42 protein-coding genes (1 of these 42 cut by a window edge) are annotated in these 57,671 nt (G+C 34.3%); 11 read left to right on the top strand and 31 right to left on the bottom strand.

Annotated elements, in window-relative coordinates; translation table 11 throughout:
- The 6 genes from JC605_RS23840 to JC605_RS05765 all read right to left on the bottom strand — a co-directional run.
- A protein-coding gene (locus JC605_RS23840) for a bifunctional transcriptional activator/DNA repair enzyme AdaA (protein WP_198855282.1) crosses the window boundary here: on the bottom strand, nt 1–344 show its start. The gene continues 703 nt to the left of window position 1, outside the view; the window shows 344 of its 1,047 coding nt (coding positions 1–344); its start codon is at nt 342–344; its stop codon lies off the left edge, out of view.
- A 6-nt stretch (nt 345–350) separates the two neighbouring features.
- Complete coding sequence (locus JC605_RS05785; RefSeq protein ID WP_198855281.1) at nt 351–1,127, bottom strand: isocitrate lyase/phosphoenolpyruvate mutase family protein; 777 nt, start codon at nt 1,125–1,127, stop codon at nt 351–353.
- A 135-nt stretch (nt 1,128–1,262) separates the two neighbouring features.
- Nucleotides 1,263–1,670 (bottom strand): hypothetical protein, encoded by a 408-nt coding sequence (locus tag JC605_RS05780; protein ID WP_111287353.1) that lies wholly within the window; start codon nt 1,668–1,670, stop codon nt 1,263–1,265.
- Nucleotides 1,671–1,761: 91 nt separating this feature from the next.
- Entirely contained in the window at nt 1,762–2,781 is a 1,020-nt protein-coding gene (locus JC605_RS05775) for a phenylalanine--tRNA ligase subunit alpha (RefSeq protein ID WP_198855280.1), read from the bottom strand.
- An 84-nt stretch (nt 2,782–2,865) separates the two neighbouring features.
- Complete coding sequence (locus JC605_RS05770; RefSeq protein WP_233074032.1) at nt 2,866–3,315, bottom strand: hypothetical protein; 450 nt, start codon at nt 3,313–3,315, stop codon at nt 2,866–2,868.
- A gap of 139 nt (nt 3,316–3,454) precedes the next feature.
- Nucleotides 3,455–3,811, bottom strand: a complete 357-nt coding sequence (locus JC605_RS05765; protein WP_111377556.1) for a hypothetical protein — start codon at nt 3,809–3,811, stop codon at nt 3,455–3,457.
- A gap of 244 nt (nt 3,812–4,055) precedes the next feature.
- Here JC605_RS05765 and JC605_RS05760 point away from each other — a divergent pair, with 244 nt between their 5' ends.
- Nucleotides 4,056–4,604, top strand: coding sequence for a CvpA family protein (locus tag JC605_RS05760; RefSeq protein ID WP_198855278.1), 549 nt, complete (start codon nt 4,056–4,058; stop codon nt 4,602–4,604).
- A 276-nt stretch (nt 4,605–4,880) separates the two neighbouring features.
- On the opposite strand, the gene JC605_RS05755 is transcribed toward JC605_RS05760, so the two are convergent.
- From JC605_RS05755 to JC605_RS05700, 12 genes are all read right to left on the bottom strand, one after another.
- Nucleotides 4,881–7,307, bottom strand: a complete 2,427-nt coding sequence (locus JC605_RS05755; RefSeq protein ID WP_198855277.1) for a glycoside hydrolase N-terminal domain-containing protein — start codon at nt 7,305–7,307, stop codon at nt 4,881–4,883.
- Nucleotides 7,308–7,490: 183 nt separating this feature from the next.
- The gene (locus JC605_RS05750; protein WP_198855276.1) at nt 7,491–9,437 is read right to left on the bottom strand and encodes a sialate O-acetylesterase; all 1,947 of its coding nucleotides are present in this window, start codon (nt 9,435–9,437) and stop codon (nt 7,491–7,493) included.
- A gap of 114 nt (nt 9,438–9,551) precedes the next feature.
- Entirely contained in the window at nt 9,552–11,057 is a 1,506-nt protein-coding gene (locus tag JC605_RS05745) for a cellulase family glycosylhydrolase (protein WP_198855275.1), read from the bottom strand.
- 96 nt (nt 11,058–11,153) lie between these two features.
- The gene (locus tag JC605_RS05740; RefSeq protein WP_198855274.1) at nt 11,154–13,391 is read right to left on the bottom strand and encodes a glycoside hydrolase family 3 C-terminal domain-containing protein; all 2,238 of its coding nucleotides are present in this window, start codon (nt 13,389–13,391) and stop codon (nt 11,154–11,156) included.
- Between the two features lie 100 nt (nt 13,392–13,491).
- Entirely contained in the window at nt 13,492–15,078 is a 1,587-nt protein-coding gene (locus JC605_RS05735; protein ID WP_198855273.1) for a glycoside hydrolase, read from the bottom strand.
- 23 nt (nt 15,079–15,101) lie between these two features.
- Nucleotides 15,102–17,258 carry a glycoside hydrolase family 3 C-terminal domain-containing protein gene (locus JC605_RS05730; protein ID WP_198855272.1) on the bottom strand — a complete coding sequence of 719 codons (2,157 nt, stop codon included), beginning with the start codon at nt 17,256–17,258 and terminating at the stop codon, nt 15,102–15,104.
- Nucleotides 17,259–17,341: 83 nt separating this feature from the next.
- The gene (locus tag JC605_RS05725; RefSeq protein WP_198855271.1) at nt 17,342–19,348 is read right to left on the bottom strand and encodes a glycoside hydrolase family 97 protein; all 2,007 of its coding nucleotides are present in this window, start codon (nt 19,346–19,348) and stop codon (nt 17,342–17,344) included.
- Between the two features lie 290 nt (nt 19,349–19,638).
- The gene (locus JC605_RS05720; protein WP_198855270.1) at nt 19,639–22,038 is read right to left on the bottom strand and encodes an alpha-xylosidase; all 2,400 of its coding nucleotides are present in this window, start codon (nt 22,036–22,038) and stop codon (nt 19,639–19,641) included.
- Nucleotides 22,039–22,162: 124 nt separating this feature from the next.
- A complete protein-coding gene (locus JC605_RS05715) occupies nt 22,163–24,646 on the bottom strand; it encodes a glycoside hydrolase family 2 TIM barrel-domain containing protein (protein ID WP_198855269.1) in 2,484 nt (827 codons plus the stop codon).
- 78 nt (nt 24,647–24,724) lie between these two features.
- Complete coding sequence (locus JC605_RS05710; RefSeq protein ID WP_233074031.1) at nt 24,725–26,092, bottom strand: hypothetical protein; 1,368 nt, start codon at nt 26,090–26,092, stop codon at nt 24,725–24,727.
- Nucleotides 26,093–26,114: 22 nt separating this feature from the next.
- A complete protein-coding gene (locus JC605_RS05705; protein WP_198855268.1) occupies nt 26,115–27,689 on the bottom strand; it encodes a RagB/SusD family nutrient uptake outer membrane protein in 1,575 nt (524 codons plus the stop codon).
- An 11-nt stretch (nt 27,690–27,700) separates the two neighbouring features.
- A complete protein-coding gene (locus tag JC605_RS05700; RefSeq protein WP_198855267.1) occupies nt 27,701–30,829 on the bottom strand; it encodes a TonB-dependent receptor in 3,129 nt (1,042 codons plus the stop codon).
- Between the two features lie 613 nt (nt 30,830–31,442).
- On the opposite strand from JC605_RS05700, the gene JC605_RS05695 reads away from it, so the two are divergent.
- Nucleotides 31,443–32,159 carry an NUDIX domain-containing protein gene (locus JC605_RS05695; protein WP_198855266.1) on the top strand — a complete coding sequence of 239 codons (717 nt, stop codon included), beginning with the start codon at nt 31,443–31,445 and terminating at the stop codon, nt 32,157–32,159.
- Between the two features lie 35 nt (nt 32,160–32,194).
- Complete coding sequence (locus JC605_RS05690; RefSeq protein WP_198855265.1) at nt 32,195–32,896, top strand: NUDIX domain-containing protein; 702 nt, start codon at nt 32,195–32,197, stop codon at nt 32,894–32,896.
- Between the two features lie 41 nt (nt 32,897–32,937).
- On the opposite strand, the gene JC605_RS05685 is transcribed toward JC605_RS05690, so the two are convergent.
- The gene (locus tag JC605_RS05685) at nt 32,938–33,171 is read right to left on the bottom strand and encodes a hypothetical protein (RefSeq protein WP_198855264.1); all 234 of its coding nucleotides are present in this window, start codon (nt 33,169–33,171) and stop codon (nt 32,938–32,940) included.
- Between the two features lie 474 nt (nt 33,172–33,645).
- On the opposite strand from JC605_RS05685, the gene lepA reads away from it, so the two are divergent.
- Nucleotides 33,646–35,442, top strand: coding sequence for a translation elongation factor 4 (gene lepA, locus JC605_RS05680; protein ID WP_198855263.1), 1,797 nt, complete (start codon nt 33,646–33,648; stop codon nt 35,440–35,442).
- A gap of 243 nt (nt 35,443–35,685) precedes the next feature.
- Nucleotides 35,686–36,303: an outer membrane beta-barrel protein gene (locus tag JC605_RS05675; protein WP_198855262.1), complete on the top strand. Its 618-nt coding sequence runs from the start codon at nt 35,686–35,688 to the stop codon at nt 36,301–36,303.
- A gap of 56 nt (nt 36,304–36,359) precedes the next feature.
- Here the strand turns inward: JC605_RS05675 and JC605_RS05670 are convergent, their stop codons facing one another.
- From JC605_RS05670 to JC605_RS05660, 3 genes are read right to left on the bottom strand one after another with little or no spacing between them, the layout of a single operon-like run.
- Nucleotides 36,360–36,557: a hypothetical protein gene (locus JC605_RS05670; protein ID WP_233074030.1), complete on the bottom strand. Its 198-nt coding sequence runs from the start codon at nt 36,555–36,557 to the stop codon at nt 36,360–36,362.
- A gap of 5 nt (nt 36,558–36,562) precedes the next feature.
- Complete coding sequence (locus tag JC605_RS05665) at nt 36,563–37,954, bottom strand: radical SAM protein (protein ID WP_198855261.1); 1,392 nt, start codon at nt 37,952–37,954, stop codon at nt 36,563–36,565.
- Nucleotides 37,944–38,687, bottom strand: a complete 744-nt coding sequence (locus tag JC605_RS05660; protein ID WP_198855260.1) for a prolipoprotein diacylglyceryl transferase — start codon at nt 38,685–38,687, stop codon at nt 37,944–37,946. Before JC605_RS05660 ends, JC605_RS05665 begins: the two co-directional genes overlap by 11 nt.
- A gap of 202 nt (nt 38,688–38,889) precedes the next feature.
- On the opposite strand from JC605_RS05660, the gene JC605_RS05655 reads away from it, so the two are divergent.
- Nucleotides 38,890–39,849 carry a YafY family protein gene (locus tag JC605_RS05655; protein ID WP_198855259.1) on the top strand — a complete coding sequence of 320 codons (960 nt, stop codon included), beginning with the start codon at nt 38,890–38,892 and terminating at the stop codon, nt 39,847–39,849.
- 44 nt (nt 39,850–39,893) lie between these two features.
- Here the strand turns inward: JC605_RS05655 and JC605_RS05650 are convergent, their stop codons facing one another.
- Together JC605_RS05650 and JC605_RS05645 are read right to left on the bottom strand one after the other, a co-directional pair.
- Nucleotides 39,894–40,394, bottom strand: a complete 501-nt coding sequence (locus tag JC605_RS05650) for a DinB family protein (protein WP_198855258.1) — start codon at nt 40,392–40,394, stop codon at nt 39,894–39,896.
- 47 nt (nt 40,395–40,441) lie between these two features.
- Nucleotides 40,442–40,921, bottom strand: a complete 480-nt coding sequence (locus JC605_RS05645; RefSeq protein WP_198855257.1) for a DinB family protein — start codon at nt 40,919–40,921, stop codon at nt 40,442–40,444.
- Between the two features lie 355 nt (nt 40,922–41,276).
- On the opposite strand from JC605_RS05645, the gene thiL reads away from it, so the two are divergent.
- The gene (gene thiL / locus JC605_RS05640) at nt 41,277–42,323 is read left to right on the top strand and encodes a thiamine-phosphate kinase (protein WP_198855256.1); all 1,047 of its coding nucleotides are present in this window, start codon (nt 41,277–41,279) and stop codon (nt 42,321–42,323) included.
- 96 nt (nt 42,324–42,419) lie between these two features.
- On the opposite strand, the gene JC605_RS05635 is transcribed toward thiL, so the two are convergent.
- The 5 genes from JC605_RS05635 to JC605_RS05615 all read right to left on the bottom strand — a co-directional run bounded on the left by JC605_RS05635 (nt 42,420) and on the right by JC605_RS05615 (nt 48,312).
- Nucleotides 42,420–43,121: a response regulator gene (locus JC605_RS05635; protein WP_198855255.1), complete on the bottom strand. Its 702-nt coding sequence runs from the start codon at nt 43,119–43,121 to the stop codon at nt 42,420–42,422.
- The gene (locus tag JC605_RS05630; protein WP_198855254.1) at nt 43,111–45,171 is read right to left on the bottom strand and encodes a tetratricopeptide repeat-containing sensor histidine kinase; all 2,061 of its coding nucleotides are present in this window, start codon (nt 45,169–45,171) and stop codon (nt 43,111–43,113) included. The genes JC605_RS05635 and JC605_RS05630 overlap by 11 nt, the downstream gene beginning before the upstream one ends.
- A 93-nt stretch (nt 45,172–45,264) precedes the next feature.
- Nucleotides 45,265–45,516, bottom strand: coding sequence for a hypothetical protein (locus JC605_RS05625; RefSeq protein WP_198855253.1), 252 nt, complete (start codon nt 45,514–45,516; stop codon nt 45,265–45,267).
- Between the two features lie 175 nt (nt 45,517–45,691).
- On the bottom strand, nt 45,692–46,501 hold the full coding sequence (locus tag JC605_RS05620) for a LytTR family DNA-binding domain-containing protein (RefSeq protein WP_198855252.1): 810 nt from the start codon (nt 46,499–46,501) through the stop codon (nt 45,692–45,694).
- A 269-nt stretch (nt 46,502–46,770) separates the two neighbouring features.
- Nucleotides 46,771–48,312, bottom strand: coding sequence for a glycine--tRNA ligase (locus JC605_RS05615; RefSeq protein ID WP_111425276.1), 1,542 nt, complete (start codon nt 48,310–48,312; stop codon nt 46,771–46,773).
- 203 nt (nt 48,313–48,515) lie between these two features.
- On the opposite strand from JC605_RS05615, the gene JC605_RS05610 reads away from it, so the two are divergent.
- A complete protein-coding gene (locus JC605_RS05610) occupies nt 48,516–49,091 on the top strand; it encodes a ComF family protein (protein WP_198855251.1) in 576 nt (191 codons plus the stop codon).
- An 11-nt stretch (nt 49,092–49,102) separates the two neighbouring features.
- Here the strand turns inward: JC605_RS05610 and JC605_RS05605 are convergent, their stop codons facing one another.
- Nucleotides 49,103–51,778 carry a reprolysin-like metallopeptidase gene (locus JC605_RS05605; RefSeq protein WP_198855250.1) on the bottom strand — a complete coding sequence of 892 codons (2,676 nt, stop codon included), beginning with the start codon at nt 51,776–51,778 and terminating at the stop codon, nt 49,103–49,105.
- Between the two features lie 192 nt (nt 51,779–51,970).
- Between JC605_RS05605 and JC605_RS05600 the strand changes: the two genes are divergently transcribed.
- From JC605_RS05600 to JC605_RS05590, 3 genes are all read left to right on the top strand, one after another.
- Nucleotides 51,971–52,918 (top strand): bifunctional riboflavin kinase/FAD synthetase, encoded by a 948-nt coding sequence (locus tag JC605_RS05600; protein WP_198855249.1) that lies wholly within the window; start codon nt 51,971–51,973, stop codon nt 52,916–52,918.
- Nucleotides 52,919–53,016: 98 nt separating this feature from the next.
- Nucleotides 53,017–53,454 carry a hypothetical protein gene (locus tag JC605_RS05595; protein ID WP_198855248.1) on the top strand — a complete coding sequence of 146 codons (438 nt, stop codon included), beginning with the start codon at nt 53,017–53,019 and terminating at the stop codon, nt 53,452–53,454.
- Nucleotides 53,455–53,592: 138 nt separating this feature from the next.
- Nucleotides 53,593–54,459: a cupin-like domain-containing protein gene (locus JC605_RS05590; protein ID WP_198855247.1), complete on the top strand. Its 867-nt coding sequence runs from the start codon at nt 53,593–53,595 to the stop codon at nt 54,457–54,459.
- A gap of 48 nt (nt 54,460–54,507) precedes the next feature.
- On the opposite strand, the gene JC605_RS05585 is transcribed toward JC605_RS05590, so the two are convergent.
- The coding region (locus JC605_RS05585) for a T9SS sorting signal type C domain-containing protein (protein ID WP_198855246.1) at nt 54,508–57,671 on the bottom strand (3,164 nt) is incomplete at its 5' end.

The raw sequence follows: 57,671 nt of genomic DNA, 5'->3' as shown, positions 1-57,671 counted from the left end.
AACCATCGTCGCATTTTACTTGGTTCAATTCCGCGTTGGATTAAATCGGCATCTTTGAATTTTAGAGCTGGATTTTCTGAAAGCTCTTTTAAAATCTCTTTTATAAAATCAGGCGTCTCATTATATTTTTCTAATGGAAAGCAAACTTTGCAAGGTCGATATCCTTTTAAAACAGCTTCTTTTGAACTGGTAAAAAATTCTACATTTTCTCTTTTTGGTTTTCTAGCTGTACAAGTCGGTCGGCAAAATATACCGGTTGTTTTAACTGCAGTAAAAAATACTCCTTCAAAAGAAGTGTCTTTATTTACAGCCGCTTGATACATTATATCATCTGTAAGTTCCATAACCAATTATTCAAAAATGGGAGAAAAACTATTTCTTTCCAGTAACTGTAAAGTAACTTTTTCTAATTGTTTATTTAGAAAGGCATTTGCAAAATTCCCCATACTAATACGCTTTACTCCTAATAAAGTTAGCTTTTCAAAATTAGGAAGATTAGGCATACACATTACATTTAGGGGTAGTTTTGTCGTTTCAGCAATTTCCTTTATATCATTTTCATTTGTAATACACGGAAGAAAAATACCATCAACGCCAGCCATTTCATATTGTTTTAATCTGTATTTAGATTCTTCTATTTTGTTCGGCAAATCCAAAAGAAATACATCAGAACGTACATTTATAAACATTTCGATGTTTTTCTTTTTTAAGTTTTCTGCGATTGATTTTAATTTTGCCGCAAAAGATTCCGTTTCTGTTATTTCTCTTTTTGAGTTGATAACAACCGAATCTTCAATATTAATTCCAACTATTCCAATTTCATGCAATCTCAAAATATTTGCAACTATTTCCTCAACAGTATCACCATAACCAGCTTCCAAATCTATACTTAAAGGAATTTTTACAGCCGATTTTATTCTTCGAATCATAAAAAAATAATCCTCAAAAGGCATATTTTCGCCATCTTCATAACCTAAATCAGAAGCAATTGCTGCACTTGAAGTTCCAAGCGCTTTAAATCCTAATTTCTCATATTGCAGGGCACTTTGAACATTCCAAACATTTCCAAGTAAAAGCGGAATTTCATTATAGTGCAGTTTTTTGAATTCTTCAAATCTTGTTGTCATATTTTACTCTTTTAGTTTTGACAAAAGTACTTTTGAACGAAAGCCTTCTGCAACCGAAAAATTGACAACTATTTTTTTTAAATAAAAAATCACGACCATAGAGGATCGTGATTTAATAGTAATTCTTAGAATTTCTTATTTTACCATTATTCCTTCAACAAACAAAATCGGCACTTCTTCCGTTTTGTTTTCGTCAAGCGAATTGGCTTTAAAAATAAACTTCTTATCGTATAAAGTATTTCCGATGAAGAAAGTCACCATAAACTCGTTATTAAGCGCTAAAAGGCTCTTTTCTACTAATTCTATCTTCACAACAGAAACCGAAGGAACCTCAACAAAAGCATGACGCAGAATTGACGTTTTTTTCATCTCTCCATCAATAGTTCCAAATGCTTTTGAAACTACCATTACGCTATCTAAGTTAAAATCACTATCATTCACTAAATAAGCGTACCATACTTTTTCCATAAAATCGTCGCTCCATTCCTGCACTGCGGCTAGAAACACGTTTTCAACTTCTGGAATTATTATATCTTTTTTCATATGAGTCAAAAGTTTTAAAGTCGAAAGTCGAAAGTCAAAAGCCATCACTCTGAGACTTTTGACTTTCGACTTTACAACTTTATGACTTAAATTAAATATTTGCTTTAAACTGCTCTAAGAAACGAACATCATTTTCGTAGAACATACGAATATCGCCAATTTGGTATAAAAGCATTGCAATACGCTCTACTCCCATTCCGAAAGCAAATCCGTTGTATTCATCTGGATTGATATCACAGTTTTTCAAAACGTTTGGATCTACCATTCCGCAACCTCCAATTTCTAACCAACCAGTTCCTTTTGTAATTCTGTAATCAGTTTCCGTTTTTAATCCCCAATAAATATCAATTTCGGCACTTGGCTCTGTAAATGGGAAATATGACGGACGAAGGCGAATTTTAGATTTTCCGAACATTTCTTTTGTGAAATAAAGTAACGTTTGTTTCAAATCGGCAAAAGAAACATCTTTGTCAATGTACAATCCTTCCACTTGATGGAAAATACAGTGTGAACGAGATGAAATCGCTTCGTTACGGAAAACGCGTCCTGGAGAAATTGTACGAATTGGCGGTTTATGATTTTCCATATAACGCACCTGAACAGATGATGTATGCGTACGCAACAACACATCAGGATTGGTCTGAATGAAAAACGTATCCTGCATATCGCGCGCTGGGTGATATTCTGGCAAGTTTAATGCGGTAAAGTTGTGCCAATCATCTTCGATTTCTGGTCCTTCAGAAACGTTAAATCCGATATTAGCAAAAATATCGATGATTTGATTTTTAACGATAGAAATTGGGTGACGAGAACCAATAATTACGGGTTCTGCCGCACGCGTTAAATCTCCAAAAATACCTTTTGATTCTTCTTTACTTTCAAGTTCTTCCTGAATAACTCTTACTTTTTCTTCAGCAACAGCTTTTAAAGTATTTATAACTTGTCCAAAGTCCTTTTTTTGGTCGTTTGGAATATTTTTAAATTCAGTAAAAAGTTCTTTCAGCAAACCTTTACTTCCTAAATATTTAATACGGAATTGTTCTAACGATTCTTTATTCTTCTCATTAAAGGCTTTAGCTTCCTCTATGTGCTGTTTTATCTTATCTATCATTTTCCTTCGATAATTGAGAGTACAAATTTAGTGTTTTTAGTTGAAAGTGCGTGGTCACACTCGCAGTTTTAGGTTTTCTGTAAATTATTTTATCAGATTTAACTTTTCTTCAACCTGTTTGATCTTTACATGCCAATAATCTAAACCTTCCTGATTGGTTACTATTTCCTTTTTGTAGTTAGGAGAAATACTGCTTAATTTATGCCAGTTTTTATTTAAATCCCGTTCTCTTTCTTGCTTATTTGTTGGTTCAATTCTGGTGCGCCAAAAATCCATATTTTCAATATATCTTTTTTTGATCTCTTCAAAATACTCAACTAGCTTTTCTTTTGAATTCGGAATATAACCTGGTCCACTGCAACCGCAGGAGTGAAACGTAATGCCCACAGAAAATAAACTTTTAATATGCTCCCACTTTTTGACATCGTCTTTTTTAGGCGATTCAAAATCTAGTCCCATGTTTGCCATAAATTCACCACATTGCGGACATTTGGCTTCAAAAGCCGATGCTTCTCCTTTTTTTATATCAACCATCAATCTTCTTTTAAAGGTCTTTCGACAATTAAAACAAGCATAATGAGGTTTATAAGATGTCATTGCGTATCTACACATTCTCTTTAGTTTTCAGTATTCAGTCTCAGTCACTGCAAACCGAGACTGTAAACTAAAAATTCTACTCAATAAGTTTTCTTTCTAAAAAATAACTTACTATCGCTTCTTTCATTAAAACCGATTGTTCACCGGCTTTTAACGGTGGCAAATTTTCTTTTACTTTGTAATGAGGCCAGCCTTCATCGTCGAAATATTCGAATTCATAAAATCCATATGGCTCCAGCAATCGACAAATTGCAATGTGCATTAAATTCAGTTTTTCGTCTTTTTTGTATTCGCGGTGCACTTTTCCGTATTCCTGAACTCCGATTAAGTAAATTATGGCATCCAAATCTAGATCTTCGCCTTGCGAAAATTGATTGGAAAGTATATCAACGAGCTTTTCCCAGCGCTCTTTTAATTGTGTATCTCTAGACATTTAATTTTTGTTTTTTGATTGTAGATTTTAGATTGCTGATTTAAAAATCACTTCTGAAGGGGGCAGAATGCAATCTGAACTCTAAATTTGATTTGCAAAGATACAGAGTTCAAACTCAATGTACCTAAAAAAAATAAATACATCGAAAAACAGAACTGCAAAAACCTCTCAACCTTTGTCACTATGAACCTTTGAACCTAAAAAAAGATATATCTTTGCGCCTCATTAAACACCAAACCCAAACATGAGTTTTTTTGATATTATCGTTGGTGCACTTTTGTGTTATAGTTTGTACAAAGGCATTAAAAACGGACTTTTTGTAGAAGTTGCTTCTTTTATTTCTTTGCTGTTAGGAATTTATCTTGCGATTAAATTTTCTTCGTTAATGACAGGATGGATTTCAAAACATGTTTCTTGGAATCCGACCAACATTCAGATTACGGCTTTTATCCTGACTTTTATTTTAGTTGTAATTGGCGTTTATTTCTTAGCGAAAATATTAACTGGAATTGCCGATTTTGCCATGCTAGGCTGGATGAATAAACTTGGAGGCGGATTTTTCAGGATATTAAAAACGATTCTTATTCTAAGTATTTTTATTGCTTTATTTGAGAAAATCAATTTCAATAATACTTTCGCTAAAAAGGAAACTTTAGATAATTATATTTTTTATAATCCAGTAAAGAAAGTTGCTGCTTTTGTTTATCCATCAATTGAGAAATGGTACGAAACGTTTAAAAAAGATCATTCTGAGAAACCAGAAGAAAAAGAACAAACTACAAACAAGGAATAATTCATTTTATCAGGTTGAGCGAAGTCGAAGCCTCTCGTTTACAAATAATAAACCCGATAGGTATTTGAAACCTGTCGGGTTTATTGTTAGAAAGCCTCAGCGAGGCGATATATTTATAGAAATTAAGCCGTCCGAATGTAAAGAGCTTCAGCGAAGCGAAATATTTGAATTGTAAATAATTTATATGTCGCTCCGCTGGAGCTTTATATTGTAACTATCTATTTTATTCTATAAATATTTCGCTTCTCCGAAGCTTACTTGTCGCGTTTAAATAATTTACTTTTTCTCTTTAACCCAAAGCTGCAGAATCTTTTTTTCTCCCTTTTTCAATTCAACTTCTCGCTTATTGTCACCATAAATCAAAGTTGTCTTCCCTCCAATTTTAGAAGAAATTGTTATTTCCTGAACTATTTTATTGTTCCAATTCATTTCAATTTCAAACCCACCTCTAGCGCAAATTCCTTTTACAGAACCTTCTGACCAAGCGTCTGGCAAAGCAGGCAATAATCTAATTTCATTTTCGTCTGATTGCACTAACATTTCGGCAACTGCGGCCGTACCTCCAAAATTTCCATCAATTTGAAATGGCGGATGCGCGTCGAATAAATTCGGATATGTCCCTCCTCCTCTTCTTGGCGTTTCTGTTTTTTTACCGTCTGGATCAACGTAGCGAAGTAATTCTCGAAACATTTTATAAGCACGATTTCCGTCCCAAAGTCTTGCCCAAAGATTGATTCTCCAACCTTTTGACCAACCTGTGGTTTCGTCGCCTTTTATTTCTAATGCCTTTTTTGAGGCTTCAGCTAAATCTGGAGTTTTCAAAGGTGTGATATGATCGCCAGGAAAAAGCCCAAATAAGTGCGATTGATGACGGTGTTTTGGATCATTATCGTCCCAATCAAAATACCATTCCTGCAAGTTTCCTTTTTTGCCAATTTGATAAGGATGCAGTTTTGAAAGTGCTGTTTCTAGTTCTTTTCTAAAACCGGCATTAGTATTTAGCACTTTTGAAGCTTTTATCGTTTTCTCAAAGCATTCGCGAATCATTGCTAAATCGGCAGTTCCTCCGTAGAATGTTGCGCCTACAAAACCATCAGCCAGTTTATATTGATTTTCTGGCGAAGTAGAAGGTGACGTAATCAAGTTTCTATTTTTATCAGTAACCAACCAGCCTAAACAAAATTCGGCCGCGCCTTTCATTAACGGATATCCATCTTTTTTCAAATAGGCTAAATCTTGCGTAAAAGTATAATGTTCCCAAATATGAGTACTCAACCACGCTTGCGCCATTGGCCAGCACGCCCACATTGGATCTTCTTTTCCAAACTGCCCAACTGGATTTGTCATTGCCCAGATATCTGAATTATGAGCCGCCGCCCAACCTTTATCTACTCCGTAAAAAGTTTTGGCCGTGACTTTTCCTGTTACCGAAAGGTTTTTTATAAAACTTAAAAGTGATTGATGCATTTCTGAAAGATTGGTGTTTTCTGCCAACCAATAATTTTCTTCCAGATTGATATTCATCGTATAATTACTGCTCCAAGGCGGATTTACATACGGATTCCAAAGTCCTTGCAAATTGACTGGAACACCTAAAGTTCTTGATGAACTTATTAATAAGTAACGTCCGAAATTGAAATATAGAATTTCTAGGTTTTTATCTTCTTTTCCGTCAGCGTAGCGCAATAAACGTTCGTCGGTTGGCAAATCTGGAGCGGTTGTTTTTCCTAAATCTAAGTTAACGCGATTGAAGAATTTTTGATAATCGGTAATGTGAGATTCTTTTAGTTTATCGAATGCTTTTGCATAAGCATTATTCAGATTTTGCAAAGCAATTGAAACATCATCTAAACCTTCTGACGCTGGATTTTTATCAAAACCATTAAAACTTGTTGCAACAGAAACGAAAATAATCGCCTCTGTTGCGTCTTTTAAAATCAAGGTTTCTCGAGAACTTGTAACAGTTCCGTCTGTTTTTTTGATTTGAACTAAACCTGTAAATCTTGTTCCTCTTTCTTTTAAGCTCAAATATTTTGGAGAAACATTATATCCTGTGTTTTCATGAATTGGCGCAGAACCTTTTAATACCAAAATGTTGTTTCGCACTTCGACATTAGATTGCAAAAGGCTTTTTAGATTAATATCGAAATTTAAAGCTCCTTTTTGATCTGCTGTCAATTTGATAATCATAACTTTATCTGGAGCCGACACAAAATATTCTCGAGTATATTTTATACCCGCCATTTCGTAGCTTACTTTTGAAATAGCGTTCGAAAGATCCAATTCTCTATGATAATTTACTGCTTTGCCTTTCTCAGAATTATTGATTTCTAATGTTCCTAAAGGCGCATACGATTCTGAATTTTTTCCCTGAACTTTTTTATTCAGTTCTTCTGCCAGTTTATAGTTTTCGTTTTTTAATGCTTCACGAATTGCCGGAATATTTTTGTACGCTTCGGGACTCATATTAGCATTTACGGGTTCGCCCGACCAAAGTGTAATGTCGTTCAGATAAATTTTATCCGAATTGGCTCCTCCAAAAACGGTTGCTCCCATTTTTCCGTTTCCTAAAACCAAGCTTTCTTCAAAGAATTCTGCTGGTTGTTTGTACCATAAAACATTTTTGGATTGCGCCAAAATGTTTGTATAGTAAGATGTGAGAAGTAAAATGAGAAATGTTTTTATAATGATTTTTGAATTCATAGGCTTGTTATTTTGAATCATGTTTTTACATCTAGTATTTCTGCAATCTTGTCATTCCGAGGAACGAGGAATCACACTCGTAAATCGACAAAGATAGGTAATTCACTTTGTGGAATTTCTAGTGTGATTCCTCGTTCCTCGGAATGACAAAAACTATTGTATTAATCTTGTATCATCAAACAATTACTTGCTCACTTTATATTCCTCATTTGCCGTAATCATCTCCCAATTATCCGTTCTAAATGGCGATGCAGGGAATTTTTCTTTATTAAAGAGATTAATCTTTGTATCGTCGTCTGCCCAACCGTAATGCACTGCAACTGGATTTTGAACTTGATCGCTTGAAACGATTATTTTGTCATCTTTAATTATCGCTTTCGCGGAATGAAAAACTTTGTCTCCACCTGCAATTTCGAAACCTTTTAATTCATCATTGTTTGGCGTTGATAATCCGCTGCCAATATTATCGAAACTTAAGATAATCTGGTTTCCTTTTACTTCTTGAGATTTATAAGTTGGTCCGCTGTGAACTTGTTTTTTGCCGTAAATGTTATTCATCGCAATTGCTGCCAAACGCAAACCGATGTCTTGTTTGTTGGTTGGATGAATATCTTTTGCATTTCCAATATCGGTGGTAACAGCCATTCCAGTGTTTGGCAATTTTAAAGTTTGAGATTGTGCTTCGCGAAGTTCTGCCCAACGGCTTCCTTTTTGGCTGTTGCCGCCAAATTCGTCAAAAGTGGATAATTGCACAAAATAAAATGGAAAATTGCCTTGTTTAAATTTGGTTCTCCAATCGTTGATCATTAACGGAAATGCTTTTTTGTATTGTTTTGCTCTCCAAACATTCGCCTCTCCTTGATACCATAAAACGCCTTGCATTGCGTAAGGAACCAACGGATTTACCATTGCATTGTACAATAATGACGGATAACTGTTTGGCGAAACTTCGATTCTTACTTTAATAACGTTGAATTTCCAAAGTCCTTCAAGTGGAAAGTTTGAATCTTTAAAATCAATTTTTAAATCTTCTGGATCGCCATAGATTCCGCCGCCGCCGCTGTAATCTGTAATTCTTACGGCGATTACGTTTGTACCTTCTTTTAAAACGTTTGCTGGAATTTTGTAAATTCTTTTGGCATCCCAAAGATTGTTTGTTCCAATTTCTACTCCGTTTACAAAGGTTTTGTCTTCATCATCTACTTTTGCTAAATGTAAAACGGCTTCTTTTTTGGCTTGTTCTGCTGTTAAAACTATTGTTTTTCGCATCCAAACAATTCCGTCTATATTTCCGATTTGTTGGTTTTCCCAAAGTGATGGCACTTTTATTTCTGGCCAGTTGTTATCTTGAAAGTCTAAATTTTTGAATTGCTCTTCGTTTTCCATTGAAACATCAAAACCTTGTACTTTTTTCAGATTATCTAAAACCGATTTTTTATAGGTTTCAAAAATGGCATTGATATCTACCGTTGGTACATTAGCAATCATCGATTTAAACTCGTCGCTTTTTTCGAAAGCTTCACGGCTTGTCCAAGTTTCTACATTGGTTCCGCCCCAAGAAGTATTGATGATTCCAATTGGGATCTTTAATTCTGAATAAAGTTTTCTAGCAAAGTAATATCCAACCGCTGTAAAATTGCCTACATTTTCTTTGTTAGCTTCTTCCCATTTACCTTGTTTTAAATCGTCTTTTGGAGTTCCGCTTAAATCTTGTGCAACGCCAAAATGACGAATCATTGGATAATCGGCACTGCTAATTTCTTTTTCAGCATTCATGGTTTTGAAAACCTGAAATTCCATATTCGATTGTCCGCTGCAAATCCAAACTTCTCCAACCAAAACATTTTTAATAGTAATTTGATTTTTTCCAATTACGATTAATTCAAATGGTCCGCCGGCTTTTTCCGCAGCTAAATTTATCGTCCATTTTCCATTTTTATCAGCCGTAGTTTTCTTAATTTGTTTGTTAAAATAAATTTCTACACTTTCATTTGCATCTGCAAAACCCCAAATCGGAATTTGCTTGTTTCTTTGGAGTACCATTCCGTCAGAGAATATTAAAGGCATTCTCACATTAGCATTAGCTAAAACACTAATTAACAGAAAAATAAATATTACACTCTTTTTCATTTTTTTAATTTAAATATCTTTTAAACCACATAAGTGATATAAGTCATTTTAAGTTTTTACGTATAATTGCGCTTAAGTTTATTTATATCACTTATAGGATTTAAACTAATTTTTTTACTTTAATCCGTCTATTAAAGCGTTTAAAGCTTGTGTATCGAAGACGGTATTATTGCTTCTATCCATGATTCCGAAACCGTTGTTTCCTAGACTTCCTTCATCCCAATAAAAAGGTAATAATCCGTTTGCTTTTGCTGTTTTGACTACCGTTTTTAAATAATACGCTCTTGAATTTAAATGTAAAGTCAAAGCATCTCCAGTTAAAGTTGTTCTTCTAATTGCTCCAAATTCTCCTAAAAGAACTGGAATTCCTTTGTCAACAAACTGTGTTTTCATCAATTTGAAATTCTTTTCTAAATCGGCTTCTTCTCCCCAAGTTGGGTTTCGTTCAGTATCGGTTGCAGAATGAAATCCTGCTCCCCAGTAATAGAACATTTTACCCCAAGTTTCGTCTTTGGTTAAACCAGCAAAATTCCATGGAGAATAGTAGTGCACTTCGACCATCATTCTGCCTGCAACTTTATCTGTTGGCAATGTAGTCATTAATTTGTTTGTTTTTTCGATATCTGTTGTTGGTCCTTGAACTACCAAAACACGAGTTGCATTTTTTCCTCCAGTAGAACGAACAGCATCAATAAAGGTTTGGTGATACGAAGTCAAAACTGCCATTTGAGTTGCATCTTCAACTGCTGGTTCGTTGGCGCTTGCAAAAAGTAAATGTTCGTCAAATCCGCGTAAATGAGTTGCGATTTGTTCCCAGAAAGCTTTTTGTTTTGCATTCGTTTCAACTTTTTTAGCTTCTGTGATATTATTTTCTAGCCATCCGCCGTCCCAATGGATATTTACGACTACATACATATCATTATCTACGCAATATTGTACCACTTCTTTTACTCTATCAAGCCATTCTGTTTTGATTTTGGCCGTTGTAGCATTTTCTAAATTTTGATTCCAAGAACATGGAATACGAATAGCATTAAATCCGTTTGCTTTTACGGCGTCAATCAAAGCTTTTGTCACTTTTGGATTTCCCCAAGCAGTTTCGCTTCCAGTTGCTTCCAAAGTGTTTCCAATATTCCATCCTAATTTAATTTTTGCAGCTAATTCAACAGCAGAACTTCCCATTCCAGAAGCATCTGCCGCAATTGGATTGGTGTTATAACTAGGATATAAACCTGCAACAACTGTAGCTGCAGTTTGCGAAACCGCTATTGTCACCGTTTTTGCCTCACTTGAGCTTAACGTGATTGAAGCTGTTCTGGTAGTCGTTTCTGTATTGGCAGAAGCCGTTATTCTAACAATTACACTTCCTTTATTTCCAGTTGCCTGGCTCACTTTTAGCCAACTTTCAGAACTAGCCAAATTCCAAACTGTGGCTTCTGAATTAATAGTGATATCTGAAGTATTTTCTTTACCGTCAAAATCAATTTTATTGGTACTTGCAGTAAGTGTTTTTATCGTTGTTTCTGGTGTGCTTTCTTTGTCTGAACTGCAGGCTAAAACGCCTAAAAAAGCAAAACATAATACAAAACTCAAGATATAGTCTTTGATTGTTTTTTTCATTTCGTTTGGTTTAAGTTAAGTTAAGTTTTTAAAATCAACGCCAGCTTTTAGTGGGCTGGCGTTAATAGTGTGGTTATTTTATAGCAATAAAAAGTTTTATTTAACTGTTACTTGAATTTCTTTTTTGATATCTCTAGAAGAAGTTCCTACTTTTAAAGTATATTTTCCTGGTTCAACTGTCCATTTTTTAGAAGCAACATCATAATATGCCAATTCTTTTACAGGAACTTTAATCGTTATTTTTTCTGAACTTCCAGCCTTAACAGCAACTTTTTTGAAACCTTTTAATTCTTGTGCTGCACGAGTAATTTTAGAATCAGATTTTGAAGTATATAACTGTACTACTTCTTTTCCTTCTGCTTTTCCTGTGTTTTTAACATCTAAAGAAACTTCTATTACATCATTTTGAGCATACGAATCTTTGTCTGCTTTTACGTTATCTAAAGCAAAAGTGGTGTATGATAATCCGTAACCGAAAGGATATAATGGCGCAACATTTTTAGTATCAAACCAACGGTATCCAATTAAGAGTCCTTCGGCATAATTTACTGTTTTGTCTCCAGGGAAACTGTTTGTCGCATGTGCAGGAGAATCTTTTAGAGCTACTGGCATTGTCCAAGGTAATTTTCCTGACGGATTTACTTTTCCTAAAATCACATCAGCCAAAGCATTTCCGCCTTCAGAACCATTAAACCAACTCCAAACCAAAGCTGAAGTTTTTTGGCTCACTTCATTAATATCAAATGGAGCACCAGCTACCATAACTACAATAGTTTTTGGATTTACCGCCAATACTTGTTTGATTAATTCTGCTTGTCCGAATGGCAAATGTAAATCTCTACGATCTGAAGCTTCTGTTTCATAATCGCGATTTGAACCCGCAAAAATAATCGCCACATCAGAGTTTTTAGCTGCCTCTACTGCTTCTTTAACTTTTGCTGGATCTAGTTCATCAATTGTAACTGGCCCATTAGCCGTGATATTTCCTAAATTTCCTCTGTTCTTTTTATCGTAACGCTCTAAATATCCTTCAGCATAATTAATTTTAACTGATGCAGGAAGCCTATTTTTAAGACCTTCAAGAGGTGTAACTTCTCTTTTCGTTTTCACTCCAGCTCCAAATCCGCCAAGAGCATTTTTCTTTGTCGCATTGTTTCCAATTACTGCGATAGATTTTACTCCGTCTAGTTTTAAAGGCAATGCATTATTTTCGTTTTTCAACAATACAATCGCTTCAGCTGCAATTTTGTACGCATCTTGATAATGTGCTTCGGTTGCGATACTTCCTTTTGCACGCTCTCCTCCACCCATTGCTTTTACTTGGAATAAAACTCTTAAAATACGTTTTACATGCAAATCAATTTCTTTTTCTGAAACTTCTCCAGATTTTACAGCCGCGATTAATTTATCTGCCAAGAAAAATTCATTGAAAGGTTTTGGCGTTCCCATTTCAATATCCAAACCGCTTTTCAAAGATTTTGCTGTAGAATGCACCGCAGCCCAATCTGAAACTACAATACCTTTAAATCCCCATTCATCACGAAGGATTTTATTCAGCATATAATCATTTTCACATAAATATTCTCCTCTGAATTTATTGTATGCTCCCATGATACTGTAAGCTTTTGCTTCTTTTACAGTAGCTTCAAAAGCTGGAAGATAAATTTCGCGAAGTGTACGCTCATCAATTTGCACATCTACAAAATCACGATTGGTTTCCTGATTGTTTGCTGCATAGTGTTTTACACAAGCCATTACATCTTTTTCCTGTAAACCTACAACCAAAGGCACTGCGATTTTTTTATTCAAAAACGGATCTTCTGACATGTATTCGTAAGTTCTTCCTCCTAGCGGTGTTCTTACCATATTAATTGCTGGAGAAAGCAACATATCTTTATCTCTTGCACGTAATTCTTCTCCTAAACTGGTTCCAAAAGTATGAGCCATTTCGGCATTCCAAGTTGCTGCCAAAGCACCGCCAGCTGGATAATACGTTGCAAAATCGTTTGTCCATCCTGCCGGAGCCCAATTGTCTCTAGAAATTTCTTCACGAACTCCCAACGGACCATCGGCCATTTTTAATTCTGGAATTCCTAAACGTTTTACTCCTGTGTTAGCAAACATACTGTTACCGTGGAGCATTCCTATTTTTTCTTCTAATGTCATTTGCGAAATCAGCTTGTCGATTTCAGCATCATGTTCAGTACCTATTTCTTTTCCAACGTATTCTTCAGTCTCCGCCGAATTTGAAGCTACAGTCGGTGTTTCATTTTTACAAGAAGTAAATAATGCAAAAACCAAAGCCGCCGAAAGGTATATCATTTTGTTTTTCATAGATAGTTAGGTGTTTTTTGAATTTAAAGATCCTTGATTCCTCACACGTCATCTTTAAATCAAGTTAATACTGCTTTTATGTTTGTGGTTTTATCTGAAATTATTGTTTAATCAAATTCAGCATTACAACATCATTTTCATTGATTTTGAATTCTTTGCTGAAAGTTCCTTTTGCGTCAATTGTAATTTTTTCTGTTGTAATTGGCACTCCGTTATTTTTCTCTTTTATTGAATTGACTTGCTGACGTGTTAACTGACTTGGTTTATTCATTGCTAGATAATCTGCGTAAGCGTCATTTACTTTGTATCCAACTTTGTAAATTTCCAATACATATTTTCCTTTTTGCATTCCGTCCACTTCAATTTTGACTTTTCCTTTTTCTTTTGATGGAAGATCTTTAATGTAATAGGTTTGATTTAGCTCTTTATCTCCTGGATGCGTATTCGTAAAATCCCACAATAAAACCTGAACGTCTCCTTTTGCATTTTTAGAAGTCCAAGAAGCTTTATCAGAATTTTGAAGTTCTGTTTCTCCTAATTTATTCATTAAATAATAAGAGAAATAAGCCGGTTTTTTAATTCCCTGCGTATTCAATAATCCGAAACCGCCGTGGAAAGGCGTAAATCTTGGCCCTGCTTCTTCAAAAATATCCGTAAAAACCCAATACGACATTGAGTTTGCTGCGTTTCCAACTTGTTTTATTTTCTGTAAAATATACGCTGCCGAATGATAGCTGTCGTGAATTGGATCTGCAGGAGTATAAGAGGTACTCCATTCGGTATAATGCAATTCTAAATTTGGTTTAGCCGAAGTTGCAATTTGTTTTCTTGAATTTAAAATATCACCGCTTACGCTAAATTCATCCTGACTTAAAATAGTTCCTGACGTTCCAAATTCATCCAGATATCCGTGTTTAACACCGTAAGTATGTGTCGAAACAAAATCCATTGGCACATTATTCTTTGCGCAAAAATCAATTGTTTCAGGAACCCACGCTGCTCCCGCCGTTGCTGGGCCGCCAACTCTATAGGCTGCGTTTACACTTTTTATTGCTCTAGCGCTATATTCATATAATTTAAAATAATCTGCTTGCGTTCCTGTCCAAAATCCTGGAGATAAATTTGGTTCATTCCAAACTTCAAAATACCATGTTTTTACTTCTTCTGCTCCGTATCTTTCTGTGAAATGCTGAGTTAAGTTTTTAATTAAATTTTCCCATTTTTTATAATCTTTTGGAGGCGTAACATTTCCTTTCCACCAAAAAATGGTTTCTTTTCCGCTTGCTAAAGCATTTGGCATAAAACCCAATTCCACAAATGGTTTCACTTTTAGACTAATAATATAATCAAACAAAACGTCTACATATTGGTAATTGTATTCTGGATTTCCTTTTTCGTCTTCACGATAAACGGCCATGTCATCGGTCAATAAACCATGAAAGCGGATGTATTTAAAACCGCATTCTTTTTTTACCAATGCCAATTGCTCCTGCCAATCTGCACGAAGACCTTCATTTGCTCTTCCAGCGCCAATGCACTCTTTGAACATGGTGTTTAATTTTCCAGCTTCTTTTTTGAAATCTACTTTTATAATTCTATTTTGAGAATCAGCGTTTGTTGTTTGTGCAAATGATTTAAAGCTTGCCAAACCAACAAAAACAAATAGTATAATTAGACTTTTTTTCATGTTTAAGTTTTATTCTTTTACAATTATTTAGCTGAAATTTTCTTTTTCAGAAGTATATTATCTGAAGAATTTCCTATCTGAATCTCAATTGTATTTTTTTCTAGTTCGAACACTTGTTTTCCAGTATTCCAATATTCTAAATCTTTTGCTTTTACAATCAAATCAACATTTTTGGTTTCTCCAGCTTTAAAGAAAACTCTCTTAAATGCTTTCAATTCTTTTTCTGGTCGTTCTACTTTCGATTCTAATTGTTTTAAGTAAAGCTGAACCACTTCATCGCCATCTTTATTTCCAGTATTTGTAATAGAAACTGTTACTTTTAATTCTTCATTTTTCAAAATAGTTTCAGAACTTGTTTCAATCGAATTGTATTTGAAAGTCGTATAACTTAATCCGTAACCAAAAGCATATAATGGTTTCTTTTTGAAATACATATATGTTCTTCCATTTCGAATGTTATAATCTAATAAATCTGGAAGATCGGTAATATCTTTTACCCAAGTTTGCGTTAAACGTCCTGCAGGATTATAATCTCCAAATAATACATCTGCCAATGCTGTTCCTGTTTCCTGACTATTCTGCGCCATATGCACAATTGCTGGAACATTTTCCTGAGTCCAATTGATTGCATAAGGAAAACTGCTCATTAATACGACCGCCGTTTTCGGATTTGCCTGATAAACTAACTTAATCAAATCTTCTTGTTCTAAAGTTAGAGATTGGCGGTCAACCGCTTCTTTTCCTTCACTTGGAACAGGACAATTTGCCCATCCAGCATTACAAACCGGATGATTTCCAACAACCATAATTACAAAATCTGCTTTTTTTGCGATTGCTGCTGCTTTTCCGTCGATATTATTTTTTGCGACTAAAACTTCAACATTATTTCCCAACTTCTTTTTTATTCCTTCCAAAGGTGTAACAACATAAGGAGGCGTTCCGCTGTACCAATCCAAAAGCACTTCATCTGCTCGAGATCCAATTATAGCAAGTGTTTTTATTTTTTCTTTTTGTAAAGGCAGAAATCCGTTTTCATTTTTCAATAAAACAATAGATTTTTGAGTTGCCTCTAAAGCGATTTTTTTGTGCGCTTCTGTTTTCCAAGGATCAATTGTGTCTTTATCTTTTCCTATTTTCGAATATGGATTTTCTTCTGAAGCATCAAGCATTCCAAGTTTTATCATTACTCGATAATTCCCGCGCAAAACTTCATCAAGATCTTTTTCTTTCAAATATCCATTAGAAAGAGCACCATAAATGCCATCTATAAATTCATCCAAAAATTGGTTAATACCCGCGTTTACAGCTGCGGCAGCTCCTAAATATTTGTCTGCATAATATTTATGATCTGAAAGAAGCAGTTTAAAAGCACCACCATCGGTACAAATAATACCATTTTGTCCCCATTCTTTCTGCGTAATATTTTTAAGCATCGGATGTACCATTGCCGGAATTCCATTTACTTTGTTATACGCCGCCATATAAGCACGCGAGCCTCCTTCAACAACCCCCATTTGAAAAGGAAGTGCGTAATATTCTCTCCAAAGTCTTTCATCAAAATCAGATGATGTATAGGTTCTTCCGTCTTCATTGCTGTTTGCCAAAAAGTGCTTCATCAACGAAACCGTTTGCCAGTATTTGGAGTTATTTCCTTGTAAACCCTTTACAAAAGCAACTGTCATACTTCCGTTAAAAAAGGCATCCTCTCCGTAACTTTCTTCAGTACGTCCCCAGCGCGGATCTCTTGCAATATCTGCATTTGGAGCACGAACTACTAATCCGCCCCGATTGTATTTTTGTAAAGCAAAACGCGTTTCATAACCTTCTACATTTGCCACTTTTTGAAGTAACTCAACATCCCAAGTTTCTCCTAAGCCATACGCTTGAGGGAAAGTGGTTGTTGTTAATGGCTTTTTATTTTTTCCTCCCCATTCGCCTGGTCCGCCTAAAGCTAAACCATGCAATCCTTCTACATGACCTGTACCAATAAGCCCTAATCTTTTTACTGACGGATTTGTGCTTAAAGCCTGAACTTTTTCATCCAGCGTCATCAAAGACAGCAAATTATCAATACGCTTTTCAGTATCTAAATTTGGATTCTGAAAAGGATATTGCTTTTGCTGCGATAACATCAAATTAGCAGATAAAAGAAAAAAGATATAAAGAATACTGTTTTTCATTTTTTAGAACAAGGACTAATTTTTTTATTGTGTTTATAAACCCGACAGATTTTGAAAATCTGTCGGGTTTTAGAAATTAATAATTACAATTTTTTAAATCTCACTGCTCCACCACCAGCTCCACCTAAATTCAATTTTAGAGAATCTGTAGATTTTACTGTTTTCTTAGAAATTGCCACTGCTTCTGGATTGTGTTTTTGATCTGTTCCTTCAGCATCAACATAAATTTGTGCTTCGTAAGTTGCATTTGGATCTAAGAATGACAATGAAACATTTACATTTCTTGGATTTTCATTTGTTAAAGTTCCCAAATACCAATCGGCGCTATTTCTGTCTTTTCTTGCTGTTGTGATATATTCGCCAATTTTTCCTTCTAGAATTTTAGTGTCCTCCCAATCTGTTGGAACATCTTTTAAGAATTGTAAAGCTGGTTTTCCTTCGTAATTTTCTGGAAGATCCGCCAACATTTGAATCGGAGAATAAATCGTCACATACAACGCCAATTGTTGCCCAACTGTTCCTTGAATTCTTTTTCCTGGATAACCTTGTTTTACCTCAACATCAAAAATTCCAGGTGTGAAATCCATTGGTCCAGAAAGCAATCTTGTAAACGGAATAATGCTTAAATGGTTTGGCGGATTTCCTTCGCTCCAAGCATTATATTCTTGTCCGCGCGCTGCTTCTCTTGAAACCATGTTTGGATAAGTTCTACGCTCTCCTGTATCTTTTATCGATTCGTGGTATAAAACGGCTAAATCATATTGAGCTGCTTTTTCTAAAATGTATCTGAAATAATTTACTCCAAACTGTCCAAAGTGCATTTGTTTCATATTCAATTTAGAACCAACGTGACCGATTTTTACGGTGTGTATTCCAAGTTTTTTGTACAAAGCAAAACCTTCATCAACTTCTTTTAAATAGTTAATTAAGTTTGAACCTGTTTCATGGTAACCAATTAATTCGATATTCTTTTTCTTTCCGTATTCAACCACTTTTTCAAGATCGAAATTGTCTGCACTTTTTGTGAAGCTAAACATGTGCATACGATTTTCATACCAACCTGGCGTCCAACCTTTGTTCCATCCTTCTATTAATAAATGATGAAAACCTTCTTTTGCTGTAAAGTCGATATATTCTTCGGCGTGTTTTGTAGTTGCTCCTTGTTTATCACTCTCCCAAAAAGTATATTTCCCGATGTGCATTCCCCACCAAATTCCTAAATATTTGTATGGTTTGAAATAGTTGTTGGTGTTCTTTAATTTATTTGGTTCGTTTAGGTTTAAAACCAAATAAGAAGTAATCAATTCTCCCGGATTTTCTCCAATTTGAAGCGTTCTCCAAGAAGAAGTGAACGAATCTTTTACACGAACTTTTACTCCATCAGCCCACGGCACTAAATCTGATTTTAACTCTGTTCCTTTAGTATTTACCAAAGTCATACTTGCAAAATCAATCAGGTTTGCCTCATGGAAACTTAACGCTAATCCGCTTTTACTTTCGATTGTTAGTGGAGTTAAAACTGTATCTAAAGTGCTTACAGGCGCATCTTTGAAAAGATATTCGTCGCGGTTTTCTCTATTCGCTGGAATCCACCACGCTTTTCCGTCTTCTTTTAAGTTGAAAGTCGTTTTTTCATCCATGATGAAAATACTGTCTTTTACATTTTGTTTTGGATAAACATATCTAAAAGCAACTCCATCGTCGAAAGCACGAAATTGAATTTGTAATTTTCTTTTGTTTCCAGTTTTTTGTTGTAAATCAACAACCAATTGATTGTAATGATTTCTAATGTTTTTCTTTTCTCCCCAAACTTGTTCCCAAGTTTCGTCAAACGTAGAAGTTTTTGCTCCTTTAATTTCAAAGTTTGCGCTTAAGTCTTCATTTCCTTTCAATACAAATCCCATATCCGACGGAGAAATTACTTCAGTCTTTCCGTGAGAAACTGCATATTTTGGAGCGTTTTTTACTAACTCAAATTTGATTGTATTCTTTCCGTTTGGCGATGCCAATTCGTAAGCGTTTTTAGTTTTTTGACTGTAGCCAACTGCTATTGAAAACAGTACGGCTGGGAGAACTAGATAGTTTTTCATGTTTTTTGGTATTATATTTTTTTTGCCACTCCCGATAGCTATCGGGATAAAAAGATTAGAAGGATTTTTTTTATTTTTCTCTCGCAGATTTGGCAGATTGCTTCGCCTGTTCGCTATCGCTCGAGTGAGCTGATTTTAAATATTAAAAAAAATCTGCATGATCTGCTAAATCTGCGAGAGTAATAATCCTTTTAATCTGTGTAATCTGTGGCTATTTTTTTTGCCACGAATTACACTAATTTCCACGAATCAAATTTGTGTTAATTAGTGTAATTCGTGGCTAACTTTTTTTATTTAATCCACTCGGTTTTAAAAGTGGTTTTTCCGTTTAATGGATTTGAAGCTACTTCAAAATTGTTTCCAGTTTTGTTCACTTTTATTTCTTGTACTGCATCACCTTCAGGTAAAAATACTTTGGCTGTTGCCGAAGTCGTTTTGTCGCTTGCGTAAACTTTCAACGTTAATTTGCTCCAATCCATATCTTTTGTAGACTGCGCTAAACCGATGTGTGGAATTGCTGTTCCATCTTTTACTAAAACTACGATTGGCACTTCACCAGCTTTGATTTTATGCCAGCCAGATTGGTACACTTTTTTAGTTTGATAATCAATCCACGTTCCTTCTGGAAGATAAACGTCTCTTTCTTCAACTTCTTCAAAAAGCGGTGCAACCAACATACTTGATCCGAATAAATATTCGTTATCAACTAACCAAGCTCCCGGATCGTTTGGATATTCTACAAAAAGAGCACGCATCATTGGTAAACCTTTTTGAGAACTTTCTTTTGCTTGAGCGTAGATATATGGCATTAATTCGTAACGCATATTATCTGCTTTTCTAAATCCTTCTAAGAATTCTTTGCTATACAACCAAGGTTCGCGAGGTGGTTCTCCGTGGCTTCTTACGTGTGACGTGAACATTCCAAATGGTGTCCATCTTCTGTAAATATTCTCTGGTGATTTAGTTGCAAAACCTCCAACATCATGACTCCAGAAACTAAATCCGCTAAGACCTAAAGAAAGTCCGCCGCGTAATTCTGCCGACATTGCTCCATTTGTAGTTTCAGAATCTCCTCCCCAATGTAAAGGATAACGCTGTGACCCTGCCCATGTACTTCTTGCCCAGATTAAAGTATATCCTTTTTCTTTCTGAGTAATTTCTGCAACCGCTTTGTTGTAACGTAATGGATATAAATTATGCTCATAGAAACCAGTTCTTCCAGAATGGTAAATTCCATCTGGCGGTGCCGCTTCTCCAAAATCTACTTTGAAAACCGCTACACCTTCATCGAATAACTTTTTCAATTTTCCTTGGTACCAAGAAATTGTTTCTGGATTTGAGAAGTCTAAAACAGCATCTTCGTACGGAAGATTTCCTTTTCTGTCTCTTACCGCCAAGTTTTTATCCATAATTTCTGGAAATAAAGTATTCTTTGGCGTGAAATAAGGCAACTGCCAAAGACAAACTTGGAAACCGTCTTTCTTTAAATCAGACATCATTTTTGTGGCATCTGGGAAACGAGATTTTGCAAACTCGTAGTTGTTTCTCCAATCTACATCAAACCAACCTGTATCAAAGTGAATTACGTCTGTTGGGATTTTATATTTACGTAAATCTCTCGCAACGTCACGTCCTTCTTTTTCTGAGAAATAGGTAATACGGCTCATCCAGAAACCGAATGACCAAAGTGGTGGCATCGCTGCTTTTCCAGTCAAATTCGTGTACTGATCTAAAATGTCTTTTGGTTCTCCGATAAAGAAAAACAAATCGGCTTCGTCGTCTCCAATGTACATTTCGTTGGCACTTGAAAAGTATTTTCCGAAGTCAACTGTAATTGGTGTAGAATGGTGCATGAAAACTCCGTAACCACGGCTGCTCATGTAAAACGGAATCGGTTTGTACATCGTTTCATTTTGGATTCCGTTTGCGTCATCCGTCCATAAAACTACTTTTGAACCGCGTTTGTTGAATTGTGTAAATGATTCACCACAACCAAATATTTTTTCGTCTGGTTCTAAACTGAAAGCAGCGCCCATACTTCTTGAATAATCACTGTTTCTGCGAACGTAAGAAAACGGAAGTGTTGGAGTATACGTGTTTTTAAAATCAGTATCGTGAAGTGTGCTTGTCAGCAATTTTCCTTTTTCATCATAGATTTTTACGTGCCACGGTTTTGTCAAGATTTCAACTCTTCCGTGTTTGCTTGTATAACTGTGACCGCCTTCAATTTTAGCATATTTCCATAATTCTGGGTGATTTGGCGCAACGCCGTCAACCAACATTAGAGATTCTTTTTGAGGATGAAATTGCGGTCCAGAAGTCGTTTTGATACGAACCGTTCTATCTGAAACAAACTGAATTTCGAACGGCAAAACAGGAGATTCTGCGTATTCCGTTGTTGGAAATTCGTTTGCTTTTTCTACGTCTGGTTTCATCATCATGTTGTTGAAAGCCTGACGTGTTTTGTAATTGTATCTTAAATATTTGATGGTTCCTTTTCCTGTTGCAGGATCAAAAGAAGCTAGTTCGTCTGCAAAATAAAAAGTATTCAGATAGTTCTGAAAATCTTTACTGATATCTATTGGAGCATTTAATACATCTGCATTTTGGATTTGAGCGTTAGCATTTGGAACTGCTAAAAATCCAAACATAAGAGCAGAAAACAATGCAGTTAGTTTTGAGTTTTTCATTGGTTAATAATCTAGATGTTAGTTTTCCTGCAAGGTTTTTAAAACCTTGTAGGTCTTTACTTTTTTTATTTAAAATATTATAGATACCTACAAGGTTTTAAAAACCTTGCAGGAACTTGACTAATTATTCTGTTGTAATTACAATAGTGGACTGTTTTAATCCGTTTGCTTTTGCTGTTAATTCCAATCTTCCCGATTTATCTCCAGATTGTACAATCACCAAACATTTTCCAGCCAAAGCCGTATGTTTATTTCCTTTATACGATTCATGACTTACAGGATCTCCGCTGCAAACACCTACTATTTTTCCGTTTCCTATTAAAGAGAAATTAATTTCGTTATTCGCATTTGGAACTAAAGTTCCTTTATCATCTAAGATATCAACCGTGATAAATGACAAATCGTTTTTGTCTGCTTTTATAGTTTTTCTATCCGCAGTCAATTTTAATTGAGAAGGATTTCCAGCCGTTTTAATTTCTTTTTCTAAAACTACCTTTCCATCTTTACGAGAAATGGCTTTTAAAGTTCCTGCTTCAAAAGGAATTCTCCACATTACGTGCAGATCGTCTCCTTTTTTGCTTCTTTTTCCAACTGATTTTCCGTTTACGAAAAGTTCAACCTCATCGGCTTTATTGTAGTATGCCCAAACATCAACAGTTTGTCCTGCTTTCCAATTCCAATGTGGGAAAATGTGCAAAACGGTTTTGTCTGTCCATTCACTTTGGTACATATAATAAACGTCTTTCGGGAAACCGGCTAAATCTACAATTCCGAAATACGAACTTACCGATGGCCATTCGTATGGTGTTGGTTCTCCGATATAATCGAAACCTGTCCAAACGTACATTCCTGCCAAGAAATCGTGTTTTTTAATTACTTTCCAAGTCGCTTCATGTGTAGAACCCCACGGAGTTTGAACTTGATCGTAAGCTGAAACCGTATTTCCAGGATTTCCACCTTCAAATTTTTTATCCCAACTAACCGGCCATTTTTTTATAGTATCTGAAACAGCATCATAATATCCTCTTGTCTGCAAACCTGAAGTGGTTTCAGTTGCGATGAAAGGCGTATTTGGAAAATTCTTTAAATGATGTTCGAATGTCTGATGTGCATAATTGTATCCTATCAAATCTAAAACTCCAGATCCAGCAAGCGGATTAATCGAAACATTTTTTTTCTCAAATTGCAAAGTCACATCATCAATATTCATATTTACTGGCGGATTCATTCCTGCAGTGATTGGTCTTGTTTTATCGTATTGGCGTGTAATTGCCGCCAATTCTTTTGCAATTTCAATACCTGTTTCATTCCATTGTTCTGGAATTTCATTACCAATACTCCACATAAAAATACTAGCATGATTTCGGTCGCGTAACAACTGATCGATTAAGTCTTGTTTGTGCCATTTGTCCCAATCATTTGCATAATCGTATTTCGTTTTGTTTTGTTTCCACATATCAAAAGCTTCATCCATGACAATGAAACCCATTTTGTCGCAAAGCTGTAAAAGTTCTGGAGCAGGCGGATTATGTGAAGTTCTGATTCCGTTTACACCCATTTCTTTCAGGATTTCTAACTGACGTTCAATAGCACGCGTATTGATTGCAGAACCTAACGGACCTAAATCGTGGTGCATACAAACTCCTTTTATTTTGACTTGTTTTCCATTCAAAATAAAACCTTTGTTCAAATCGAATTTAAAATCTCTAATTCCAAAAGTGGTTTTGTATTGATCGATGATTTTATCGTCAAGCAAAATTTCGGTAACTGCTGTGTACAATTCTGGTTTTTCATCTGACCATAATGCAGGGTTTTCAACTTCGGCTGACTGCTTTACAATTTGATTTCCATTTGCACTGATTGTTATATCTTGAGTAACCGATGTTACTTTGGTATCTTCTTTAAAAATAGTTGTCGTTACTTTTGCCTTTTTATCTTCTTTATACTGATTTTTAATCGTTGTTTCAATATTTACTGAAGCTTTTTCAGCTGTAACTTTTGGAGTTGTAATATAAGTTCCCCATTGTCCAACGTGCAGTTTATCTGTTGTTTCGATCCAGACATTTCTAAAAATTCCCGAACCAGAATACCAGCGTGAATTTGGTTGTTTTGAATTGTCAACCTTAACAATTATTTCGTTGTTTTTGTCTCCGTAATTTAAGTATGGAGTAATTTCATATTGAAAACCAATATATCCATTTGGACGTTTTCCTAAATAATGCCCGTTTACCCAAACTTCGCTGTTTCTATAAACGCCATCAAAAGTGATTGAAGTTGTTTTTGTGCTGTCTTCTGCAGCAACTTTAAATGTTTTTTTGTACCAGCCTAAACCTCCATTAAGCGATCCTCCACCATATCCGGCAGGACTTTTTTCATCAAACTTTCCTTCGATACTCCAATCGTGAGGAACGTCTAAAGTTCTCCATTTTGTTGAAGTTCCAATTGTATCTTTATCAATAAGACTGTCATTAAGATGAAAGCTCCAATCTTCATTAAAAGAAACTTTTCGGTTACTAAATTTTTCGTCTATAGATGTTTTGCATGCTGTGAGTAATAACAAGATTGCAAGGAGTGACCCTATTTTTTTATATGCAGTCGGCTTAAACATACTGTTTTTAAATTTTAATAACCTGAAAGCAGTTTTTAGGCTGCTTCCAAGTTATTAGTTAACCAAAATTTATTTCATTTAAGGGATTATATAATGGAATACAAACCATTCATCTTTTCCTGCATCATAAGAAGTTCCAAACCAAATACCTTTTGTAAGATAGTCATTATTATAAGCTTTTACGACTTTAATAACATTCGTTGTCGGATTCATCCAGCTTCCTGAATTTTGAATTAAGGTATTAGAACCCAAATTAATTTCGTTTTCAGCTTCATTTATCGTAAACAATCCAGTTGTTACCACACCATTTTGACTTCTTGTGTAGTTTAGTTTTCCTCCAAATTGATCAAAACGAATCCATGAATTACCTGCAGCTGCTGCCCAATCGTCATTCCATCCCCAGTTGTATGAACTTGAAGCTCCTGTTGTCCAACCTTTTCCTTTTCCTAACCAGTCAACTGGATTTCCGTTTCCATCTAAAGCCCAAACTCTTCCTGTACCAGTACCTCCAGTCAGCATTTTTAATAATTCGCCTGGAGCAAAAGTTGGATTAAAACCTTCATCATAAGTTGGTCCAGTTACTGGCGGTACGTAATTGTCTGCATATTCTTTTGAAACAAAATTCCAGATATACCACCATGGCCCTTCGCTGTTGGTTCTCATAATGGCAATTCTCAACTGGTTTTCAGTAAGTTTTAAGATTTTGATATTATTATTCCAGTTGCTTGCGTTTGCAATATAATTATCTGGTCTTAAAATTGTTGCTCCAGTTGTTGTTAAAGTATGCGTATTAATATCTAAGAAATAAGTACCGCTTTCTTTTAGAGTTCCGTCTGCTTCATTCACTTTCATAAACGGTCCTCCCTCTAGACTGAATGTCATGGTTCTTCCCCAATGCATATCTGCATCTGTACTTGAATTTGCATTACCTTCTGGCTCCCAGTTTGGTGTAAAATTATTCCATTCTACTGTTGTGCTAGGATCTGCATAAGACATTGCTCCAAGAGCCATACCGTATTTACCATTATCAGCAATCCATACTTTTTGTTTTCCTACTCCTCCAGACAGAGCTGTCCAAAGTTCATCGTTAACATAATTTAAATTATCCTCTGTTACCGTTACCGTTACTGGATCAAGTTCTACAATACCACCACCTGTAATAGCTGAAATTTTAATGGTATAATTTCCTTTAAAAGCATATTGTACTGTTTGTACTGCTTTATCCGATTTTCCTGTTACGTAATCCCAGTTTAGTACAACTCCAGGTGTTGTGTTTTTTAAGATTACGGTATTTCCTCCTGGATCTTTTGCTAAATCCTGAGTAATTTCAAAATGTATATCCGATTTATCAATCGGGCCGTCTAAAGAGTAACTATCCGGCGAACAAGATGATACTAGCATTGCCAGCATCAATAATGAGGTGATGAATGATTTAATATTTTTCATTTTCATATGTTTTTAGTTAAAATTACCAACCAGCATTTTGTTTTAACACTCCACTAGACAATGTAATTTGTGTATTCGGAATTTGCTGTAATCCTTGTGTTGCTAGGATTTTTGCAGCAGAAATAGTTTTAGTAACTGGACTTCCTCCGCTAAGAAGTTGAGTCGTTTCGGCAATTGTTGTAGAAGCTTTTCCAACTCCTTGACGCAATAAATCCCAATATCTAACTCCTTCTAGAGCAAACTCTAAATATCTTTCTTTCATAATATTATCACTATTCACAGCCAAAGAAGTAAAGTTTGTTTTGTAAGCTCTTCTTCTAACTTCATCAAAATAAGCTTGTGCATTACCGCTTCCTAATTCAGCAGCCATTAATAATACATCAGCATATCTTAACACAACATAATCTTGAAACTGGCTGATATCCCAAAACTGACTTCCCATAGTTAACGGAAGGTCTTTTCCATCTTTATCTACCATTGGAGAATATTTTTTGTTGTAGTAACCAGTGTATTCTCTTTGGTTATTTAATTTATCAAATGGTATTTTTTCTTCTGTGATTCCAATTACAGTTGCTGTACGTCTTGTATCATTAGCCGCGTAAGCATTATACAATTTAGAATTTACAGTCACACCCCAGCCACGTCCGTATGGATAAGAAGAAAACTCTCTCATTCCGAACATTACTAGCCAGTGGTTACCGTCAGTATTTCCGTTATAATCACTTGTGTAAGTATATTTTATAGAAAACACAAATTCTTTATTGTCTTCACCAGCATATTTATCAACTGAAGCTGCAGGCCAAAGTGTAGAAAAATCATCAACCAAAGCATGTCCGCTTCCTGCTATAACATCTTCTAAGTGTTGTAATGCCTGTGCTTTTGTAACTACACCAACCAAATCAGATTTTCCGTAGTATCCTGTGTAATACAAGTAAACACGTCCAAGTAGCGATTTTGCCGCCCATTTAGTAACACGTCCGCTAGTTGTTGCATTGTAAGCTACTGAAGGTAAATTGTTTGCAGCAAAAACTAAATCTTCTGCAATTACTTTATAGACATCATCTGGATTTGCTTGTGGAATGTTGTCTGTTGAAGGCTCTGTCAAAAGAGGAATATTACCCCATAAACGTACCATTTCAAAATACAAATAAGCTCTAATAAATCTTGTTTCAGACTCATAAGTTTTTCTCAAAGTCGTATCGCCTTCCCAGTCAATTTGATCCATTTTCTGTAAAAGAACATTACAACGGTAAAGTGCTTTGTAGTAACCAATCCAGTTACCATTTAACATATCAACATCTGATGGAGAACGTGTAATATCGAATTCATCAATAGCAGCATAATTGTATCCGTCTGAATTTCCAGTTCCTCCAAAACAATCATCAGACATAATTTCACTCACTACAGGAACTCCCATTCCCGAAGCTCCAGTCGCTACTTGCATTCCGTCATAACATCCTACCAATGCAGTATAAGCATCGTCTTTATTTTTGTAAAAATTTGTATCTGTTTGCTGTGTCAAAGGTTCTGTTTCTAGACTGCAAGAACCTAGAGAAAGTAAACTAAAACAGAAAATATATAAATATGTATTTTTCATTTTTTTATTTATTAAAGTTTAACATTTAATCCCATCATGAATGTTCTTGGTCTTGGGTAGTAACCTACGTCAACACCTGATGAAAACTTTTGGTCAGTATTTGATGAACCGAATCCAATTTCAGGATCCATTCCATCATATTTTGTAAAGGTATATAGGTTTAGAACAGAGAAATAAAGTCTAAACTGACTTGCGAAAAAAGGTTTCGATTGTTTCATTTTTGCTAAATCAAATCCTAATGTAACGGTATTAATTCTTAAGAAGTCACCATCTTGAACATATAAATCTGAAAATTGCGTAAAGTTTCTATTGTCTTCTGTTACTCTTGGCATTGTATTAGAAGAACCTTCACCATGCCAACGTCCTAAAATTGCTGATGTGTAATTTCCGTAAGCTCCAGCTTGATTTCTGTATGATTGTACAATTTGGTTTCCAGCTACTCCATTCGCGTTAAGCGAGAAGTCGAAAGCTTTATAACTTGCTGACAAAGAGAATCCGTAAGTAAAATCTGGATTCGGGTTTCCGATACTTGTTTTATCAGAAGCATCAATTTTGTCATCTCCGTTTGTATTTACATAAATAATATCTCCAGGTGCTGCGTTTGGCTGTAATACTACACCGTTTGCTGATTTATAATTATCAATCTGAGCTTGATTTTGGAAAACCCCGCCTGTTTTGTATCCCCAGAAATATCCTAACGGATGTCCGTTTTCTGCTCTATAGAATTCTCCAGCATTGTCATAAAGTTCGTTGCTCAAACCGTGAATGATTCCATCAGAAGTAGGAATTTGTCCAACTGTGTTTTTATTGTAAGCACCGTTTGCACTAATGCTGTAATTAAAATCTCCAATTTTGTTTTGGTAATTTAAGCTCAACTCTACCCCTTTGTTTACTACATCTCCTCCATTGATAAACGGCGGATTTGCACCAGCAGTAGCTAAGATTGGAGCTAGAATTAACCAATCTTTGTTTGTCTTTTTGTACACATCGAAGTTTACACTTAATGCATTGTCTAAAAATCTTGCGTCAAAACCAAGGTCAATCTGCTCTGAAGTTTCCCATTTTAAACTAGGATTCGCTAAATTTTCAAGATAAGCACCTGGAGTAAGAACTCCTTCTTCATTACCAAAAGTATAATTAGTAGTGTTTGATTTTACTAATGCTAAGTATTGGAAAGGACGAATACTTTGGTTACCAACTTGTCCCCAGCTTCCTCTAAATTTAAGGAAATTGAATACTTTAGAATCTTTCAAAAATTCTTCGTTTGATGCAATCCAACCTGCAGAAACAGATGGGAAATAACCCCATTGATTTCCTGGTGCAAATTTTGAAGAACCATCAGCTCTAAGCGTTGCACTTAACAAGTAAGTTTCTCTGTAGTTATAATTTAATCTTCCGAAGTATGACATTAATTTGTTCTCGTACTTACTTCCTTTCATACTCATTTTAGCACCATCTTTATTGGTAGTGTTATCTAACCAAGCATGTTCTAAATCGTTAAAAACTGAATCTGCGTTAGCTGCTTCAATAGAAGTTACATTATAAGTGATGTAAGAAGAACCTGCTAATGCTTCAAAATGATGATTTTCTCCTGCATTAAATTTATAAGTCAATAAGTTATCCCAGTTAATGCTTCTGCTCTTGTTCATGTTTTGATTCACTCTGTCAAAAGCATTGTTTGCATAAATAGATAAACTGTAAATTGGAGAATAAGAGTGTCCTTCATTTACATTATAGTCAAGACCTAAAGTAGTTTTGAAAGTTAAATTCTTAATTGGCTCAATCTGCAAGTAAACATTTCCTAACAATTTTTGGCTGTCACTTTCATTCTGATTGTTATAAACCATCATCGCATATGGGTTTGATACTCCTGTCAACCAAGGCTCTGTACTTTTTGTTGTATCAAAATAATTTCCGTTTGCATCATACATTGGTAATAATGGAGTCGCTTGAAAAGCACTTCTCAAAGAGTTATTATATTGATTTCCAACTCCAATTCCATTTTTATCCACATGAGCAAAACTTATATTTTCACCCAATGTCACTACATCTTTGTATAATTTATGTTCTGAGTTGAATCTGAAATTGTATCGTTGATAATTTGATAAATCTTTTCCTCCAACAACACCTTCTTGGCCTAAATAAGATAAAGAGGTAGAATAAACAGAAGTTTCTGAACCTCCAGAAGCACCAAAAGCAAAGTTTTTAGTCGCTGCATTTTCAGTCAGCATCTTATCCATCCAATTGGTTCCAGATCCTAAAGCTGCAATTTGATCATTTGTAAAATATGGATTTTTACCTGAGTTTACAGCCGCTTCATTTAATATTGTCGCATATTCTTTTGCATCTAGTAAATCTACTTTTCTTGCTACAGACTGCACACCATAATATTGGTCAAAAGTAATTTGGCCCGGAGCACCGCGTTTTCCTTTTTTAGTAGTTACTAAAACAACTCCATTAGACGCTTGAGATCCGTAGATAGCAGCCGAAGCCGCATCTTTTAAAACCGAAATCGATTCGATATCTGCATTATTTAAATATGAAATATCTCCAGTCAAAACGCCATCAACTACATACAAAGGATTACTTCCTGCAGTAGAACCAACACCTCTAATTACAACATTTAAGCTTTCACCTGGCTGTCCTGATGTAGAAGTAATTTGAAGTCCCGCAGCTTGTCCCTGAAGTGCCTGAAGCGCATTTGTAGTATTGGTTTTTACAAGACTCTCGCCACTTACCTGCGAAACAGCATTGGTTACCATTGCTTTTTTCTGAGAACCATATCCGATTACTACAATTTCTTTAAGTTCTGCCGTTTCTGGATTCAAAACTACATTAACCGTTTTTTGAGCTCCAACAGTAATATTCTGTGTTTTGAAACCCACAAAAGAGATTGCTAAAACATCTCCTGTTTTAGCCTCAATTTTATATTTTCCATCAAAATCGCTAATAGTACTCGATTTTGTTCCCTGTACTTGTACAGTTGCTCCGGGAATTCCAAATCCGTCTTCGGAAGAGGTAATTGTCCCACTTACAGTTTTGGATTCTTGAGCAAATCCAAACTGCATCATAAATACGCTAAGCAGCACCGCCATAAAATATGGAAGCTTTGTTGTTTTAATACAATTTTTGCTTTTCATAATAAGAATTGATTAAGTTTAAGTTATAGTTAGTGTTTTTTTACCTTAGGAGAAATCCGGAAAAACTTCCCAAGCAGGTCGTGCCAAAAATGAGGGCCTGAATCTCATTTCTAACATTTAATACTTGCAGACTATAAACAACTTCAAAATCGATTCTTTGGGCAAAATTTGATGATGGTAATCGCATCAAAAAGCTATTTAAATCAATTTTTATAAAAAACATTTGTGGTAAGTTTAAGTTAAGTGTAAGTTTGTTCTTTTTTTGCTTATGGTCAGTTTGAATTTATCTTATGGTAAATTTGACTACAAGTGTAAAACAAATTTTCTATATTAACAAAATATTAAGGTTATTTTTTTTCAATTCTGATTAATCCTAATTCATTTTTATTAATGTTGTAAAATCCAAACAAGAATTGAAATAAAAAATATAGAAAATCTAACGTTTTATAAAATTGACAATCAGCTGTTTAAGAAATAATTTAAAAAGAGAGCTTTTTCAGTACATTTTTAAACACCTGATTATCAAAATTTTATTTCGTTAAAAAAAATATAAGTCTTTCAAAAAGGTTAGTAATGATTTTATTTATTTAATTTGTCAAAATTTATCTCACATATGGTTGAAAATGTAGAAGACAAAACTGCTCTAAAAAATGAAAACAGTGCGATGAATGCCATCACGATTGACTGTGTTATTTTTGGATTTGATAAAGGCAGCCTTGAAGTGCTTTTGGTGCAGCATGCTGAAGGAATCAGTAAAGGAAAATGGGGACTTCCGGGTGGATGGATTTATAAAAAAGAAAGTACCGACAACGCCGCTCATCGTTTGCTGAATGAGCTTACGGGTCTTGATAATATTTATCTGGAACAGTTGAAAGCATTTGGAGATCCAGATCGTTTTCCGCTACGACGCGTTATCACAATTGGATATTATGCGCTAGTAAAAAGAGAAGATTATAACATTAAAGCAGGTTTTACGGCTTCGGATGCAAAATGGTATAAAATCAATGAAATTCCAGATTTGATTTACGATCACAATGAAATTTTAGATTATAGCATAAAACATCTTAGAAGTAGAGTTCGCCAAACACCTATTGGTTTTAACTTATTGCCAGAAAAATTTACTCTATTACAATTAATGCATTTGTATGGAGAAATTTTAGGAATTGAAATGGATAAACCAAACTTTAGAAGAAAAATTCTTCATATGAAACTTCTGGTTGCATTAGACGAAAAACAACAAGATGTATCGCACAGAGCTGCACAATTGTATAAGTTTGATCCAGAAATTTATAAAAAACTAACTGAAAAAGGATTCAATTTTGAATTCTAATTTTCAATACAAATTAATAATACGATAATAATAAATTGACTGAAATAACCACTAATCAACATAAACCAGCCGTAGACGGAATCACAATTGACTGCGTTTTCTTCGGTTTTAATAAAGAGAGTCTAGAAGTTCTCTTGGTTCAGCACGCTCAAGGCGAAAGTATCGGTAAATGGGGGTTACTTGGCGGATGGCTTCAAGCTGATGAAAGTGCCGATGATGCCGCACAACGTATTTTACAGGAACTTACCGGACTTGAAGATATTTATCTAGAACAGCTAAAAGCCTTTACAAATCCGAAGCGTGTTTTAGAAAGACGTGTTGTCACTATTGGCTATTATACATTGGTTAATCGTGAAGATTATAATATTAAAGCCAGTTTACGAGTTATTGAAGCAAAATGGTATAAAATAAATGAGATTCCTGATTTGATTTTTGATCATAACGAAATCCTGAATGTCAGTTTAATGCAATTGCGTAATCGGGTGCGTCAAGCTCCAATCGGATTTAATCTTCTGCCAGAAAAATTTACTTTATTACAATTAATGCATTTATACGAGGAAATTCTCGGAATTGAATTGGATAAGTCCAATTTTAGAAGAAAAATTCTTCATATGAAACTGCTGACAGAATTGGATGAAAAACAAAAAGACGTTTCGCATAGAGCCGCAAAACTCTACAAATTTGATGACGAAATGTATAAAAAACTAACTCAAAAAGGATTCAATTTTGAGTATTAACAGAACAGCCTAAAGAAAATCTTTAGGCTGTTTCTTATTTTTTACGGAATGCAGACGATTATTACATTACAATAACCTCCCACAATGCCGGGAAACTTAGAAGGATCTTCTGTTCCAGAATTAGCGGCAACTCCTTGGCCACTTGGACAGATTGATGTTGGCACACCATTTCTTGGTCCGCATACTGTTCCCAATGTTCCTCCTGTAATACTTTTCATTTGTTCTCTGGTAAGCTTTTCATACTTTTGAGTAAGCTTTGTGATTTCTTTTTCCATAATTCTTGGGGTTTAATTAGTAAATAAACATTTCATTAGTATTCTTGAATTTGAATTGTCCTGTACACTGACATTTCAAAAAAAATATATGAAACCAAAAGGAGATCAATCTTATGGTTAAAATGACTACAAGTTTAATCAAATTAATCCAAAGTGACAATTATTCGTACAAAAAATACATTTTCATCACCAAAATGTTTATTTCACCATTATTTACTAAATTTTAATTCCGTCAATCTTAATCAAATAAAATATTCTTCAAGTTTTAACCTCAAAAAACAATAGGAAAGCAAAAAGTTTAAAAGCTGAAAAACAGGTTTTTGACTTCTGTATTCAAAATCGAGCAACTAAATTCCAGAATCCAAAACTTTGCGCTATCTTTGCGCCTTAACAACACGTTATAAAGCAATTGTTTTATCGTGTTTTATTCCCAAAAAAAACACTAAAACTCGATTAGAGAACTGATATATACAAATGAAGAAGATACGTAATTTTTGCATTATTGCACACATTGACCATGGTAAAAGTACATTAGCAGACCGATTACTAAGTGCTACACAAACCGTTACAGCTCGTGAAGAAAAAGCGCAATTGCTTGACAACATGGACTTGGAGCGCGAGCGTGGAATTACCATTAAGAGTCATGCCATTCAGATGGAATACAAATACAAAGGCGAAGAATATATCTTAAACTTAATTGATACTCCTGGACACGTTGACTTTTCGTACGAAGTTTCAAGATCGATTGCTGCCTGCGAAGGTGCGCTTTTGATTGTAGATGCTGCGCAAAGTATCCAGGCACAAACAATTTCAAACTTATATTTAGCTCTTGAAAACGACTTGGAAATTATTCCAGTTTTAAACAAAGTCGATTTGCCAAGTGCTAATCCAGAAGAAGTTAGTGATGATATTATCGATTTACTTGGTTGTAAATTAGAAGATATTATTCACGCGTCAGGAAAAACTGGTTTTGGTGTTGAGAACATTCTTGCTGCCATTATCGAAAAAATTCCTGCTCCAAAAGGTAATCCAGAAGAACCATTGCAAGCTTTGATTTTTGACTCGGTTTACAATCCATTCCGTGGAATCGAGGTAATCTTTAGAGTTGTAAATGGTGAAATCAAAAAAGGCCAGAAAATTAAATTCATGGCTACAGATAACGAATATTTTGCTGACGAAATTGGAACTTTAAAATTAAATCAGGTTCCTAAAAATGTAGTTTCGGCAGGAGATGTTGGTTACTTGATTTCTGGAATTAAAGAAGCTCGTGAAGTAAAAGTGGGTGATACAATTACGGATGCAAAAGTTCCAACAACTAATATGGTTGCTGGTTTTGAGGATGTAAAACCAATGGTATTCGCAGGTATTTATCCTGTTGATACAGAAGATTATGAAGATTTACGTTCTTCAATGGAAAAATTACAATTGAATGATGCTTCGTTAGTATTTACTCCTGAAAGTTCTGCAGCATTAGGATTTGGTTTCCGTTGCGGATTCTTAGGAATGCTTCACATGGAAATTATTCAAGAACGTTTAGAGCGTGAGTTCGACATGACTGTAATTACAACAGTTCCTAACGTTTCGTATTTGGCTTACACGAAGAAACATCCAGAAACGGCAATCGTTGTAAACAATCCTTCAGATTTACCAGAGCCTTCAAAATTGGATAGAGTTGAAGAGCCATTTATTAAAGCTACTATCATTACAAAATCTGACTTTGTTGGAAACGTAATGAGTTTATGTATTGAAAAACGTGGTTTAATTACCAACCAAACCTATTTAACAACTGAACGTGTTGAATTGAACTTTGACATGCCTTTGGCAGAAATTGTATTCGATTTTTATGATCGTTTAAAAACAGTTTCTAAAGGTTATGCTTCTTTTGATTATTCTCCTATCGGAATGAGAACTTCGAAATTAGTTAAATTGGACGTTCTTTTGAATGCTCAGACAGTTGATGCTCTTTCAGCATTGATCCACGAAGATAACGCTTACAATATCGGTAAAAAAATGACTGAGAAATTACGTGAATTAATCCCAAGACAGCAATTTGATATTCCGATTCAGGCGGCAATTGGAGCTAAAATTATCGCTCGTGAAACGATTAAAGCACTTCGTAAAGACGTTACCGCAAAATGTTACGGTGGAGATATTTCGCGTAAGCGTAAACTTCTTGAAAAACAGAAAAAAGGTAAAAAACGTATGCGCCAGGTAGGAAACGTTGAGATTCCGCAAGAAGCATTTATGGCTGTTTTGAAATTGAATGACTAAGTTTTTCTTTTTAGAGAATAGAAGAAAGAAACAAGAATATAGATTAAACCCGATAACGAAAGTTGTCGGGTTTTTTATTTGAATATAATCCATTTCTTATCTTTTAAAATTTGTAAGCCAAAACTTATAATTTATGAAATTATTAACTTAATCGCTTGTTTTTTAACGCTTTCAGATAAATTTAAAGTTAATTTTAAGATAAAATTGTATTTTTAATCTTACAACTTTAAAAAATAAAAGATTATGAAAACCAAATTTTCTGTTATTCTAGCGTTATTTACATTTTACTTTGCAAGTGCTCAGCAAGATCAAGTTGATTCAGAAATGAATTCTGCAAAAGGAATTACTTTTCAACATGGAGATATGTTTATAGAAGGTTCTATCCAGATCACTACTGGTGGAGATAAAGACTATTATGCTTTTAATCCCAAATTTGGATATTTTCTTAATGATAAATTTGCCGTTGGAGGACAATTGAGCTATTCCAGCAATAAAGTTGAAGCAACCGATGAAAAAACTAATATTTTTGGAATCGGTGGTTTCGCAAGATATTATGTATTGGAACTCGATAAAAAACGATTCAAAGCTTACGGAGAAGTAGGTTTAGGATACGGTAGAAATAAATACGAAAGCCCAATTACTGGTACAGACAACAGCAATAGTCTAACAGCCAATATCAATGTTGGGTTAAATTACTTCTTAACTAAAAACATTGCAGTTACTTTTACTCTTGCTAATTTATTATCATACAACAGTGTTTCTCCAGAAAACGGCCCATCTTCAGATACTTTTCAATTAAACATCAACTTATTTGAAAACATCTTCGATCAACCAAAATTCGGATTATTGTTTAGATTTTAATTCGTTTATAATATAACTCAAACCCCTCAATAATTCAGTTTATTGAGGGGTTTTTCTTAAGACATGAGTGTCCCGCATATTCCTAGACCAATAATGAGATAAAGCGCTCCGATAATAAAACAAACCTTTGCTCCATTGGGATGATTTTTCTTAATTGCTAAGCCAATGATTGTCATTAAAATTGGCGGTCCCACCATAATCGCTATAAAAAATGCGACCAAACCTCCTAAATTACCTACTTCTAGTGCTGTCATATACTTTATGCATTAGTTCTTAATTCTTCTAGTCTTTTTACTTTATCATCTCTGTAAAACAAATTCATGGTTTCAAAAGGAATTATTTTATTGTCCTTATTGACAATATGCACACATGATTTTTTTATTGCTCTTACATCAAAATTATATGCATCGATAAACTGCATGATAATAATTCTAAAGAGATTGTCGTAACCTAATTCTGGTGCATCAATATTAGGAAGGCAACATAAAATCGATTTCAAGTTTTCTTGCGCTACTTCTACAGAATTTCCCGTGCTAAACAGATCTATCATTTTGCCGCGGAGCACTTCATCTTGTTCGTAAATAATCGTGTTTTTACTATTGTCTAATAAATCGTTCGGATTAATATATCGTGTTAGTGGAAAAACTTCTTCTCCTAGTTTCAAAGCATAACCCATAACTAAAGCATCGGGATTACAAGGAACTGGAAGTAAATCATCTGAATTAAAAACATTGGTTTGCTCCAGAATTTTTCTTCTTACTTCTGTTAATGTCATTCGATCGGTTTCTAAATTGAAATTCTCCAATCGGCCCGCAATTTGAGTTGGCTGAAATGTAACGCCACGAACGCATTTTTGCTTTAGGGCAAACTCAATAATTTTACCTATTTCATGATCGTTTAATCCTTTTTGAAGCGTAACCACCAAAGTTGTAGACAGATTAACTTCGTTTAGATTTTCTAAAGCTTGTTTTCGTATTTCGCTTAAATCAGCTCCACGCAACTCTTGCAATACACTATCTTCAAAAGAATCAAACTGAAGATAGATCTCAAAATCTGGAGCATAGCTTTTTAGTCTCTGAACGAATTCTTTGTCTTTTGCAATTTTAATTCCGTTTGTGTTTAACATTAAATGCTTTATCGGAATTGATTTTGCATAATCTAAAATTTCAAAAAACTCAGGATGTATGGTTGGTTCTCCTCCACTAATCTGCACCACGTCTGGCTCTTTTTCATTTTTAACAACCGTATCAAGCATAGCTTTTACTTCTTCGAGAGTTCTGTGTCTACCATAATTAGGTGATGAACCTGCATAACAAGTTGGGCAAGTTAGATTACAACGATCTGTAACCTCAACAACTGTAAGACAAGAATGCTGTTCGTGATCTGGACATAAACCACAATCGTACGGACAACCATAATGCGTTTTTGTATTAAAAGTATACGGCATTTCAGATGGTTTATTATAATTTCGGATATTCTTGTAATATTGAATATCGTCGGCAATTAAAACCTTTGAGTTTCCATGCTCTGGGCATCTTTTAAGCATATAGACGTTTTCGTCTTCAAAAACAATTTTAGCATCAATTCTTTTTAAGCATTCTGGACAAAGGCTTAATGTAAAATCATAATAAGTATATTTTCTAACTGGCATTTTTTACAAATAAATTTAAAATTGTTTTGTTATAATAGAGCAGACAAATTAAACATAAGATCTGAATGGAACTAATTCCGAAAATTAGGAAATAATTGGGTTTCAGAAATTCTACGAAAAAGCGAAACGCAAAATAGGCAATCATAAAATACTGAAATAACAATCCGTTTTTTAAATTTTTGGTTTTCAATTTCTTCAAAAGAAAAAACAGAACAATCAGAAAAATTAATTCGTATAAAGCAATTGGATGCCTCATAATATTGTCGCCAAGATTCATCCCCGTAAAAAAAGTCGTTTCTTTTCCGTACGTAAACTCATTGGTTCCAGATAAAAAACAGCCAACTCTGCCTATAAAAATTCCTAGAATAATCGGAAAGGTAAATAAATCTCCTGATGATTCTTTTTCTCCAATAATCTTCTTAGCAAGTTCGACACCTAATAATCCTCCAAACAATCCTCCCATAATTGTTTTGGCATTAAAGAGTTCTAAAATAGATTTGACATCAGAATGAAAAATAGGATTTTCTAAAAAACCCATAATTCTAGACCCCAAAAAAGCTCCAATTGCCGCACCCAAAATAATCGAAAACCTGTTTGTGGAAACAATAGTATCATTCGTTCTTTTTCTCAAAAAAACATAATATCGGTATCCTAAAAAAAATGCCAAATATTCTAGAACTAAATGGATATTAATTTCATAACCAAAAATAACTGGCTCAAAAGGAAGCTTCATTCGATACTTTAAAATTTAATACTATAATTCTGTAAAGATGCAAAAAAATGTTTAAATTCATTTGACTTATAAAGTAAAAGCTGTTTCAATTTGGAACAGCTTTTTTTATTCTCTTTAGTTTTTACATTTGTATCTTTGAATCTTTGCATCAGCAAAAAGACTTAGAATCTCAGCAACTCAGAACCTTAGAATCTTAAAAAAAATGCTTGACGAAACCCCAAAACGATTTGACCGAATTGTTGCCATTCTTATTCAATTGCAGTCTAAAAAGATTGTAAAAGCACAAGAATTGGCCGATCGTTTTGAGTGCAGTTTAAGAACTATTTATAGAGACATTAGAACTTTGGAAGCATCTGGAGTTCCTATTTATAGTGAAGCTGGAGTTGGTTATGCTTTAATGGACGGATATAGACTTCCGCCAGTTATGTTCACGCGCGAAGAAGTGAGCAGTTTTATTGCGGCCGAAAAGTTAATGCAAAAGTTTACTGATCCTACATTGGGAACACATTATGCGTCGGCGATGTACAAACTGAAATCGGTTTTAAGAAGCAATGATAAAGATTATCTTTCAAACATCGAATCAAGAATTGTAATGCAGGAAGCAGAACCAATGTTTAATGATAATTCGCCTAATACTTTGGCTGTGCTTTTTGAGGGAATTGCGGAGAAAAAACAAATTCTTTTAACTTATAAAACCTTTGAAAAAGAAGAAACCACACAACGAAATTTAGAACCTGTTGGCGTTTTTCATGATAATAACAATTGGTATTTTCTGGGTTATTGCCATCTTAGAAAAGATTACCGCCAGTTTAGAACCGATAGAATTCAGGAAATAAAAAAAACAGATCTTGATTATACAATAGAACACGATTCTCTGGAAACTTATTTAACAAAATCTGATAAGATTCCAACCACAAAAGTTCGAATTCTGGTTCAGAAAAAAATCGCGCGATACTTAGCAACCGAAAGGAAATATCACGGCTTTATTTCTCAAAAAGAAATTGGAGACGAAATCGAAATGACCTTTATGTCTCACAGTCTGCAAGATGGTTTTCCGAGATGGTTTTTAATGTTTGGAGATTATGCCAAAATTTTGGAACCAGAATCTTTAAAAACAAGAGTTTTAGAATTATTAGAAATCAATCGACAAAGGCTCCTATAAAAAAACTCCCAAAGAAATTCATTTCATCTTTGGGAGTTTTTTATTTATTGATTTGCCTTTACAACATTATAAAAATTATAATCGGTGTTTGAGGCATCTGTAATTCCAACATTTCGTCCTATTGTTACAATCTGGCCTCGATGATACGTTCCATGATTGATAACTTGGATTAAATATTCGGAAATGGGCAGTTCACATTCAAACCACGGATTTACGATTTTAACTTCTTTCATTAAATCTTCTTCAGATAATGAGTTAATAAGATGTTTCAATTTTGTAGACGAATTTAATAATCCGGCAAATATTTCCTCTTTTGACAAATCGCTTTCTGCTTTCTTTTCTGTTAATGAAGATTCGGAAATGACAGAAAACCAATATTCCTCAGTAGACCAGATATGATCAAGCGTTTTCATAATTGTAGAAAAACTCGACGGCACTTCTGCATAAAGCAATTCAGCCGATTTCGGCGAAAGCCAATTTACAAATTGTTGATTTACCCATAAATTATAATCTGCATAATTGGACATTATCTTCTTTAAACTCATAGCCTTAGTTTTAGATTTCTGATATTAAGTTACTAAAAAAACATCAATTATCTTTCCCAGAAAAATGGTGGTTCGATATTTAAAGCTCTTAAATAAACATAAGCTTGTCCGCGGTGATGCACTTCATTATCAATAAAATATAAGATATTCTGAATTACAGGAAATTCATATTGTCCAAAAAGGTTAAAGGTCTCGCTAAAATCTTCAACTGATAATTGTTCCCAATATTTATTGATTTCTTCTGTTGCTTGATCCCATTTTTCAAGATATTGTGCTTTGAAAATTAGTTTTTCAGTTCCTTCTGAGAATGGTGCAGTTTCTTTCGTTACAATTCCTTTTAAACCTGGAACTGCAATAGCCAAAAGCTCATCTACTAATTTTGCAAAAGGTCTCATTCCGCCAATCGAAAATTCGAAGAAATCTTTTTCTGGAAAAATCTCAATTAAACGACGTGTAAGTGCTCTGTGTCCTTGCCAGTGTTTTAATAAATCTTCTGAAGTAATAACTTGTGCTTCTAATGTTTTCATGGTTTTAAAGTTTAAATATTTTTAATACTTCAAAAGTAAAATGGGCTGGTGACAACAGTTTGTCAGCAGTAAAAAAATAATTTTAAAATATTTTTTCCTGCTGTAGAAACGCAGCTTCCGCTAGGTGAAAAAAGATTATGAAAAAAGGCTTTAGTCAAAACGTTAAAGTTCGGCTAAAGCCTTTTTATATTTGCATTAAGCTGACCTCCAGCTAAAGCAGGAGGCAATTATTTTTTTAGACAACAATATAAATCTCCTAGAAAAAAAACTTAGAACCTTAGTATCTCAGAATCTTAGCATCTTTAAAAAAATCCTTTGTACCTTTGCACCTTAATAACTTTGGAACTTAACAGAAATGATTGAAGATAAAAATCAGCAGAGAACTAGTATAGCTCAATTGGGCGAATTTGGTTTAATTGACCATTTAACCAAAAACTTTGATGTTACTCAGGAATCGACTTTAAAAAGTATTGGCGATGATGCTGCCGTTCTTGATTTTAAAGATAAGAAAGTAGTAGTTTCAACCGATTTATTAATTGAAGGCGTTCATTTTGATTTGGCTTACATGCCTTTGAAACATTTAGGTTATAAAGCGGTCGTAGTAAATGTTTCTGATATTTGTGCAATGAATGCGAAACCGACACAAATTACGGTTTCGGTTGCTGTTTCAAATCGTTTTCCTCTTGAAGCTTTAGAAGAATTATTTGCAGGAATTACACACGCTGCAAAAGAATACAAAGTTGATGTTATTGGCGGTGACACAACCTCATCTCAAAAAGGATTAATTATCAGTATTACCGCAATTGGAGAAGCTGACGAAAATGAATTGGTTTACAGAAACGGAGCCAAACAAACTGATTTATTGGTTGTAACTGGCGATCTTGGTGCCGCTTATATGGGATTGCAGGTTTTAGAACGTGAGAAACAAGTTTTTCAGGTTAACCCAAACAATCAGCCCGATTTAGATCCTTATACTTATTTGGTAGAACGCCAATTGAAACCTGAAGCTAGAAAAGATGTTCGCACTTTACTTCATGCTTTAGATATAAAACCAACAGCAATGATCGATATTTCAGACGGATTATCTTCTGAGATTATTCATATCTGCAAGCAATCTAAAGTGGGTTGTAATTTATATGAAGATAAACTTCCGTTAGATCCGCAGTTTATTTCTACTTGCGAAGAATTTAATATCGACAGCACGACGGTTGCCATAAATGGCGGTGAAGATTACGAACTTTTATTTACAATTGACATTAATGATTTTGATAAAATAAAAGGAAATCCGAATTTCTCTGTTATTGGCCATATGGCAGAAGAAAATGAAGGAATTCATCTTGTAACCCGCGCCAACACAAAAATTGCTTTAAAAGCGCGCGGATGGGATGCTTTGACAGAATAAAGCAAACAAAACTCTAAATAAAAAATTCCAAATTCCAAAAGCTAGTCTAGCTATCAGAATTTGGAATTTTTTTTATTGTTTCTTACGATTTTAATTTTATCCTAAAAGTCCTTTGCTTCTTGCTTCTTTCACCAAATCAGAATCAGAATCATTTTTAATTTTCAATAACTCTTTCAAATGCTTTTTTCTTTTTTCAATAGCTTTTAAAGAAATGGGAACATGCTGCAGCATTTCCTGAATTGGGGTTCCTTTTGCTAAATGAACTAATATTTGTTTATCGTATTGATCTATTTCGATAGCATTATGTGTGGACTGATTGAGCATTTTTACAACCGATTGGCTATAGTATTTTTCATTTTTCATCACTTTATCAAAAGCCAAAAGCAATTCGTCAAAAGTAAGGTCATTTTTAATAATCAATCCGTTTGGCTGAATTGTTCTAATAATAGTTTTGATCTTTAGCAATTCTGTATACATTGTCAAAAGAATGATCTTGCACGAAGGCATTTTTTTCAGAAGTAGCTTTGCAAGATCTTCACCAGAAAAGATCTCTTTTTCTTCGTAAGGAGGCATACTGATATCTAAAAAAGCAATATCAAACTCGGGCGTGTTCTCATTTTCTATTATATCATAACCAGATCTACAATCATGTGCCTGTGCAATAAAAAAATCGTATTGTTTTGTATTATAACGAGTTATAGCATTTTTATATCCTTCAATAATAAACGGATGGTCGTCTACTATTAAAATATTCTTTTTAACTAATTGTGGAACTGAAGTTGGTAAGTCAAATGTCATTATGCAGGTTATTATTTGGGTCTATTGGGATTTCTATAGAGAGAATTGTTCCTTCTCCCTTGGCAGATTTTATCGTAACTGTGCCCTTACATTCTTTTACTCGATATTCTATATTATGCAAACCTATTCCATTTTTGGTTCTATTGGTATTAAATCCAATTCCGTCATCTTCTATCCTTAGAACCAAATTATTGTTTTCATTTTTAAATTCCACTCTAATAATATCGGCTTCAGCATATTTATTACAATTCTGGAGTCCTTCTTGAACAATTCGATATAAATTGATTTTTTCAATATTACTCATCAAATCCCATTTTATATCGGGATCAAAAAAAGTAATCAATTTCGAACTATATGTATTTATCTGATCTTCAAATAGTTTATTCAAAATCGAAACAAAATTATTAATTAATTCCGATTTCTCTCTATTTAAATCATGCGAAATTTCTCGAATATCTTGTTCCACATTTTTTAGTTCGGTAAGATATTTTTTTCTTTTAGGAACAGCCTCGATTTCGTCAAGTTTATCCAAACTGTCCAAGCTTATTCTAATACCAAACATGCGCCCTAAAATACCATCATGCAATTCCTGCGCTACTCTTTTCTTTTCCTTTATTCGTGTAAGCTCAATTTCATTTTGCTGCGAAATCATCAAATTATAAATGTCTTCATTTGCAATCTGCTGTTGTTGCTTAAAAAGAAGTTCGCGATTTTTGGCCTGTTGTGTTTTATAAACATAAAAAAACAACCCGAGCAATGTACAAATACTAAATACATAAACCAAAGTTTTATTCTTTTCTTGAAGGCTAGAATTTTGGTCTTTAATTTCGTTGGTCTCATATTCAATACGAGAGAATTTTTCTCCCATATTGCGCTCTGCTTTAAGCATTTTATCATTTAACTGAATGTACTCTTTAGAATATTTTGCTGCGTTTTTAGGATCTACGGCAGCAATTTGCTTCAATGCTTGTAAAGTATTGTTTAGCTTATCAGATGAACGCGAAAGAAGTAAAGCTTGTTTAGAAAATTCAACAGCTTTTGCAGTATCCTTTTTTAAAGCATAATATTCCGACAGATGAATCTGATTGGATATCATTTCCATTTTTAATCCTAAACTATCTCTAATTTTTAAAGATCTATAAAATTGAGCAGGCAGACCATCCACTCTGTTAGATTTTAATTTAGAATAGGCTAAATTATCTAACAACATCGCATACAGAATGGTTTTTTCTTCAAATAGATTTTTTTCTTCTAATCCTTTCTCAAAACAAGATATTGCTTGCGTATAATTCTTCATACGCAAGTAAACAAAACCAATATTGTTTAATGAAGTAGCTTTTAATTGAAAATCTGATGGAATGGATTTATCATCTAAAGTTTTCAGTGCTTTGTTTTGGTAATCTATTGCTTTGTTATATTCTTCTCTTTCGTTAGAAAGTATACCGAGAAGGTTATAACATTCATAAAGCTGTTCATTGACATCTTTTTTAGTTTTTAAAATTTCTAAAGCTTTAAAAACCGATATTTCACTCTCAAAGAAATCTGCTTCATTATACTGAAGGCTTGCTTTGCTTATTAGTGTTTTTGCCAAATTATACTGATCATTAATTTGCAAATAAATCTTTTGAGCTTTGAAATAGCTTCTGAAAGCGCTATCAGAAATCATTCTATTACTATAATAATCTCCAAGATAAGTATAGGCTTTTGCCATATAAGCAGAATCTTTAGCAATTATTGCTCTATTCAAGACAAGCTCAGATATTACTTTAAATGATTCTAAATCATTCATATTAAAGTATCTATTAGCAATCTTGAACAAATTTGCTCTAGAAAGAGAATCGTTTTTCTTTTTTTCTACTACAGATAATGCTTTTTGAGTATACTTCTGTTTAGATTCATAGCTTAAGCTTATGTCATTAGCTAATGATAAATAAACAGAAAGGCTATCTTCTGTAGAATTTGTGTTCTTGGTTAAATCATTTTTCTTGGTACACCCAATTAAAAACAACACCAAAAATGAAGACAATAATATTTGGAAGCTTTTTTTCAATATAATTGCGAATTTTCCCAAAAATACTAAAAAAAAAAGCTGTCAAAAATTTGACAGCTTAAATATTTTTAATGTTCGTTTTTATTACGAAACTTAATCTAGTTTTTTGTTTGCACCTAAAGATTGATTAATTGCATCAAAACTTGCTTGGTTGTTTTTTGCTACTGATTCTTGATTGCTCATTAAATCATCGTGTTTTCTATTACCTCCTGTAGATCCTTTACCATCAACCGGAAGAACAACACTTAGTTTTTCAGTTGGAACAATAGGAGTTGTTGGATTTGCGAAAGAAGTTGCTACTACTACTAATGAGAATAATCCGAATGTTAAAGCTGTTTTTTTCATGACCTGAGGTTTTTAATGTTTGTTTTAATTTTTGGAGATGATTCGCTATTTGCGACGAATCAGAGTGTAAAACTAACACCGAGGTCGAAAAAAATTTATATGAAAAATTGAGTTTATGGTAGATCGTACCCAATTGATAGTCAATGGATAGCAAATTAATGTAATCGTCTAATTTTTAGACTTCTAGATAATTTCCTGCTGCAAAATCGGCAATAATCTGCTCTACATTTGCTCTGTAGGTTTTAGAAAAAGGAATCTTTTTGGTAGAGTTTTTTATGTAACAGATTGAGTTTCCGCTATGAATCCTAGAAATGTAATTTCGATTAATTACATAACTGTTATGAATACGGATAAAAGGATACGTCAAAACGCTTTCAAAATGCTTTAACGTTTTAAACGCCGTAATCATTTCGCCTGTGTTCAAATAAATATCTGTCGAATTATTATCAGCCTGAAAATAGCAAATATCTTCAGCATTTAGATATCGGTAATCTCCGTACGATTTTATACAGATCGTTAATGGCTTTTGAATGTTTTGCGGAATTGTTCCAGCTTCAACAATAACAGAAACTGGTTCTTCTCTAAACGGAGCTATTTGGGGCTCTAAATTGGCTCTATTGAGTTTTAAAATTGTTTTTAAAAGATCACTTGATGCAATTGGCTTAAGAAGATAATCGAAAACACCGTATTGAATAGCATCAAATGCTTTGTCTTTTTGCTTCGTTGTAACGATAATTTTAGGAATGTGCTGCAAAAAACGATGAAGTTCGCTAATAAAAGCCAGAGACAAATGACTTGCCAGATTTCTCGGTTCGATTTCGAGAAAAATCAACGCTGGTTTGTGTTCTAAAACCAAGTCTAAACCATCCTGAAAATTTGATGCCGATGCCATAAAAGATAATTCTGAAAAACCAGAAGCGGTTGTTTGGGTTTTCAAAATACTCTCAGCGTCATCATCAATTATAATATAGGAATACTTTTTCAATTTCAGGTTTGGTTGGTTTTCTCACTGCACAATCATAATCAAAAAATAGTTTTAAATCGATGCATTGAAGAAAAAAATTATTCTTGATGGTATTACAAATCTAAAATTACACTTTTAAAAATTTCAAACACCTCATTGTTAACACATTAAACAAAAATGTTGATACATAAAGATGAAATGCAAAAAAAGCCGATAAAATACCTATTTAAAAAAACAAAAATCCCAAACTCCTTGACGGAATTTGGGATCTATAAAATAACTTGTAAAGATTACATTTTCATTAACCAGTTTTTCATCGAAACTTCGTTTTCGATAATACCTCTTAATTCAGTAATTTTTACACGATCTTGTTTCATTGTATCTCTATGACGAATTGTTACTGTTTCGTCTTCAAGCGTCTGATGATCTACTGTAATACAGAAAGGTGTTCCTAAAGCATCTTGTCTTCTGTAACGACGTCCTACAGCATCTTTTTCATCATAAGCAACATTGAAATCCCATTTCAAATCTTCGATGATCTTTCTTGAAACTTCTGGTAAACCATCTTTTTTAACCAATGGCAATACCGCTGCTTTTGTTGGTGCTAAAACTGCTGGCAATTTTAAAACCGTTCTTGTAGAACCGTCTTCTAATGTTTCTTCTTTTAATGAAGTAGCAAAAACTGCCAAGAACATACGATCTAAACCTACAGAAGTTTCTACTACATAAGGAACATAGTTTTCGTTAAGTTCAGGATCAAAATATTGTAATTTTCTTCCAGAATATTCTTCGTGTGCTTTCAAATCAAAATCGGTACGAGAGTGAATTCCTTCCAATTCTTTAAATCCGAATGGGAAATTAAATTCGATATCTGCTGCTGCGTTTGCGTAGTGAGCCAATTTCTCGTGATCATGAAAACGGTAATTTTCTTTTCCTAATCCTAAAGATAAATGCCATTTCAAACGAGTCTCTTTCCAGTATTCGTATGATTTCATTTCTTCTCCTGGACGTACAAAAAATTGCATTTCCATTTGTTCAAATTCACGCATACGGAAAATAAACTGTCTTGCAACAATCTCGTTTCTGAATGCTTTACCCGTTTGAGCAATTCCAAAAGGAACTTTCATACGACCCGATTTCTGAACGTTTAAGAAGTTAACAAAAATACCTTGAGCTGTTTCTGGACGCAAATATAAATCCATCGCATTCTCAGCAGATGCACCTAATTTTGTTCCGAACATTAAGTTAAATTGTTTTACCTCTGTCCAGTTTTTAGAACCAGTTTCAGGATCAGAAATTTCAAGCTCTTCAATTAATGCTTTTACATCAGCCAAATCACCTGCTCCTAAAGAACGTCCTAAACGCTCTCTAATTTCTTTTTCTTTAGCTAAATATTCAATTACACGAGCATTTGTAGTTACAAATTCTTGTTCGTTGAATGCATCGCCAAAACGAGCTTTTGCTTTGTCAATTTCTTTTTGTGCTTTTTGGTGAATTTTTTCAGCATGATCTTCAACCAAGACGTCAGCTCTATATCTCTTTTTAGAATCTTTATTATCAATTAATGGATCATTGAAAGCATCAACGTGTCCAGAAGCTTTCCAAGTTGTTGGATGCATCAATATTGCAGCATCAAGGCCGACAATATTTTCATTCATTTGAACCATTGATTTCCACCAATATTCACGGATATTCTTTTTTAATTCGACACCATTTTGTGCATAATCATATACAGCACTTAATCCGTCGTAAACTTCGCTTGACGGAAAAATAAATCCGTACTCTTTTGCGTGCGAAACCACATTCTTAAATATATCTTCTTGTTTTGCCATAGTGATGCAAAAATATAAAAACTACCTATATAAAAAAGAAAAATTATGAAGATTGAAGTACTGTTTTTGTTACTTTTGTAAATAAAATCTCTCTTTTTGTGATTAATTATCTAATAAATTTATTTTTCCCCAAGGTCTGTAGTGGCTGTCGTTCGCTTTTGCTTCAGAATGAAACAGTTTTCTGTACTATTTGCCGACATGAAATGCCTTTAACTTACTATCATTTAGACCCAAAAAACGAGGCTGTTAAAAAATTCTATGGCAAGATTGATATTCAATTTGCAGCAGCATTTTTGTATTTCAATAAAAAAGGAATTGTTCAAGAGTTAATTCATAATTTAAAATACAAAGGACATCAGGAAATTGGAAGTGTGTTGGGAAGCTGGTATTCGGAAGATTTAAAAGAAATTCGATTCGAAGTTCCTTTTGATGCTATAATTCCTGTTCCGCTCCATAAAAGAAAATTTAAGGAAAGAGGCTATAATCAGGTTACTACTTTTGGAAAAGAAATCGCATTAGGTTTAGACATTCCTTTTGAAGAAAACATCTTAATTCGAAAATTGTACACCAAAACCCAATCCAAGAAAAATCTTTTAGGAAGATCTGAAAATATCGGAAACATTTTTGATGTCAAGTTTGATGAAACCCATCATCATAAACACTTTTTGATTGTAGATGATGTTTTTACTACAGGGGCAACTATCGAAGCATGCGCCAGAGCTTTATTAAAAATTCCTGGCGCAAAAATAAGTATGATTTGTATGGCTATGGCACATTAAATTTTTTAAAATTAATTTACCAATATCTTTTTTACTATTTTTCGTTGTCCATCTGTAACTGTTAAGAAATACAGACCGGATGGCACATTTGGCAATTGAATATCTTGAATGAAATATCCTGAACCTTGAAAAGTTCTATCGTAAACATATTTACCTACAATGTCATTAACGTAAACTTTAATCTCACTTACAGAATCTCTATTAAATTGTACGGTGAAACTTCCTTTATTTGGATTTGGATAGGCAATAAAATCAACATTCTCAAAATCACTGTTTCCTAATGTATAAGTTTTAGTACAGATATTTACAGAAGCAGAATTTATAGTGCCAAACATTCCGACAACTGCATCACGAACTTTAAAAGTCCAATTTCCTTGCGGATTTTCTCCATTAAAAGCACTTAAAGCACTAGCAGGAATTACAATTTGACTGATCGTTGAGCCACAATTTAAAGCAGCACCGCTATCATCAAATTGAAGTGCGAGAGTTGAATTTGTTGTACCACAGCTTTTATTAAATAACGAAACAATAGTACCGCTTGGACTCTCAATTTCAATTTCAAGATCTTCAAATCTTTCGTGCTTAACATTAACAGAAACATTTACATCTGAAATAGTTCCTGTAGAAGCTGGCACTGTTACTGTTTTGTTTATAAAGGTTGTACTTGTTCCTAATGAATAACCACCTTCAAAATTATAATTGGTACAAGATGTCGAAACTGTATATCCTAAAGCAAATGGCTTACTGTTTACTGCATAATAAATATTGTCAACCGGCTCAATTAGAAGTCTACAATTTGTAGAAACATCAATTTCTGACGGAATCAATATTGTTTCTGAACCATCATTTGGAGTATTACTTGCTAAAACGATTGGAAATGTCAATCCGCCATCAAGAGATAATTTTATATTTACATTTGAAGATCCTGGAAGTGTATTGGTATTATTTACACTCCAAGTAATGGTTTGCGCTGATCCTTTTGCCCATCCTAAATTATCCTCTTTTTGAGAAGTAACAGCAAATGGTCCCGCAGCTGCATTTACAGTAACAACCATTGCATCTGTATTGGTTTGTGCAAGTCCTTCTGCAGCATTGTCTCTTCCCGTAAGTGTAAAGTTCATTGTTTTTCCGATAGAAGAAACAGATTCCCAACTTGTCGTTAATTGATTATTTAAAACAGAACTTAAAGCAGGCATATAACGAACTGGAGAAGTTGTTGGCGAAAAAGATCTAAACATTGGCCCATCTGGTTTTGTAGCATATGTAAAACTATTTCCAGCAAAAGTTGTCATTGCACTATCGTATTGTTCCCATGAATAGGTTATCGTATTTCCTTCAGGATCAGAACCTGTTCCTTTTAAAATAAATGGTGTGCTAATTGGAATCGTATAATCTAAACCTGCTTTTATTACTGGTGGATTATTATTATCAATTGGTATTGTTACGGGGCAAGTTTTTCCCGCCAAATTATTCTGTATCTGATTAATGCTGGCATACGAAAAATAAGCATCTGAATGATCTTGAATATTATATCCCTTTGTCACTCCTGCGTATCCCATAATAGTTGAACCGCTTCCTGGTTCATAGCATGTTCCGTTACCTTCATTTTGAAAAGAAAAAGTATGCGAGCCTCCAAGTTGATGCCCCATTTCATGAGCAACAAAATCAATATCAAAATTATCTCCTTCTGGTTTTGCGTCTGCTGGAGATGTAAAAGCACTACCTTTTCCTATTGGCTGGTTCGTTGTTGGACTTACACATACACAACCAATGCAACCCGCATTTCCTCCTCCGCCAGAAGCTCCAAACAAATGGCCAATATCATAATTGGCTTCGCCGATAACATTGGTTAATGTGGTTTGCACTTCCTTCATCCAAATAGGATTATCTCCAGTTGCTCCAACCGATGCTATAGAATAAGGATCTGTGGAAGCATCTGTATAAATAACGGCATTATTATTAGCAATTAAAATTACCTTTACAGAAAGATCCCTTCCAAAAATACCATTTACTCGAGTTAATGTAGCATTCATTCCTGCTAAAGCTCCCGCAACTGTTCCGCCAAAATAAGCAGCATATTCTCCTGTACAGGATAATGCCAATCTTAGCGTTTTAAACTGTTTTGCATTTGAAGCCGTTTTTGCAGTAGCAGATTTATTTTCAGAAACCAGATTGGTTGTTTTGCAATCTAAAATCATCTTTGACTCAGCATTATCTTGTGCTCTAAACAAAACGTACTCCGATTTATTCTCTGGATTTTGCTCAATATATTCTGTTGGTTTTGCTGGTCTAAAAACCATTGTCTGCATTCCGATTGGAGCAACGCTAAAATGTATCTTAGCATTTTTATCGTCTATTCCGCGACCTTCATACGCTCTAATTTCAGGATATTTCGCTTGTAATTCTGGTGCAAAATTAGACGATTCCCATACAGAAAAACGCTCCAAATTTCCATCAGCATTCGGAATCGTAATTTCTGAAGCTGTTGTTTTTGCCGTTTTACTTGATGCAGAAGCTAGCTTGGAACTAAGAAGATTAGCATTTAATCTATAATATAATTTATTAGAACTTAGGCCATCTGCTTTTCGTAAAACCGATGAAGAAGTTACTTTTTGCCATAAAGCATCTTGTGCATTTGCACTAGCAAAACAAAAAATAAGAAATATATAAAGTAGTTGTTTTCTCATACCTTCAAAATATAATATCAAAATTACTTCAATTAATTTGAAATCATATTATCTATACGACAATTATTGATTTTTAATCGACGAGTTGGCTTATTTTTATAAAAAGATAGATTATCCCTTAAAATTCGATTTGGCATAGTATTAAATTTTAAAGAGAATAGTATAAATTTGCAGCATCTTAAATAATTTGTTTTGAAGCTCTTTCATTCTATAAACGATTTTCAGTCAACCAAGAAAACAATCTTAACTCTTGGTACCTTTGATGGTGTGCATATTGGTCATAAAAAAATTCTGGAACGAATTACGCAGAATACTGAAAATGGAAAATATGAAAGTCTGGTTCTTACCTTTTTTCCGCATCCGCGAATGGTTCTTCAAGAAAAATCTGAAATAAGATTATTAAATACCATCGACGAAAAAGTAAAACTTTTGGAAGCGACAGGCATTGAAAACTTAATTGTGCATCCTTTTAATGAAAGTTTTTCTAGATTAACGGCTGAAGAATTTGTTCGTACAATTTTGGTAGATAAATTTCAGATTCAAAAAATTATTATCGGACATGATCACCGTTTTGGTCGCAATAGAACTGCAAATATTGATGATTTAATTGCTTTTGGAATTGAGTATGGATTTGAAGTAGAGCAAATTTCTGCCGAAGAAATCCAAGATGTCTCTGTTAGTTCAACCAAAATTAGAAAAGCTTTAAATGAAGGAAATATGGCTTTGGCCAACGAATATTTAGGTTACAGCTATTTCTTGAACGGAACTATCGTAAAGGGAAAACAATTGGGACGAACAATTGGATTTCCTACAGCAAACATTCATATTGAAGAAGATTATAAACTGATTCCAAAAATTGGTGTTTATGTAGTAAAAGCTGTGGTGAACAAAGAAACTGTTTATGGAATGATGAACATCGGCTTTAATCCGACTGTTAATGGAGATAAACAAACCATCGAAGTTCATTTATTTAATTTTGACAAAGACATTTACGATCAAAATATTGAAGTCTCTTTATTGCATTATATTCGCGAAGAACAAAAATTTAGTTCATTAGATGCGTTAAAAGCACAACTTAATCAGGACAAAATCGATTCTTTGGCTTTTATAAACACTTCTCTAAAGAATCTGACCGTATAGTTTTTACTGTTTTTAAATCATCGTAGTTATTTTTTTAGTAAATTTGATATAACTCTGTTTTTCAAATATTTACTATTAACTTCTAAAAAATAACCACTATGAAACTACCTAAAGAAATTACCAACGGGTTTTTGATTTTCCTCGGAATTGGCATTTATTTTTTATTAATGAATGTGCTAGGTCTAGCAAATTTGTTTTATTTGAGAACACTCAACGTTTTCTTTATCTTCTACGGTGTTAACAGGACAATGCAAATGAACCTTCATGAAGGAGAAACCAATTTTCTATCAAATGCTATTTCTGCAATGACCACTTCTGTAGTTGGTGTATGTATGAGTGTATTTGGATTATTAGTTTATAGTTACGCTCGAGGCGGAGATGCTTACGTAAAAACTTTATCTGAAACTTTTATGTTTGGAGGAAATCCATCAGTACCAACTTATTGTATTTGTCTATTATTTGAAGGAATTGCTTCTTCTGTAATTGTTACTTTAATGATGATGCTAATTTGGGGTAACAAATATGCCGCAGATTAATTTTTTTTAAATCCGCAGATTTAATGATTTCTAATTCGATTAAATCAAAAAATTAGCTAAAAGAGTTCATTTATCTCAAAAAATATTTTTAAATTGCTTATAGATCAGTGCTATAAGCAATTTTTTTTATTTAGTAAAATGAAGTTAAAACAAATCGAAAGGGTGAAAAAAATCTCGAGAGACGATTTTGTTTCCCAATATGTCAAAAAACAAATTCCTGTTGTTATCGAACAATTGACCGAAGATTGGCCAGCTTACAACAAATGGAAATTATCTTATATGAAAGAAATCGCAGGAGATTCAGTCGTTCCTTTATACGATGATCGACCTGTAAATCACGAAGACGGATTCAATGAGGCGCATACCACAATGAAAATGAGTGATTATATCGACTTATTAGAAGAAAAGCCTACCAATTACCGTATTTTTCTTTATAATTTAATGAAAGAAGTGCCTTCGTTAAAAAATGACTTTTTATGGCCCGATATTGGCTTAAAACTTGTCAAGCAGATGCCAATGCTATTTTTTGGAGGAGAAAATTCAAGAGTTTTTATGCATTATGACATTGACTATTCGAATATTCTTCATTTTCATTTTCATGGAGAAAAACAATGCATGATTTTCCCGCCAAACCAGTCAAAATTCATGTATAAAGTGCCACATGCTTTAATTTCGAGAGAAGATATAGATTTTGATAATCCTGATTACGAAAAATTTCCAGCGCTCAAAAACGTCGAAGGTTATATCACTAATCTAAAACATGGCGAAATGCTTTATATGCCCGAAGGATATTGGCATTATATGAAATACCTAACGCCAGGATTTTCTATGAGTTTGAGGTCATTTCCAAAAAACATTCTCAATTTGTCCAAAGCAGCCTATAATGTTTTTATTATGCGACATTTTGATATTATGATGCGAAAAATTCAAGGTCAAAAATGGATTGATTATAAAAATGAAAAAGCAATTACCAATACGCACCAAAATTTACGGCGTACCGCTTAATCAAATAAAAAAAAAGCGGTTGAGATATAAAATTCTCAACCGCTTTTTTTATTTAAATACTATTTTCTTCGTCACTATTTTACCACTATCTAAAGTTATTTTAACCAATAAAACTTGTGGACCAGACTGAAAGTTTGTTATAACCCATTCTTTATTTCCGATTTGTTTTTTACGATATAACAATGTCCCGCCCGTATCATAAACAGCAGCTTCTTGAAGATTCTCTTGCTCCGAGAAAGACTCGAGTTTGATGTTTTTATCTTTCACCGAAACAAAAATTTGCTGATCTTGATTTTCGAAATCTTCATTTCCTAATGGTTTTCCTCCATTTGAATTTGTATAACGCAATACAAATCGATCTAGAAAAGTTCCTGGCGCTGATGTAAACGTATAACCGCCAGACCTAAGATTGTAAATAGTGTTTGTCACTTTATCTTGAAGATAAATATCCTGATTTGCCAAATCTCCATCGGCACGATCTATTGCAATTGTAAAATCACCTTCTTCAATGGTTGACTTATATCCTAACGGAATTGTATCTGTAACAGCAAAAGGTAACGCACGCCCTTGAATAGCAAGTTTTTTTCCTTCATTGATACTATAAAAATCAACATACGGATTTGCATTCAGTGTGGCTGCATCATAATTAAAATCAAACGAGTTTGTTGCTCCTGTTATGTATCCAATTAGCAATTGTTTAAAAGCTCCTTGCGTATTTGTAAAATTCAGCCATACACGATGTTTTTCAACAACCTCGGTTTTCGCAGATTTGTAAAACTGGCTATTAGAATTAGGTACTCGCATCGAATTTGTAAAAACAGCACTTTGTCCTGTTCTTGCTTTTGCAAAAAATCCCTGTCCTGCAGCAATATAACCATGTAATGGTTCTTGATTTCCTGGAGATGTCGCACCGGTACCACTTAAATTGCCAACTGTAGTATCTCCAGATAAATTATAAATTGCGTAATCATCGTTTGAATAAGTAGCAGTATTGCCTCCTGGCACAGCAATTCTAGGAGATGTATTATGAGTCCAAAAATATAACGTACCATAAAAATTAGCTGCATTATCGTGAATAAATTGATCTGCATAAATTGCTGAAGGATACGGATTTCCAAAAAAGCAATACTTTTCAGCTCTAGCTGGAGGCCCTTGGATTGTTCCATTATTTGGTACTCCAATAAATTCGCCTGTAAAAACACTTGCTGTCACGGTACTGAAAGATTGTGGTCCTCTGATACTGTAGCCTTCCCCAGCATTCATTACCATTGTACCGTACAAATTAGTACCCCATTTAAAATCAGAAGTCCAGTATAAATATTTGTCGAAATATGTTTCTGGTGAAAACTCATTCATCGTAATGCCTGGATTTCTTGTTACTGGAGAAGACCAATAAGTCAGATCAAATCGTCTTACGGGTGTTTTTCTTCTATAAGTTATAACGCCAACATTAGCTACATCGGCAACTTGAACTAAGCTTGATTTGTCTTCAAAAATTAAAATTCCGTTACCAAGAACAGTCACTTCATTGGTCACAGTTATTGAATTTGTTTCTTCTACAATTAGAGATCCATTGTTTTCAACTGTTAATCTGCTAGCGAAAAAACTTGCATTGGTTCCAGAAATAATAGGATCAATACCTACATCAGGAATATCTACACAATCAGAAGCAATAGGAACTCCTGTCGGTGTCCAATTTGCAGGATTCCCCCAACTGGCATCAGTATTTCCATTCCATACTTTAGTAACAAAAGCATTTATTGTAACGGAGGTAGCTTCAGATTCACAATTTGATGTACTATTTTTCACGTTTACATAGTAAATTCCAGAAGACAAACCAGTAAATATTCCAGTAGTATTACTAAAATCGACTCCGTCAATGCTATAAGTATATCCTGTTCCAGATGCAGGCGAAGTAACCGTTATAATACCCGTATTGTTTACACAGGTAGGTTGCTGTGTTACTGAAGCTGTTGGTGCAACTGAAACCGAATTCACTGTTAAAGAAACTGCTTGAGTTGCCAGACATCCATTAGATGTTGTAATAGTCATTACACCATTGTAGGTACCTGCTACTGTGTTTGCTGGAACATTTACATTTATAATATCACCCGATCCTGAACTAAAAGGAAATGGTGTTGCTCCTTGATCTGTTAAGGCAATCCAATCGATCTCGTAACTAATTGGTGATCCTGTAGTAGAATTATAACTCAAAGTAGTAGTTTGAGATGATGAACTTTGACAAACGGGAGAAAAGACTCCCCCTGTACTTATTGTTGGGGCATCATAAACTGTTAAAGAAACTGCTTGTGTTATTGAGCATCCATTTGAGGTAAAAACTGTCATAATTCCACTATAAGTTCCTGCAGGAGTATTTAAAGGAACATTAATATTGTTGATATTTCCTCCTCCTGAGTTAAAAGAGAAAGATGTATTTCCTTGATCATTTAATGTCGCCCAGTCTATAGAGTAACTCGTTGGCGAACCTGTTGTTGCAGAATATAATAACGAAGTTACTTGCGCCGATGCACTTTGACAAATTGATGTTAAATTTCCTGATGTAGTAATTGTTGGCTGAGAATTAACCGTAACCGTAAAACTGTTTCCTGAGGAAACGCAGCCGTTTGCATTTTTAACCGTTAAAGTTCCCGTATAAGTTCCGGCGGCTGTTCCCGCAGGTACGGCAATATTAATTGAACTGGCCGATAGAGATGCATCGGTAACGGGAAGAAAATTGTTTGTCGGGCTGGCGTTCCAGACAATGCTATAGGTCGTAGGCGCGTTTGTCACAGCGCTGTAGCTCAGACTGGCGCTCTGCACACCAGCGCTAAAGCACATCGCTCCTGCCGATCCGAGCGTGATAGTCGGAAGAGGATTGACCGTAACCGTAAAACTGTTTCCTGAGGAAACGCAGCCGTTTGCATTTTTAACCGTTAAAGTTCCCGTATAAGTTCCGGCGGCTGTTCCCGCAGGTACGGCAATATTAATTGAACTGGCCGATAGAGATGCATCGGTAACGGGAAGAAAATTATTTGTCGGGCTGGCGTTCCAGACAATGCTATAGGTTGTAGGCGCGTTTGTCACAGCGCTGTAGCTCAGACTGGCGCTCTGCACACCAGCGCTAAAGCACACTGCCCCTGCCGATCCGAGCGTGATAGTCGGAAGAGGATTGACCGTAACCGTGAAACTGTTTCCTGAGGAAACGCAGCCGT

It is taken from the genome of Flavobacterium sp. IB48, assembly GCF_016405855.1.
Lineage (GTDB): Bacteria > Bacteroidota > Bacteroidia > Flavobacteriales > Flavobacteriaceae > Flavobacterium > Flavobacterium ginsengisoli.
Note: the sequence above shows the minus strand (reverse complement) of the source record. Positions and strands in the feature narration are given on the sequence as shown.

What these genes read in the sequence shown, in the direction of transcription:
- JC605_RS05785 (WP_198855281.1), bottom strand. Translation starts at nt 1,127, where the DNA reads ATGACAACAAGATTTGAAGAATTCAAAAAACTGCACTATAATGAAATT.
- JC605_RS05780 (WP_111287353.1), bottom strand. Translation starts at nt 1,670, where the DNA reads ATGAAAAAAGATATAATAATTCCAGAAGTTGAAAACGTGTTTCTAGCC.
- JC605_RS05775 (WP_198855280.1), bottom strand. Translation starts at nt 2,781, where the DNA reads ATGATAGATAAGATAAAACAGCACATAGAGGAAGCTAAAGCCTTTAAT.
- JC605_RS05770 (WP_233074032.1), bottom strand. Translation starts at nt 3,315, where the DNA reads ATGGTTGATATAAAAAAAGGAGAAGCATCGGCTTTTGAAGCCAAATGT.
- JC605_RS05765 (WP_111377556.1), bottom strand. Translation starts at nt 3,811, where the DNA reads ATGTCTAGAGATACACAATTAAAAGAGCGCTGGGAAAAGCTCGTTGAT.
- JC605_RS05760 (WP_198855278.1), top strand. Translation starts at nt 4,056, where the DNA reads ATGAGTTTTTTTGATATTATCGTTGGTGCACTTTTGTGTTATAGTTTG.
- JC605_RS05755 (WP_198855277.1), bottom strand. Translation starts at nt 7,307, where the DNA reads ATGAATTCAAAAATCATTATAAAAACATTTCTCATTTTACTTCTCACA.
- JC605_RS05750 (WP_198855276.1), bottom strand. Translation starts at nt 9,437, where the DNA reads ATGAAAAAGAGTGTAATATTTATTTTTCTGTTAATTAGTGTTTTAGCT.
- JC605_RS05745 (WP_198855275.1), bottom strand. Translation starts at nt 11,057, where the DNA reads ATGAAAAAAACAATCAAAGACTATATCTTGAGTTTTGTATTATGTTTT.
- JC605_RS05740 (WP_198855274.1), bottom strand. Translation starts at nt 13,391, where the DNA reads ATGAAAAACAAAATGATATACCTTTCGGCGGCTTTGGTTTTTGCATTA.
- JC605_RS05735 (WP_198855273.1), bottom strand. Translation starts at nt 15,078, where the DNA reads ATGAAAAAAAGTCTAATTATACTATTTGTTTTTGTTGGTTTGGCAAGC.
- JC605_RS05730 (WP_198855272.1), bottom strand. Translation starts at nt 17,258, where the DNA reads ATGAAAAACAGTATTCTTTATATCTTTTTTCTTTTATCTGCTAATTTG.
- JC605_RS05725 (WP_198855271.1), bottom strand. Translation starts at nt 19,348, where the DNA reads ATGAAAAACTATCTAGTTCTCCCAGCCGTACTGTTTTCAATAGCAGTT.
- JC605_RS05720 (WP_198855270.1), bottom strand. Translation starts at nt 22,038, where the DNA reads ATGAAAAACTCAAAACTAACTGCATTGTTTTCTGCTCTTATGTTTGGA.
- JC605_RS05715 (WP_198855269.1), bottom strand. Translation starts at nt 24,646, where the DNA reads ATGTTTAAGCCGACTGCATATAAAAAAATAGGGTCACTCCTTGCAATC.
- JC605_RS05710 (WP_233074031.1), bottom strand. Translation starts at nt 26,092, where the DNA reads ATGAAAAATATTAAATCATTCATCACCTCATTATTGATGCTGGCAATG.
- JC605_RS05705 (WP_198855268.1), bottom strand. Translation starts at nt 27,689, where the DNA reads ATGAAAAATACATATTTATATATTTTCTGTTTTAGTTTACTTTCTCTA.
- JC605_RS05700 (WP_198855267.1), bottom strand. Translation starts at nt 30,829, where the DNA reads ATGAAAAGCAAAAATTGTATTAAAACAACAAAGCTTCCATATTTTATG.
- JC605_RS05695 (WP_198855266.1), top strand. Translation starts at nt 31,443, where the DNA reads ATGGTTGAAAATGTAGAAGACAAAACTGCTCTAAAAAATGAAAACAGT.
- JC605_RS05685 (WP_198855264.1), bottom strand. Translation starts at nt 33,171, where the DNA reads ATGGAAAAAGAAATCACAAAGCTTACTCAAAAGTATGAAAAGCTTACC.
- lepA (WP_198855263.1), top strand. Translation starts at nt 33,646, where the DNA reads ATGAAGAAGATACGTAATTTTTGCATTATTGCACACATTGACCATGGT.
- JC605_RS05675 (WP_198855262.1), top strand. Translation starts at nt 35,686, where the DNA reads ATGAAAACCAAATTTTCTGTTATTCTAGCGTTATTTACATTTTACTTT.
- JC605_RS05670 (WP_233074030.1), bottom strand. Translation starts at nt 36,557, where the DNA reads ATGACAGCACTAGAAGTAGGTAATTTAGGAGGTTTGGTCGCATTTTTT.
- JC605_RS05665 (WP_198855261.1), bottom strand. Translation starts at nt 37,954, where the DNA reads ATGCCAGTTAGAAAATATACTTATTATGATTTTACATTAAGCCTTTGT.
- JC605_RS05660 (WP_198855260.1), bottom strand. Translation starts at nt 38,687, where the DNA reads ATGAAGCTTCCTTTTGAGCCAGTTATTTTTGGTTATGAAATTAATATC.
- JC605_RS05655 (WP_198855259.1), top strand. Translation starts at nt 38,890, where the DNA reads ATGCTTGACGAAACCCCAAAACGATTTGACCGAATTGTTGCCATTCTT.
- JC605_RS05650 (WP_198855258.1), bottom strand. Translation starts at nt 40,394, where the DNA reads ATGAGTTTAAAGAAGATAATGTCCAATTATGCAGATTATAATTTATGG.
- JC605_RS05645 (WP_198855257.1), bottom strand. Translation starts at nt 40,921, where the DNA reads ATGAAAACATTAGAAGCACAAGTTATTACTTCAGAAGATTTATTAAAA.
- thiL (WP_198855256.1), top strand. Translation starts at nt 41,277, where the DNA reads ATGATTGAAGATAAAAATCAGCAGAGAACTAGTATAGCTCAATTGGGC.
- JC605_RS05635 (WP_198855255.1), bottom strand. Translation starts at nt 43,121, where the DNA reads ATGACATTTGACTTACCAACTTCAGTTCCACAATTAGTTAAAAAGAAT.
- JC605_RS05625 (WP_198855253.1), bottom strand. Translation starts at nt 45,516, where the DNA reads ATGAAAAAAACAGCTTTAACATTCGGATTATTCTCATTAGTAGTAGTA.
- JC605_RS05615 (WP_111425276.1), bottom strand. Translation starts at nt 48,312, where the DNA reads ATGGCAAAACAAGAAGATATATTTAAGAATGTGGTTTCGCACGCAAAA.
- JC605_RS05610 (WP_198855251.1), top strand. Translation starts at nt 48,516, where the DNA reads ATGCCTTTAACTTACTATCATTTAGACCCAAAAAACGAGGCTGTTAAA.
- JC605_RS05605 (WP_198855250.1), bottom strand. Translation starts at nt 51,778, where the DNA reads ATGAGAAAACAACTACTTTATATATTTCTTATTTTTTGTTTTGCTAGT.
- JC605_RS05595 (WP_198855248.1), top strand. Translation starts at nt 53,017, where the DNA reads ATGAAACTACCTAAAGAAATTACCAACGGGTTTTTGATTTTCCTCGGA.
- JC605_RS05590 (WP_198855247.1), top strand. Translation starts at nt 53,593, where the DNA reads ATGAAGTTAAAACAAATCGAAAGGGTGAAAAAAATCTCGAGAGACGAT.